Below are 55,962 nucleotides of genomic sequence, written 5' to 3'. Positions count from 1 at the left end.
GACACGCCGGGTCAGGCATGGCGCTCTTGTCGCCTTCCACGGTGATGCCGATGCGGTAATCCATGCCCAGAACGCGCAGGTCGATGTCGCCATCGCCTTTGACGCTCATGCCCGGGATGCTCACGATCAAGTCAGGGTTGCTGGCCACGCCGTTGTGGAAGACCAGGCTGCCTTTGAGCGCCTTGAAGGGGGTGTCTTTGCCGCGGGGCGCGCCGCTCAGGGTTTTGCGATTGAGGGTGGCGATGCCCTGGCACAGTTGCTGTTCAAGGTTGGCGTTGAGCAGCACACCGTCGTTGAGCACGAAATTGGCGGTGCCGTTGAGGCTTTCAATCAGCGCGTTCTGGCTGTTGCCGCTGCCAGTGACGTTGCTGTCGAGGGTCAGCAGGCCATTGATTGGCGGTTTTTGCCCCTGGCTCTGCAGGATTTTTTCCACGGGTACGTTGTTGATCCGGGTTTGCAGGTTCACCAGCGGCAGCATCGGCCGCACATCCAGGCTGCCGTTGGCGGCAAAGTGACCTTTGTACAGATCGCCACGCAGGGTTTCGAGGGTCAGCAGGCCGCCCTGGCTGTTGGCTTTGAGGGCTGCGTTCTGGATCGGCAGTTTGCTGATGGTCAGTTGACCGAAGCTGATGTCGGCGGTCAGGTCCAGCGCCTTGAGGCGAGTGACCGGAATCAGCTTGGCGGTGCTCCAGCCACTTTTGGTCGGTGCAGCGGGCAAGGGCGTGTCGCCCGAAGCGGCCAGTGCGCCAGCCTCGCTCGATTGCACTTCGGCCTGGCGTGCGGCGGTGGCGCTGGTGGCTTCTGCGGTTTTGGGTGGCAGGTAGCGATCAGCGTCAAACGTGTCGCCTTTGAGCTGGATGCGCAGGGCCTGTTTGGCGAAGTCTTCGACGGCGATGCGGCCGCTAAAGGTGCTGTCGTCCACTTTCAGGTTCAGCTCATCGAAGGTCACGCTGGTGGGCGTGCCGGACAGGCGGCTGACCATTTCGACTTTGCTCAGGCTGCCCGGCGCCATGGGCGGCAACGGGTGGCCGATGCTGTCGAGGAACTTGGCCAGGTCAAGCTGGGCAATCGACAGGCCGCCGCTGATCTGCGCGGTGGTGTCCAGGCTGTTGGCTTTTAGCTCACCCAGCGCGCGCAGCTGGTTGGCGGAAACCTTCAAACTGCTCCATTCGGCGACGTTCGCAGCCAGATCGACCAGTATTTGCCCTTGCGCGGCGTAGGTGACGGTTTTGCCTTGCAGCGGTTCGCCCGACGCTTCGCCAGTGATTCTCATGTCTTCGAACTGGTAGCGCTTGAGGACGCGGTCAAAGCGCAGTTTGCCGTCGACTTCGGTCTTGACGCGCATAACAGGCTGGTTGGTGCCCAGAAACGCGGTCAATTTGACCGGAGTGCTGGTGGCCTCGTGAATCGGGCCGGTGCTCAGCTGGATGCTTTCTGCGCTGAACTGCTTGCCGTTTTGTTCGTCGTTGTACTCAACCCGCGCGTTGTTCACGGTCAGGCTGTCGATGTCGAGTTTGATCGGCTGGCTGGCGGTGTCGGGTTTGGCGCTCGAGGCGGGCGCTGCCGGTTGAGCCGGTGTTTCAGCGCTGGCGGTGGCCGGTGCGGGCTGGCCGATGTCTTGCCAGTTGCCATGGCCGGCTTTGTCGCGGGTCAGGCGCAGGTTCAGGCCTTCAACGCGCACGTCGCTCATTTGCACTTCTTTGCGCAGCAGCGGCAGCACGCGAACGGACAGGCCAATCATTTGCAGGTCAGCGAACGGTTTGTTCGGTGCGGCGAGGGTGGCCACGCTGGCGTCGTGCAATTCAAGGCCGAGCCAGGGGAAGAGGCTCCAGCCAATGTCGCCATTGAGAGTCAGCTCAATGTGGGCTTTGTCACGGGCTATCTGGCGGATCTCGTCTTTGTAGTCATTGGGATCAAACAAATGGCTCAAGGCAAAGCCCAGAGCCACGATGATCAGCAACAATCCGAGAAGCACCAGACCCAGGATTTTGCCGAACGCTTTCATGGGCGGATCCTTGTAAGTCTGTGTGAAGGTCAGTTTTAAATTTAGCCGCAGAGTATAGCGCCACGCGTCAGCCGCCTGTGACCCGATGCGACTTGAGTCGAAGCCGTTGGGGTTAAAGCGGTGAAGTGCGGTTTAGACCGCTGATCAGTTTTGAGTCTGAAAAATAAGATCAGTTTTGACGCAAAAGACCGCATCAGTTTGATCTTTCTCCTACGACCAAATGGTAATCTCCGCCTGTTTTTCGGGCCTTCTGCGGCGCATTGTCGCGCCTCGAACTTACGCCAATAACAAGACTGTGCGCTCAAGGGCGCCAAAGTCAGGGCATGAGCGTGTCTGGAGAACCTTCTATTTCATGGGGGAAACATCAATGAGCACCAGCATTGCTGCGGGCAGCCTTGCCTCACAGCCGGCGTTCCTGTCCAAAGAACGCATCATCGCAACACCCGGTTTTAATCGTTGGCTGGTTCCACCTGCCGCGCTGGCCATCCATTTGTGCATTGGCATGGCTTATGGCTTTTCTGTGTTCTGGCTGCCGCTGTCCAAGGCGCTGGGGGTTACCGCGCCGGTGGCGTGTGCGCCGGACATGGGTTTCATAGCGCAGGTGTTTTCGTCGCAATGCGACTGGCCGATCTCGATGCTCGGCTGGATCTACACCTTGTTCTTTATCTTTCTGGGGTGTTCGGCCGCGGTCTGGGGTGGCTGGCTTGAGCATGCCGGGCCGCGCAAGGCCGGCGTAGTATCGGCGCTGTGCTGGTGTGGCGGTTTGCTGATTTCGGCGCTGGGCATTTATACCCATCAGATCTGGTTGATGTGGCTGGGCTCGGGGGTGATTGGCGGTATCGGGCTGGGGCTGGGGTACATCTCGCCGGTCTCGACCCTGATCAAGTGGTTCCCGGACAAGCGCGGCATGGCCACGGGCATGGCCATCATGGGTTTTGGCGGCGGTGCCATGGTGGGCGCGCCTCTGGCGGCGGCATTGATGGGCCACTTTGCGACCCCGGACAGCGTGGGCGTGTGGCAGAGCTTTGTGGTCATGGCGGCGATTTATTTCGTGTTCATGATCGGTGGCGCGCTGGCTTACCGGGTGCCGCCTACCGGCTGGAAGCCTGAGGGCTGGACGCCACCGGCGAAAAAAGCCGCGAACGCGATGATTACCCAGCGTCACGTTCACGTCAGTGTGGCCTGGAAAACCCCGCAGTTTGCGCTGGTGTGGCTGGTGCTGTGCCTGAACGTTTCGGCGGGTATCGGCATTCTGGGCATGGCCTCGCCGTTGTTGCAGGAAGTCTTTGCCGGCAAGTTGTTGGGCAATGAGTTGTCGTTCAGCCAACTGGATGCGGCGCAACTGGCGCAGATCGCGGCAATTGCGGCGGGCTTCACCGGGCTGTTGAGTCTGTTCAACATCGGCGGGCGCTTTTTCTGGGCCTCGTTCTCCGATTACCTGGGGCGCAAAAACACCTATTTCGTGTTCTTCGCCTTGGGTTTTGCGCTGTACGCGCTGGTGCCCAACCTGGGGCATCTGGGCAATGTGTCGCTGTTCGTGGCGGCGTTTTGCATCATCCTGTCGATGTACGGCGGTGGTTTTGCCACGGTTCCGGCTTACCTGGCGGACCTGTTCGGCACGCAGATGGTGGGGGCGATCCATGGTCGTCTGCTGACGGCCTGGGCAGCTGCGGGCGTGCTGGGGCCGGTGCTGGTCAACTACTTGCGTGAATACCAGTTGAGCATCGGCGTGGAACGCGCCGCGGCGTATGACATCACGTTGTACATTCTGGCGGGCTTGCTGGTGCTGGGCTTTATCTGCAACTTGCTGGTGCGCCCGGTGGACGACAAGTACTTCATGACCGATGCACAACTGGCGGCTGAGCAGGCGCTGGGGCACGACAAAGGCGCTGACGCCACGACGTCGCTGGAGTGGAAAGCCGCGCCGGGCAGCTTGCCGTTGACCGTGGCCGCCTGGCTGGTGGTGGGGATTCCGCTGCTGTGGGGCGTGTGGGTCACCGTGCAGAAGACGGCGGTGCTGTTTCAATAACACCGTCGGGCGCCGCCGCAAGGGTGGCGCCCCTCTCGCGGCCTCGGGCAACCGCTGTGCCTGAGGCGCGAACCCCCTCTCTGTCAGACTTATCCCCTTGCGTGTTTCTGTTTGCCGGACCCGTGCCTATAATGGCCACCTTTTTCGCCCAATGATTTTGCGGAGCTGGTGATGGCCGAACGTAAGGCGTCAGTCGAGCGCGATACTCTGGAAACCCAGATCAAAGCCTCGATCAACTTGGATGGTACCGGTAAGGCCCGATTCGATATCGGTGTGCCTTTTCTTGAGCACATGCTCGACCAGATCGCCCGACATGGGCTGATCGACCTGGACATCGAGTGCAAAGGCGACCTGCATATCGACGATCACCATACCGTCGAAGACGTCGGCATTACCCTCGGTAAAGCCTTCAGCCAGGCGGTTGGCGACAAAAAAGGCATGACCCGCTACGGCCACGCCTATGTCCCGCTGGATGAAGCGCTGTCGCGTGTGGTCATCGACTTTTCCGGCCGTCCGGGCCTGCAAATGCATATTCCCTATACCCGCGCCACCGTGGGCGGCTTTGACGTTGACCTGTTTCAGGAGTTCTTTCAGGGCTTCGTGAACCACGCCAACGTGACGCTGCACATCGACAACCTGCGCGGCACCAACACGCACCACCAGATCGAAACCGTGTTCAAGGCGTTCGGCCGCGCGCTGCGCATGGCGATTACGCTCGATGAGCGCATGGCCGGGCAAATGCCTTCTACCAAGGGCGTGCTCTGATGCAGACAGTGGCGGTCATCGATTACGGCATGGGTAATCTGCACTCGGTCGCCAAGGCGCTGGAACACGTCGGCGCCGGTCGCGTGCTGATTACCAGCGATGCGGACGTGATCCGTGAAGCCGACCGTGTGGTGTTTCCCGGTGTGGGCGCGATTCGCGACTGCATGGCGGAAATCCGTCGCCTGGGTTTCGACGCGCTGGTGCGCGAAGTCAGTCAGGACCGTCCGTTCCTCGGCATTTGCGTCGGCATGCAAGCCTTGCTCGACAGCAGTGAAGAGAACGGCGGGGTCGACTGCATTGGCCTGTTCCCCGGTCAGGTGAAGTTTTTTGGCAAAGACCTGCACGAAAACGGCGAGCACCTCAAAGTGCCGCACATGGGCTGGAACGAAGTGCAACAGAAGGTCGATCACCCTCTGTGGCACAGCATCCCGGACCTGGCGCGCTTCTACTTTGTTCACAGCTACTACATCGCAGCGGGCAACCCCCGGCAGGTAGTGGGTGGCGGGCATTACGGCGTCGATTTTGCCGCCGCGCTGGCTGAAGGCTCGCGCTTCGCGGTGCAATTCCACCCCGAAAAAAGCCATACCCACGGCTTGCAGTTGCTGGAAAACTTCGTGGCCTGGGACGGCCGCTGGTAATGGCGCGCAAGCCAAAGCCGCCGATTCTCACGCTCACCCCCGAGCAAGAGAACGAAGCCAACAGCAAGATCAAACGCTTTATGGAAGACCGTTTCGAACTGAACCTCGGTTCGTTCGAGGCGGCTGAAATCCTTGAGCTGTTCACCCGCGAAATCGCGCCGCATTACTACAATCGCGCGATTTTCGATGTGCAGGCGCACCTCAAAGAGAGGTTCGAGAACATCGAAAGCGACCTGTGGGCGCTCGAAAAGAACTGATTTCCGAGTCGTTGACTCCCGAATTTAAAGGTTTGCCAGATGCTGATTATCCCCGCTATCGATCTTAAAGACGGTGCCTGTGTACGTCTGCGCCAGGGCCGCATGGAAGATTCCACGGTGTTCTCCGATGACCCGGTGAGCATGGCCGCCAAATGGGTAGACGGCGGTTGTCGCCGCTTGCACCTGGTCGACTTGAACGGCGCGTTTGAAGGCCAGCCGGTCAATGGCGACGTGGTCACGGCCATTGCCAAGCGTTATCCGCATTTGCCGATCCAGATCGGCGGCGGAATCCGCTCGCTGGAAACCATCGAGCACTACGTCAAGGCGGGCGTGAGCTACGTGATTCTGGGCACCAAAGCGGTGAAGAACCCTGAGTTCGTGGCTGAGGCCTGCCGTGCCTTTCCCGGCAAGATCATCGTGGGCATGGACGCTAAAGACGGCTTTGTGGCCACTGATGGCTGGGCAGAAGTCAGCAGCGTGCAAGTGATCGATCTGGCCAAGCGTTTTGAAGCAGACGGCGTGTCGGCCATTGTTTATACCGACATCGCCAAAGACGGCATGATGCAGGGCTGCAACGTGAGCTACACCGCTGCACTGGCGGCCGCGACCACCATCCCTGTGATCGCCTCGGGCGGCATCCACAACCTGGGCGATATCAAGGCCCTGATGGACGCCAAGGCGCCGGGCATCGTGGGTGCCATCACCGGTCGTGCAATCTATGAAGGCACGCTGGATGTGGCCAAGGCCCAAGCCTTCTGCGACAGCTACAAGGCCTGAGGAGAACGTCATGGCGTTAGCCAAACGCATCATCCCTTGCCTGGACGTGGATAACGGCCGGGTCGTAAAGGGCGTCAAGTTCGAGAACATCCGCGATGCGGGCGATCCGGTCGAAATCGCCCGTCGCTACGATGAGCAGGGTGCCGACGAAATTACGTTCCTCGACATCACCGCCAGCGTCGATGGTCGCGACACCACGCTGCACACCGTTGAGCGCATGGCCAGCCAGGTGTTCATCCCGCTGACCGTGGGCGGTGGCGTGCGCTGCATTCAGGACATCCGCAACCTGCTGAATGCGGGCGCAGACAAGGTCTCGATCAATACGGCCGCCGTGTTCAACCCTGAGTTTGTGGGCGAGGCTGCGCAGCATTTCGGTTCGCAGTGCATCGTGGTGGCGATTGACGCCAAGAAGGTGTCTTTGCCGGGCGAAACCCCGCGCTGGGAAATCTTCACCCACGGCGGGCGCAAGCCAACCGGGCTGGATGCCGTTGAGTGGGCGATGAAGATGGAAGGGCTGGGCGCGGGTGAAATCCTGCTCACCAGCATGGATCAGGACGGCATGAAAAGCGGTTTCGATCTGGGCGTGACCCGCGCCATCAGTGATGCACTGGGGATTCCGGTGATCGCCTCGGGCGGCGTCGGCAACCTTCAGCATTTGGCCGATGGCATCCTTGAAGGCCACGCCAGTGCTGTGTTGGCGGCGAGTATTTTCCACTTTGGCGAATACACCGTGCCCGAGGCCAAGGCCTACATGGCTGAGCGCGGGATCGTGGTGCGCTAACCCGAAAGGCTACTGGACAAGCATGGCGAGCCCACGGCACTCTTGGGCACGCCATGGATTCAGGTCGCCCGTATGTTGAAACGAATAGTGCCCGTTGTTGCCAGCGCCACTCTGTTGCTGGCCAGCGCCGTGTTTGCTGCGGATGTTCCACGAACGTCGCTGGTGTTGCTGACTGAGAATTTTCCGCCTTACAACATGGCGAAAAACGGCAAGAACTTCGCTCAAGACCAGAACCTCGAAGGCATCGCCGTCGATGTACTGCGCGCTACCTTTGCCCGTGCGGGCATTCCCTACAGCATGACCCTGCGGTTCCCTTGGGAGCGTATCTACAACCTTGCCCTGGAAAAACCCGGCTTTGGCGTGTTCGTCACCGCCCGTGTGCCGGAGCGCGAGGCGTTGTTCAAATGGGTCGGGCCCATCGGCCCGGATGACTGGGTGTTACTGGCCCGCGCCGACAGCCCGATCAGCCTGACTTCGCTGGAGCAGGCCCGGCCTTACCGGATCGGCGCCTACAAAGAAGACGTGATTGCGCTCGACCTTCAGAAAAAAGGCCTGAACCCCGTGATTGTATTGCGCGATCAGGACAACGCGAGAAGGCTGCAAGCGGGCAAGATCGACCTGTGGGCCACGGGCGATCCGGCCGGGCGTTTTCTGGCGCGACAAGTGGGCATTTCAGGGTTCAAGACGGTGTTGCGATTCCATCAGGCCGAACTGTATCTGGCGCTGAATAAAGAAGTGCCTGACGCCGTGGTTGCCAAATTGCAGAACGCGCTCGATGAACTGCGGGCCGAAGGCGTGGTTGAGAAAATCCGCGCGAAGTATTTGTAACTCACGCCCTGCCTGTCGTCGCCCTCTGGGCATGCAGCGGCGGCTTAACCCGCCACCCCCTCATCCCCGTAGCGACACGCGCCTTTAGCGGTAAACCCCGTCCTTGCCGTGCCCGGCCATGGCCTTGTTGCTGCGCACGCCGATCATTTGCCGAATATCAATCCAGTCGATGCCCTGGGCTTTGAGCTTGGGCAGTTCGCGCTCCAGTACCGCCAGTGTTTGCGGGTACGGGTGGCCGATCATCACCGCCGAGCCTTGCTTGCGGGCGAGTTTGATCGCGGTTTCAAGCTGCGTGGTAATGGCCTGCTCAGTGCGCACGTCGTCCAGAAAGACGTCCCGCGACACGCTCGCCAGGCCAATTTTTTGCGCCTCGGCGGCGGCGACCGTTTGCGCGCTGGTGCGGCTGTCGACAAAGAACTTGTGCCGACGCTGCAAGTCGCCCATCAACCACGCCATGGCCTGGGGTTGGGAGGTCATGCGGCTGCCCATGTGGTTATTGATGCCACTGGTGTAGGGCACGGCCTTGAACGCAGCGTTCAGGCGTTTTTCAAGTTCGTCGAGGGGCAAGTCGGGGTGCCATGCAAACGGGCCGGTGGCCGGGTCCATGGGCATGTGCAGGATGACGATCTTGCCCGCCTTGTAGGCTTCGCGGGCAAATTCGGCGGCGTGGGGCGTGTCGGGCATGATCGCCGTGGTGACCGGGCCGGGCAGGCCCAGCACGCGGCGGTCGCGTGGCAGGTTTTGCCCCAGGTCATCGATGATCAGGCTCAGGTAAGCCTTGTGCGCGGTGGCGGGATGACTGGCCGGCGCCGCGTGGGCGGCACCGTTCAGGCAGCAGAGCAGACTGAGGACGAGCGAAAAACGCATCTCAATTGCCGCGCGTAATGCTCAGCCCCTTGAGCAGGCTCAGCGCCTGGCTCAACTGGAAGTCGTCATCCTGTGGCATCGGCTTGGCTTTCACGCCAGAGCCGGTCGGCTTGTCCGCACCGCCGTTGCCATTGCCAAGGTGGCCTTGCAGGTCGGCTTCCTTGAAGTACTCGGTGTCTTGCTCGCGGGTGATTTTGGCGCGGTTGACTTCGATGTCCGGCACGATGCCCTGGGCCTGAATCGAGCGGCCGTTGGGCGTGAAATACAGCGCGGTGGTGATTTTCAGCGCACGGTCATTGTTCAGTGGCAGCACGGTTTGCACCGAGCCTTTGCCGAAGCTGGTGGTGCCCATGACCACGCCGCGTTTTTGGTCTTGCAGGGCACCTGCCACGATTTCCGAGGCCGAGGCGCTGCCGCCGTTGATCAGCACCACCAGCGGTACGTTTTCGCTGAGGTCCTTGCCGGTGGCCGAGAAACGCAGTTCGGAGTTGGCGATCCGCCCTTTGGTGTAGACGATCAGGCCCTTGGTGATGAAGTGATCCACCACTTCGACTGCCGATTGCAGCACGCCGCCGGGGTTGTTGCGCAGGTCGAGAATGATGCCCTTGAGCTTTTTGTTGCCATTGTCACGGCGCAACTTGGCGAGGGCCGCGGCGACTTCTTCGCCGGTCTTGACCTGGAACTGGGTGATGCGGATGTAGCCGTAGCCGTCTTCGAGCAATTGCGCTTTCACGCTTTTGACCTGGATGTTGGCGCGGGTGAGGGTCACGTCAAACGGCGTGCCGCCATCGCGCACCAGGGTCAGGGTGATTTTTTGCCCGACCTTGCCGCGCATCTTGTCCACGGCTTCGGTCATGGTCAGGCCGCGGGTCGGCTGGCCATTGATCTTGACGATAAAGTCGCCTGCCTGAATCCCGGCCTTGCTGGCAGGGGTGTCGTCGATGGGCGACACGATTTTGATATTGCCGTCTTCGGTGCCGACTTCGATCCCCAGCCCGCCGAATTCGCCGCTGGTGCTTTCTTGCAGCTCCGCGAAATCCTCAGGGCCCAGGTACGCAGAGTGCGGATCAAGGTTGCTGAGCATGCCTTTGATGGCGTTTTCGAGCAGGGTCTTGTCGTCCACCGGCTCAACGTACGCGGCTTTGATGCGGTCCATGACCTCGGCAAAGGTGCGCAGCTCATCCAGCGGCAGCGGGGCCTTGGCGCTGGCACTGGCGGCAGCGGCGGCGGGCTGGGCAGTCTGCCCGGCCGCCAGGGCCAGAGGCGAAGCAATCACCAGGGCGATTGTCAGGGCCAGCGAGTTGAGGCGGGACAAGTGCGGCATGTTGAGAGAACTCCTACGTATTAAAGGTGATGGGCTCATCCTTGAGCGCGGCACCATTGTGCGGGGTCGCTCGGGCGGCCCTGCTGACGAATAGCAAAATACAGCGCCGGCGTGGCCTGGCCACCGCTGTTACCCACGGTGGAAATCACTTCCCCGGCTTTTACGATGTCTCCGGCTGACTTGAGCAGCGTCTGGTTGTGGCCATACAAGCTCAAGTAGCCATTACCGTGGTCCAGAATGACCAGCTGGCCCGCACCGCGCAGCCAGTCGGCAAACACCACGCGTCCGCCATGCACGGCGTGCACCTGAGTGCCCGCGCCTGCGCTGATCATCACGCCATCCCACTTGGTACGGGCATCATCGCCACGGCTTTCACCGAAGCGCGCAAGCAATCGACCATCAACGGGCCACGGAAGTTTGCCGCGTGCCTGAGAAAAAGGTCCGCCATACGAAACCCCGGCGCTGGAGACCAGTGCGCCGGGTGTTGATTTGACGGGTTTACGCGGGGCGTCGGTCACAACCGATTCAGCCTCGCGCTGGCGTTTACGTTCGGCTTCTTGCTGGGCCAGCAAGGCTTTCTGGCGTGCGGCCTCGGCTTCACGTGCCTGACGCGCCAGGGTTTCTTCGATGGTCTTGAGGACTTTAGCCAGATCTGCCTGATCCTGCTCGCGGGCCTGCAACTTCTGATCGCGGTCTTTGACGTCTTTGTTGAGCTTGGCCAGGACTTGCTGGCGCTCGGCTTTGACCTTGTCGAGTTCGGCGCGCTGGCTGTCGAGGTCGCTTTTTTGCGTCAACAATTGCGCCTGTTGCTGGTTGATGTCGGCTTCGACGTTGGCCAGTTGGCGCAGGGTCTCATTGAACCCTTTGAGCTGCTCCAGGCGGGCCTGGCTCAGGTAGTCGTAATAGGTGAGGGTGCGGGCGAATTTTTCGGGGTGTTGTTGGTTGAGCAGCATTTTCAGGTATTCCTGACGGCCGCCCTGATACGCGGCACGGGCCTGAATGGCGATCAGGCGTTGCTGTTCAACTTTTGCGCTGTTGAGTTTTTTTTTCTCACTATCAAGGCGCAGCAGCTCGCCTTCACTCTTTTTTAGTTCTTTTTGGAGCTCCTCTACCTGTTTTTCCAGCTTGCCGATGTCGGTCTCGGTGCTGCGCAGGTCTTTCTGCACGCCGGACTTTTCTTCCTGGAGTTTGCCGAGCAGTTTTTTCAGCTCGCCGATGTCCTGGCGGGTGGCTTCAAGCTGTTGTTGGGTTTGCGCACGCTCATCGGCAAAAGCCGGTTGCAGCATGCACGTGAGAGTCAGGGCTATAAGGGCGCGGAGCATGGGGCGGGCGACACCTGGGGAATGGGACGGCCTAGTATGCCCGCCCTCGTTAAGTATGAGAAATCCGTGAGATGAAATACCCGTAGTCGCTGCCGCAGGCTGTGAAGGGCGGTGCATACGCCAGTTTGCTTGAGCGTTGCACCGTCCTTGTGGGCAGCCTGTGCCAGCGTCACAGGTTTACATTAGTCGACCAGGATCGATTTGCCGGTCATTTCTGCTGGCTGTGGCAAGCCCAGCAACTTGAGCATGGTCGGTGCCACGTCGGCCAGGACGCCGCCCTCACGCACCTTGAGGTTGCGTTTGCCGACATAAATGAACGGCACCGGCTCGCAGGTGTGAGCCGTGTGCGCCTGGCCGGTGCACGCGTCGGACATCTGCTCGACGTTGCCGTGGTCGGCCGTAATCAGGGCTTCGCCGCCGACTTTTTCCAGCGCTTCGACAATCCGGCCCACGCAGGTGTCCAGGCATTCCACGGCTTTGACGGCGGCATCGAACACGCCGCTGTGGCCCACCATGTCGCCGTTGGCGTAGTTGACCACGATCACGTCGTAACGCTGGTGCTCAATGGCATCGACGATTTTGTCGGTGACTTCGGGCGCGCTCATTTCAGGCTGCAGGTCGTAGGTCGCGACTTTCGGTGAGGGCACCAGGATGCGTTCTTCGCCCGGGAATGGTTCTTCGCGGCCGCCTGAGAAGAAGAAGGTCACGTGGGCGTATTTTTCGGTTTCGGCAATGCGCAGCTGGGTTTTGCCGTTTTTCGCCAGGTAATCGCCCAGCACGTTTTCCAGGCTGCCCGGCGCGAATGCGCTCGGAGCCGGAATGCTGGCCGCGTATTGGGTCAGCATCACAAAGTCGGCCAGTTTTGGCTGACGGGCACGCGCAAACGCCGTGAAGTCGTCTTCGACGAACGCGCGGCTCAGCTCGCGGGCGCGGTCGGCGCGGAAGTTCATGAACACCACGGCATCGCCGTCTTCAACGGTGACCGGCTCGCCGAGGGTAGTGGCTTTGACGAATTCGTCGCTTTCGCCACGGGCATACGCCGCTTCCAGGCCTTCTTGGGCGGTGGCGGCGTTGAACTGGCCTTTGCCATCGACAATCAGGTTGTACGCTTGCTCGACGCGGTCCCAGCGGTTATCGCGGTCCATGGCGAAGTAGCGACCGATCAAGCTCGCAATGCGGCCCTTGCCGAGGTCTTTGAAGGCCTCGTCCAGCAACTCAATCGAAGAGGACGCGCTTTTGGGCGGGGTGTCACGGCCATCCAGGAACGCGTGCAGGTAGATTTTTTCGGCGCCGCGCTTGAACGCCAGTTCGGCCATGGCCACCAGGTGGTCCTGATGGCTATGCACGCCACCGTCGGACAGCAGGCCCATGATGTGCACGGCCTTGCCCTGGGCAACAGCCTTGTCGACCGCCGCGCAAAGGGTCGGGTTTTCGAAGAACTCGCCATCGCGGATCGATTTGGTGACACGGGTGAAGTCTTGATACACCACGCGGCCAGCGCCCAGGTTCATGTGGCCAACCTCGGAGTTGCCCATTTGCCCGTCCGGCAGGCCGACATCCATGCCTGAACCTGAGATCAGGCCGTTTGGCATGCTTGCGCAGAGACGATCGAGCACCGGTTTCTTGGCCGAATAAACGGCGTTGTATTCGTGGCTTTCACTGTGACCGAAGCCATCCAGGATGATCAGAACCAAAGGTTTAGGCGTGGTAGTCATAGATCCCACTCGTGGCTGGTTTAGAAGAAGGGTTGCAGAGGACGGGCAGTTTAAAGCGAAGTTCATGTGGCGTCACCGCCGGGCGGGGTTTGGCCGACCAAGGCGGCTGTGTATACTGGCCCACATTTTACGACCCTGGAACCTTCTGATGGTTGATCACCTGATTGCATTTGCCACTTCTCACTACCTGTTGGTGGGCGCGTTTGTCATCCTGCTGGCGTTGTTGATTGCCCACGAAATGAGCCGTGGCGGACGTAGCATCAGCACCGGCGAACTGACCGGCCTGGTCAACCGCGACGAGGGTGTGGTGATTGATATTCGCCCGGCCAAGGACTTCGCTGCCGGCCACATCGTGGGGGCGTTGAACATTCCGCAAGACAAGCTGATGGCGCGCATTGCCGAGCTCGACAAGCACAAGGGCAAGACCCTGATCCTGGTTGACGCTCAAGGCCAGCACTCCGGTTCCCATGCGCGTGAACTGTTGAAAGCCGGGTACAACGCAGCCAAGTTGTCCGGTGGCATCGCCAGCTGGCGCGCCGATAACCTGCCTGTGGTGAAGTAACCATGTCCAAGGTCACCGTGTATTCCAGCGACTATTGCCCCTACTGCATGCGGGCCAAGGCCCTGCTAGAAAAGAAAGGCGTCGCCTTTGAGGAAATCAAGGTCGATGGCAAGCCACAGGTGCGCGCCGACATGGCCCAGAAAGCAGGCCGTACCTCCGTGCCGCAAATCTGGATCGGTGACACGCACGTTGGCGGCTGCGATGACCTGTTTGCGCTTGAGCGTGCCGGTAAATTGGACGCGCTGCTGCACGTCTGACTCTCATTCTCTATAAGCCCCAAGATCAACAAGGATCTGTGATGACTGACCAACAGAACACCGCTGCGACTGAAGACGATACTTCCCCACAATTCTCGCTGCAGCGTATCTACGTGCGTGACCTGTCGTTCGAAGCGCCGAAAAGCCCGGCCATCTTCCGTCAGCAGTGGGAACCGACCGTTGCGCTGGATCTGAACACTCGTCAGAAGCCGCTGGAAGGTGATTTCTACGAAGTCGTACTGACCTTGTCGGTCACGGTCAAAAACGCTGAAGAAGTGGCGTTCATTGCTGAAGTGCAACAGGCTGGCATCTTCCTGATCAAAAACCTTGATGCGGGCTCGATGAACCACACGCTCGGCGCGTTCTGCCCGAACATCCTGTTCCCTTATGCCCGTGAAACCCTGGACAGCCTGGTGACCCGTGGTTCGTTCCCGGCCCTGATGCTGTCGCCGGTGAACTTCGATGCCCTGTACGCGCAAGAGCTGCAGCGCATGCAGGAAGAAGGCACGCCGACTGTTCAATAAACAGCCGATGTGACAAAAAAAGCGCCGTAACGGCGCTTTTTTTATGGGGCTGGCCCTGTATTACTTGAAGCCCAACTGACGCCAGGCTTCATACACCGCGACGGCCACGGTGTTGGACAGGTTCAGGCTGCGGCAGCCTTCGCGCATCGGCAGGCGCAAGCGGTGCTCGCCGTCCAGTGCGTCGAGCACTTCAGGCGGCAGGCCACGGCTTTCAGGACCGAAGATAAAGGCATCGCCCTCGGCAAACTGAACGTCGTGAAACGGCTTTGAGCCTTTGGTGGTGAAGGCGAACAGGCGCGGATGCCCCAGGCTTTCAAGGCAACTGGCCAGATCGGCATGGCGCTTGAGCGGCGCATACTCGTGGTAATCGAGCCCGGCGCGGCGCAGGCGCTTGTCGTCGAGCTCAAAGCCGATGGGCTCAATCAAATGCAGGTGGCAGCCGCTGTTGGCGCACAGCCTGATAATGTTGCCGGTATTCGGCGGAATTTCTGGTTGAAAAAGGATGACGTGAAACATGCACGGCTCCGAACGTAAAGATGGGCACGATTCTACTCCCGAAGAGGACCCGCGACCTAAACTCTGGCCGCGTGTTTTGGGTTCTTTGGCGATTGTCGGGTTAATGGTGGGCATGATGATTGGTCGGTTGACCACGCCCGAGCCGGTTCAATTGCAGCACGTAGAGGTGTTGCCGGGCGCCCTGGCGGTGTGGTTCAGCGATGAGCCCAAGCTGCATGGGGAGATGGTCGACGGCACGGTGGGTCTGTTGTTCGATGCCCAGGGCAAGGCGCAGAACGGTCAGTTCACGCTCAACGGTAAAGAGGTGAACTGGCGGGTGCGACGCACCGACGGTGGGTTGTTGCTGACGGTGGTGGCGGCCCGTGCGCTGCAGGGCGACTGGGTCGGTGCGCCGCAGGACGGGCGCTGGCGTTTGCAGGTCAATCTGCGTGAGCAATAAAAGAGGGAAGTCCGGCCTGCCTGTACCGGGTTCCCCAAACCGGGGTGCGCGTTGATGCACAGGGCATCAAGGTCGCGGGTGTAAAAGTGGGGAGTCCTGGCCTGCCTGTACCAGGGTCCCCTAAAGCGTTATCAGGGTTATTGCAGGGTGCGTGCCAGTTTTTGCAACGGGCTCACAAAAAAATGACCACAGACGAAAAAGCCCCGGATTCCGGGGCTTTTTTGTCAGGTCGCCGTTTATGACACGCAGTGAGCCTGAAACCCTTGAGCCAGAGCAGTGCACGCAAATGGTGCATGCTGCCAGCCAAGGGTGCGAGGCCGGTCTTTTGGCGCGGTGAATCAGGTGTCTTCGCCGTCGTCCTCGTCGCCGTCAATCTTCATTCCGAGTTCTTTGATCTTGCGGGTCAGGGTGTTGCGTCCCCAACCCAGCAGCACGGCGGCGTCGCGACGGCGCCCGGCGGTGTGCTTGAGGGCGGTCTCGATCATGATGCGTTCAAACGTCGGCACAGCGCTGTCCAGCAAGTTGGACTGACCCCGGGCCAGCGCCTGATCGGCCCACTGGCGCAAGGCCTGCTCCCAGTTGGTGACGGGCGATGCGTCGTGCTGCAGGTTGAGCAGTTCGGGGGGCAGGTCGCTGATGTGGACTTCGCGGCCTGACGCCATCACGGTGATCCAGCGGCAAGTGTTCTCCAGCTGGCGCACGTTGCCGGGCCATGGCAGGTTTTTCAGGTATTGCTCGGTTTCGGCCTTGAGCAGCTTGGGCTCGACGGACAACTCTTGCGCCGCGCTGCTGAGAAAATGGCGGGCCAGGGTCGGGATGTCTTCGCGGCGGTCCGACAGGCGCGGGATGTGGATGCGGATGACGTTCAGGCGGTGGAACAAGTCTTCGCGGAACTTGCCCGCCTGCACCAGGGTTTCGAGGTTCTGGTGGGTGGCGGCGATGATGCGCACGTCGACCTTGACCGGTGTGTGCCCGCCGACACGGTAGAACTCGCCGTCGGCCAGCACCCGCAGCAGGCGGGTTTGCGTATCGGCCGGCATGTCACCGATTTCATCCAGAAACAGGGTGCCGCCGTCGGCTTGCTCAAAGCGCCCGCGGCGCAAGTTGGCTGCGCCGGTAAACGCGCCTTTTTCGTGGCCGAACAGCTCGGACTCCATCAGGTCTTTGGGGATGGCGGCCATGTTCAGCGCAATAAAGGGCGAGGCAGCACGCGGGCTGTGGCGGTGCAGGGCGTGGGCGACCAGCTCTTTGCCGGTGCCCGACTCGCCATTGATCAGTACGGTGATGTTGGAATGGCTCAAGCGGCCGATGGCGCGAAACACTTCTTGCATCGCTGGCGCTTCGCCGATGATTTCAGGCGTTGGAGCCAGCGCAGGCGCCACAGATAAGCCTTGCTGCTCCTGCGCGTGCTGATTGGCGCGCTTGACCAGCGACACGGCTTCATCGACGTCAAATGGCTTGGGCAGGTACTCAAAGGCGCCGCCCTGATAGGACGCGACCGCGCTGTCCAGGTCCGAGTGCGCGGTCATGATAATCACGGGCAGGCGCGGGTGTTGCTCGCGGATCCTGGCCAGCAAATCCAGGCCGCTGGCACCCGGCATGCGGATATCGGAAATGATCACGTCCGGTTGCTGGCGAGCCAGGCGACTCATGACACCATCGGCGCTGTCGAAGCTTTGTGTGGTCATGCCTTCCTGTTGCAAGGCTTTTTCCAGGACCCAGCGGATTGAACGGTCGTCGTCGACGATCCACACGGTTTCACTTCGGCTCATGTCGATGCGGCTCCTTGTTCCAGTGGCAGAAAGATCGAGAAGAGCGTGTGGCCGGGGTGGCTTTCACACTCGATCAACCCCTGATGCTGACTGATGATGTTCTGGGTGATGGCCAGCCCGAGTCCGGTACCGTCCGGGCGGCCGCTGACCATCGGGAAGAAGAGGGTGTCTTGCAACTCGGCCGGGATGCCCGGCCCGTTGTCGATGATTTCGATTTTGGTGACCAGTCGATGGCGAATATGGCCAATGGTGAACTGGCGCATGGCGCGGGTGCGCAGGGTGATGCGCCCCAGCCGCAGTTCGTTTTGGCCGCCGATGGCCTGCATCGCATTGCGCACGATATTGAGCACGGCCTGAATCATTTGCTCACGGTCGATCAGCAGGTCGGGCAGGCTGGGGTCGTAGTCGCGCACCAGGGTGATGCTGCCCTGGGTCTCGGCCTCGACCAGGTTGCAGACCCGTTCCAGGACTTCGTGCACATTGGTCATGGCCAGCAGCGGCAGCTTGTTGGAGCCCAGCATGCGGTCCACGAGGTTACGCAGGCGGTCGGCTTCTTCAATGATGACGTTGGTGTAGTCACGCAAGCCTTCGTCCGGCAACTGGCGAGCCAATAGCTGGGCGGCCCCGCGGATACCGCCCAAGGGATTCTTGATTTCGTGGGCCAGCCCGCGCACCAGCATTTTGCTGGTCTCTTGCTTGGACAGCTGGGCTTCTTCTTTGGTGATGCGCAGCAAGCGGTCACGCGGATGCACTTCGAGCAGTAGCAGCGTGGTGCCTGCGCTCAGGATCGGCGTAACGGCGTAGTCCACGGTCAGGGTTTGACCGGTGAGCGAGGTCAGCATGGCTTCACGCTTGGTGAACGGGTGCGCCTGTTCAACGGCCTGACGCAGTGAATGCAGGGCTTCGGTGGATTCGGTGAACAGTTCGCTGATGAATTGCCCATGACTGCGTTGACCGCTGATGGCCAGTAGCATCTCGGCTGCGGGGTTCATGTACTCAAGGCGCAAGTCGGCATTGAGCAGCAGGGTCGCTGTGGTCAGGTTGTCGAGTAGCAGTCGGTGCAAGGCATCACTGATGGTCATGGGCCGATCCCGGATTACGTGCGCGGGTTACACGCTGAGACGAGGAAAATGCAAAAACCAAACCAAGGCTCCGAAAAGAAGCGCTATTCGCCAGAAATAAGGCGTTACAGGTGGTTTATAGGGCGAAAACGAAGGCTTCACGCGGCGAGTCGAACCAAAGTGGACCGCAGGGCTTCATGAAACGGTTATCTATGCACCAATATAGTGCAATTTTTGGTGAAAGCATTCAGTTCGCCTGCACAGGGTCGGCTCAGTGCGTGAAGAGCGCTAACGCCAGCGCGCGCGTTGCAGGTGAAATGTCGCCTCAGCACTGCGTTGCACCTCGGTGTTGCCGTGCAGAATGCGCGCGGCGAGGCGGTGTTCTCCCCGGTCAACGTTATCCAGCTTTATCTCGCGTGAGCGGCCGGGAACACCGTAGGGCGTGCCGTCCAGTACTAACTGGAGGCGGTGCCCCGCTCGAAGCGGCGGCTCGACCCGCACCTGAACGCTGAACGTCCCGTTGTTGGCCCTCAGGGCTTGACCTTCGGGCAAGCCGCTGACTTCCAGCACGGTGTACCTGAAGACCACCGGCGGGCTTTCACGCTCGGGTAATAACGCCTGCGGATCGGTCTGCGGGTCTATTGCCCGTGCCGGGAGCCGATTGAGGGGTGTCAGCACCACCGGCGCGCTGAGCACATGGCGGCTGGGCGTGTCGGTGTAGTGGGGTGTGCCGCCCTCGTCGATGTATGTGTAAGGTTGCGCAGCACCGGGCACGGCGATCAGCCCAAGGGTCAGCAGCACAAAACTATGCATGGCGGGCTCAGTCGGGTTTGGAGAGCGGCAGGCCTGTGGCGCCCGCGTAAAAAACGATCAGTTCCACGGGCGTGTTGCCGCTGGTTCCGCGGTGAGGCACGTTCACCACCTCAGGCAGCACCTGACCGGGCTTGAGCCGGGTGTGTTTGCCGTCGCGGGTTTCTACGAGCAGTTCGCCGGAAATCAGATACGCCGCATTGGGCATTGGGTGGGTGTGCCAGTTGAGGGTGGTTTTGGCGGGAATGGTAATTTTCAACACGCTTAATTCTGGCCGCCCCTCGGGGTACGCCTCGTAGCGCGTCCCTTCCCAGGCGTGTGCGGTTTTAAGGAGCGGTTCGGTCTGTACGGCGGTTGAGGTCTGCGCACAGCCCGACAGACTCAGGCTGGCAGTGATGAACAGGGAGGAGGGGATAAGACGTGAGCGCACCATCAGCGAATCCTTGCGTGGTTTTGAAGCCGTGATTGAGTGGACTCACGCTACGCAGAACGGCGGGGAGTGGCTGTCGGTCAGGATAGATCTGCCGTGCAAGCCGGGGCTGGAATCGGTGTAAGAACGAGCAAAAAAAACCTCCCGAAGGAGGTTTTTTATTCACGCGGCCAGCGCCGGTGTCACGGGATTAGCAGCTGTAGTACAGCTCGTATTCCAGTGGGTGTACGAAGGTGCGTACTTTGATTTCTTCTTCGCTTTTTAGGGCGATGTAAGCGTCGATGAAGTCGTCGCTGAACACGCCGCCTTTGGTCAGGAACGCACGGCCCTTGTCCAGTTCTTCCAGCGCTTCTTTCAAGCTGCCGCACACCTGCGGGATTTCTTTCGCCTCTTCAGGCGGCAGGTCGTACAGGTTTTTGTCGGCGGCGTCGCCCGGGTGGATCTTGTTCTGGATACCGTCCAGACCCGCCATCATCAGTGCTGCGAAGCACAGGTATGGGTTGGCTGCCGGGTCCGGGAAACGGGCTTCGATACGGCGAGCCTTGGGGCTGGACACGTAAGGAATACGGATCGAGGCAGAACGGTTGCGTGCCGAGTAGGCCAGCATCACCGGCGCTTCGAAGCCTGGCACCAGACGCTTGTAGGAGTTGGTCGACGGGTTGGTGAAGCCGTTCAGGGCCTTACCGTGCTTGATGATGCCGCCGATGAAGTACAGAGCGGTGTCGGACAGGCCGGCATAGCCTTCGCCAGCGAAGGTGTTCTTGCCTTCTTTGGAGATGGACATGTGCACGTGCATGCCTGAACCGTTGTCGCCGTACAGCGGCTTGGGCATGAAGGTCGCGGTGCGGCCGTAAGCGTCAGCCACGTTGTGTACGCAGTACTTCAGGGTCTGAACTTCGTCAGCCTTTTTCACCAGGGTGTTGAACTGCACGCCGATTTCGTTCTGGCCAGCCGTTGCCACTTCGTGGTGATGAACTTCGATGACCAGGCCCATTTCTTCCATGGCGTTGCACATGGAGGTACGGATTTCGTGGTCGTGGTCGAACGGTGGAACCGGGAAGTAGCCGCCCTTGATGCCTGGACGGTGGCCACGGTTGCCGCCTTCAACGTCCTGGTCGGACATCCACGAACCTTGTTCGGAGTAGATCTTGAACATGGAGCCGGAGATGTCGGACTTGAATTTCACTTCGTCGAAGATGAAGAACTCAGGCTCCGGACCAACGAATACGGTGTCGCCGATACCGGTGGACTTCAGGTATTCCTCGGCACGGTTGGCGATCGCACGCGGGTCGCGGTCATAGCCTTGCATGGTCGAAGGTTCGATGATGTCGCACACCAGGATCAGCGTTGGCTGCTCGGTGAACGGGTCCAGGACCGCTGTGCTGTCGTCTGGCAGCAGGATCATGTCGGAAGCTTCGATGCCTTTCCAGCCAGCGATGGAGGAGCCGTCGAACATCTTGCCGTCGGTGAAGAAGTTTTCATCGAGCGCATCACGGGCCGGCATGGTCACGTGGTGCTGAGTACCTTTGGTGTCCGTGAAGCGCAGATCAATCCACTTGACGTCATGATCTTTGATGAGTTGAACCGACTTCGACATATGTCCTCCGGGGTGGCTTCGGGCGGGTAAGTAGTGGTGCGCCCTTAGTAATGTGCTTGATGCCGGCGCGAATACTCTGCCAAGGCAACCTGCCTCACAAGGGAGCAAATTGCATGCCAGTGCCCTGACTTGGGTGTAATGCGCCAAACTCAGGCAGGTAAGCGGTGCAGCCTACCGATTCGTGCCTGTTATCGCACTCAAATGAAGCGAAAACCTGCCCTTTTGCTCTATTTTGGTGCGGCCAAAACCGTTTGTACGATAACTGGTTAAACCTTGAGCAATTTCCGCTATAATCCGCGCCCCCCTTTTTTGGCAGGCTGCTCGCGCGCTGTTTTCATGAAACTAATCGTTAAAGTCTTCCCCGAGATCACTATCAAGAGCCGCCCGGTTCGGATGCGTTTTGTCCGTCAATTGGCCAAAAACATCCGTACCGTGCTCCGCGATCTGGACTCGGCTGTGGTAGTGAGCGGTGTGTGGGACAACATCGAGCTGCAAACGCGTGTGAGCGACCCCAAAGCCCTGAAAGAGATGACCGAACGCCTGAGCTGCATGCCGGGCATCGCGCATTTTCTGCAGGTGGATGAGTACCCGTTGGGCGACTTCGACGACATCGTCGAGAAGTGCAAACTGCACTTCGGCGATTCGCTGGCCGGCAAGGTCTTTTCGGTGCGCTGCAAGCGTGCGGGCAAGCACCCGTTTTCCTCGATGGACGTCGAGAAATATGTGGGCAGCAAGCTGCGTCGTGAGTGCGGTGCGGCCGGAATCTCGCTGAAAAACCCGGAAATCGAAGTCCGGATCGAAATTCGCGACCAACGGTTGTTTGTGATTCACAACCAGCACGACAGTATTGGCGGCTACCCGCTGGGCGCGCTGGAACAGACGCTGGTGCTGATGTCCGGTGGTTTCGACTCCACCGTCGCGGCCTACCAGATCATGCGCCGCGGCCTGATGAGCCATTTTTGCTTCTTCAACCTCGGCGGCCGTGCCCATGAACTGGGCGTGATGGAAGTCGCGCACTATATATGGAAGAAGTACGGCAGCTCGCAGCGGGTGCTGTTTGTCAGCGTGCCGTTCGAAGAAGTGCTGGGCGAAATTCTCGGCAAAGTCGATAACAGTCATATGGGCGTCATTTTGAAGCGTATGATGTTGCGCGCTGCGTCCCGTATTGCGGACCGGCTCGATATCGACGCACTGGTGACGGGCGAAGCGATCTCTCAGGTGTCCAGCCAGACGCTGCCCAACCTGTCCGTGATCGACTGCGTGACCGACAAACTGGTCTTGCGCCCGCTGATCGCCAGCCACAAGCAGGACATCATCGATTTGGCGACTGAGATCGGCACTGCCGACTTCGCCAAACACATGCCTGAATATTGCGGGGTGATTTCGGTCAACCCCAAGACCCACGCCAAACGTCCGCGCGTGGAGTACGAAGAACAACAGTTTGATATGGCCGTGCTTGAGCGTGCGCTTGAGCGGGCCAAACTGGTGCCGATTGATCGCGTCATCGATGAATTGGGCCAGGACTTGCAAGTCGAAGAGGTCAGCGAAGTGCTGGCGGGCCAGATCGTCCTCGACATCCGTCACCCGGATGCCCAGGAAGATCAGCCGCTGGAACTGGCTGGCATCGAAGTACAAGCGTTGCCGTTCTATGCTCTGAACAGCCGCTTCAAGGAACTGGATGACACCCGTCAGTACCTGTTGTATTGCGACAAAGGCGTGATGAGTCGCCTGCATGCTCACCATTTGCTCAGTGAGGGACATGCCAATGTGCGCGTTTATCGACCGAGCTAAGAGCCCGGGGCTGTATGCCTGTGGCCTGCGTCACCGGCCCCCCGACGCCGCCGTCAAGTTGTAACGGCAAGGCCTGACTCTATTGTTAATCGCTGCCACGACCTGTCAGCACACCGAATCCTCTGATCGAGATACACAAGTGATCGAAAATCTACGCAACATCGCCATCATTGCTCACGTTGACCACGGTAAAACCACCCTGGTAGACAAACTCTTGCGTCAATCCGGCACTCTGGAGCGCGGCGAGCTCAACGACGAGCGCGTGATGGACTCCAACGACCAGGAGAAAGAGCGCGGTATTACCATTCTGGCGAAAAACACCGCCATCAACTGGAACGGCTACCACATCAACATCGTGGACACCCCGGGCCACGCCGACTTCGGCGGTGAAGTAGAACGCGTAATGTCGATGGTTGACTCCGTTCTGCTGCTGGTTGACGCTCAAGACGGCCCTATGCCGCAAACCCGTTTCGTGACCAAGAAGGCGTTCGAAGCCGGCCTGCGTCCAATCGTGGTTATCAACAAGGTTGACCGTCCGGGCGCGCGTCCTGATTGGGTTCTGGACCAGATCTTCGATCTGTTCGACAACCTGGGCGCTACTGAAGAACAGCTGGACTTCAAAGTGGTTTACGCCTCTGCCCTGAACGGTATTGCTGGTCTTGACCACACCGACATGGCTGAAGACATGACCCCGCTGTACCAGTCGATCGTCGACAACGTACCAGCACCAGCCGTAGACCGTGACGGTCCGTTCCAGATGCAAATCTCGGCACTGGACTACAACAGCTTCCTGGGCATTATCGGCGTTGGCCGTATTGCACGTGGTCGCGTCAAGCCGAACACCCCGGTTGTGGCCATCGACGCTGACGGCAAGCGCCGCAACGGTCGTATCCTGAAGCTGATGGGTCACCACGGTCTGCACCGTGTAGACGTTGAAGAAGCGGCTGCCGGCGACATCGTTTGCATCAGCGGTATGGACTCGCTGTTCATCTCCGACACCCTGTGCGACCCGATGAACGTTGAAGCGATGAAGCCGTTGACCGTTGACGAGCCAACCGTTTCCATGACCTTCCAGGTAAACGACTCGCCATTCTGCGGTAAAGAAGGCAAGTTCGTGACGTCCCGTAACATCAAGGAACGTCTGGACAAAGAGCTGCTGTACAACGTTGCTCTGCGCGTTGAAGAAGGCGACTCGGCTGACAAGTTCAAAGTATCGGGCCGTGGTGAATTGCACCTGTCGGTTCTGATCGAAACCATGCGTCGCGAAGGCTTCGAAATGGGCGTTGGCCGTCCAGAAGTGATCATCCGCATGGTTGACGGCGTTAAGCACGAACCGTTCGAAAACGTCACCATCGACCTGCCAGAAGAATCTCAGGGCAAGGTGATGGAAGAGATGGGCCTGCGTAAGGGCGACCTGACCAACATGGTGCCGGATGGCAAGGGCCGTGTACGTCTGGAATACAACATCCCTGCTCGCGGTCTGATCGGTTTCCGTAACCAGTTCCTGACCCTGACCAACGGTGCTGGCATCCTGACCTCGATCTTCGATCGTTACGACGTGATGAAGTCCGGCCACATGTCCGGCCGTCAGAACGGCGTTCTGGTATCGGTTGAAACAGGCAAGGCGCTGACCTACTCCCTGGAAACCCTGCAGGCGCGTGGCAAGCTGTTCGTTGAGCACGGTCAAGAGATCTACAACGGTCAGATCGTGGGCCTGAACAGCCGTGACACCGACATGGGCGTTAACCCTACCAAGGGCAAGAAGCTCGACAACATGCGTGCTTCGGGTAAAGACGAAACCATCGCTCTGGTTCCACCTGTTCGCTTCACCCTGGAACAGGCTCTGGAATTCATCCAGGACGACGAGCTGTGCGAAGTGACGCCTAAGTCCATCCGTCTTCGTAAGAAGATCCTGGACGAAGGCGAGCGTACCCGCGCTGCCAAAAAAGCCAAAAACTAAGTTAATTAGTTAGCGGTTACAAAAACGCCCCCGACCTTGCGGTCGGGGGCGTTTTTTTATGTTCGTCGTTTGGGGGCATTGTTGCCTCATCCCCCCGTCCTCTCCCATTGGGAGAGGGCCGGGGTGAGGGGGCTGTGCGGCTTAAAAATCCATCAATTTAACGCTGCTGTTCTTGCGCTCAACCGCTTTGGGAATATAGGCGCAGTAGCCTGGGCGCGGCCCGATGCGCGGGTGGTTGCGGCACGTGTCGGGGCGCTTCTCATAGATGGTGCACATGCGCGATTTGCGGTCCAGGTACAGGCAGTCGTTGTTGCTCATGCGCTGCAACGTGAAGATGCCCGACTTCTGGTTAAAACGCTCCACAATCCCTTCTTTTTGCAGACGCTTGGCGATGTTCTTTGGCGGGTCGCCCAGTTCGAATTCATCCACCAGCCCGATGCGGATCAAGTCTTTGACCTTGACCTCGACCGGCAGGGTGCAGCAGCTGGAAATGCAGGAGCCGCACATGGGCGCGGTGTATTTGGCCCACGTATCGAGACGGTCGATTTCCGCGGCGGCGATCAGGTTGGACTTCATCAGGCTTATATTCCAGCGTGTAACAGGGCGCGCGATCATACCGGGGTTGAACAAGAATTGAACAACCATTTGCCGGTTTTTTGCTCAATCCCCGGCAGCGCCGCGTGTTGCCCCAATCCGGTGCGCCATTCGCCCGCCCGTTTTAGCCGCAGGCGCGCGCAAAAATCTCGAACACAACCCGCCACCTTCTGTCAGAGCGTCTAGGCTGACACCATTCGTTCTTAAAATCGCTTCATCTCGCTTGAGGTTGCATCGATGTCCCAGGAACCGCTTGTTTGTGATGCTCAAGTGGCGGCCTTCCGCGCCGCCGTACTGGCCAAACTGACCTACGCGGTGGGCAAGGACCCGGAACACGCGTTCGACCATGACTGGTTCGAGGCCATTGCGCTGGCCGCCCGCGACCATATGGTCGAGCACTGGATGGACAACACGCGGCAGATTTACCGCAAAGGCCAAAAGCGGGTGTATTACCTGTCGCTGGAATTTTTGATCGGCCGTTTGCTGTACGACAGCCTCAGCAACCTGGGCTTGCTGGATATCGCTCGCCAAGCGCTGACCGAGCTGGGGGTCGACCTGGAGCAGATCCGCCTGCTCGAACCCGATGCCGCGCTAGGCAATGGCGGGCTGGGCCGTCTGGCGGCGTGCTTCATGGAAAGCATGGCCACCCTGGGCGTCGCAGCCCACGGCTACGGCATTCGCTATGAGCACGGGTTGTTCCGCCAGAGCATCGTCGACGGCTGGCAACAGGAGCAGACCGAAAACTGGCTGGACTTCGGTAACCCATGGGAGTTTGAGCGGCCGGAGGTGGTGTACCTCATTGGCTTTGGCGGGGCGGTCGAAACCAAAGTCGACGAACAGGGGCATCCGCGGCAGGTTTGGTGGCCGGGCGAAACCGTGCGTGCGATTGCTTACGACACCCCGGTCGTGGGCTGGCGCGGTGCCAGCGTCAACACGTTGCGCTTGTGGCGGTCCAGGGCCGTGCATGAGATGCACCTCGAACGCTTCAATGCCGGTGACCACTTGGGCGCGGTCGCGGAAGTGGTGCGCGCTGAGAGCATTTCGCGGGTGCTGTACCCGGCGGACAGCAATGAAGCCGGGCAGGAACTGCGCCTGCGTCAGGAATACTTCTTCGTGGCGGCGTCGTTGAGGGACTTGATCCGGCGCCATCTCGATCAGGGCTTCGCCTTGCTTGACCTCGGCGACCACGTGGCCATTCAGCTCAATGACACTCATCCGTCCATCGCTGTCGCGGAGCTGATGCGCCTGCTGGTCGATGAGCACGAGGTGGAGTGGGGCGCCGCCTGGAAGGTCACGGTCGAAACGTTGGCCTACACCAACCACACCTTGCTCCCCGAGGCGCTCGAAACCTGGCCGGTGGGGCTGATGGAGCGCTTGCTGCCCCGGCATATGCAGATCATTTACCTGATTAACGGGCTGCACATCGATTCGCTGCGCGAACAGGGCGTGCATGACTTTGATGTGCTGCGCGCCGTGTCCTTGATCGAGGAAGACAACGGCCGCCGCGTGCGCATGGGCAATCTGGCGTTTTTGGGGTGCCACAGCGTCAACGGCGTGTCAGGGCTGCACACGCAATTGATGCGCAGCACCGTGTTCTCGCACATGCACAAGCTGTACCCGGACCGTATCAACAACAAAACCAACGGCGTGACCTTCCGACGCTGGCTTTACCAGTCCAACCCGCCGCTGACGGCGCTGTTGGTCGATGCGCTCGGCCCGCAGTTTCAGGACGATCCCGAGCACAACCTGATTCAACTGGAACCGTTCGCTGGGCGCGCGGACTTCCGCAAGCAGTTCGCTGAACAGCGCCTGCAAAGCAAATGCACCCTGGCGGCGTTGATTTATGAGCGCCTGGGCATCGTGGTCAACCCCGAAGCCATGTTCGATGTGCAGGTCAAACGCATCCACGAGTACAAGCGCCAGTTGCTGAACCTGCTGCACACCGTGGCGCTGTATCAGGCCATACGCGCCGAGCCGGGCAACCGCTGGGTGCCGCGGGTGAAGATCTTTGCCGGCAAAGCGGCGGCCAGTTATCAACAGGCCAAACTCATCATCAAGCTGACCAACGACATTGCGCGCACCATCAACCACGACCCCACTGTGCGCGGTCTGCTCAAAGTGGTGTTCCTGCCCAACTACAACGTCAGCCTGGCGGAGAACATCATCCCGGCGGCCGATTTGTCCGAGCAAATCTCCACTGCCGGGTATGAGGCGTCCGGCACCAGCAACATGAAATTCGGGCTCAACGGGGCGTTGACCATTGGCACGCTGGACGGTGCCAACGTCGAAATGTGCGAGCGGGTCGGCGCAGAAAACATGTTTATCTTCGGTCTCACCGCGCAACAGGTCGAAGCGCGCAAGCGCAATGGCGAGTTCAACGCAGGGCCGGAGATCGCCGCGTCCCACCGGCTCAACGACGTCTTGCAGGCGATTCGCGGCGGGGTGTTCTCCCACGATGACCCGGCGCGTTACACCGGTCTGATTGACGCGTTGACCGAGTACGACCGTTTTCACGTCTGCGCCGACTTCGACGCTTATTGGGATGCGCAAATGCGCGTCGAACATCTGTGGCACGACACGGACGCGTGGTGGCGCGCGGCGGTGCTCAATACAGCACGCATGGGCTGGTTCTCCTCCGACCGCACCATTCGTGAATACGCGACCGAGATCTGGAAGGCGCTGTAACCGCCTTATAGCGGCTGTCCAACCCCCGAGGCTGCGAGCGCACGCAGCCTCGTCACGGGTCGGTGGCCACGGGTTTTGGCTGTTTTTGGCCGTCAACTGAACCCGCTCGGCCGGATCTGAGTCTGATTAGAAGATTTGCACGGCAACACGCGTTAAACTGCGCGGGTTTTTTGCCCCCTCCCCCTAGTTCGGAGCCTTACATGTCCCGCGTTACCCTGAGTCGCTATTTGATCGAGCAGACCCGCAGCAACAACACGCCTGCTGATTTGCGTTTCCTCATCGAAGTGGTGGCGCGTGCTTGCAAAGAGATCAGCCACGCCGTGTCCAAAGGCGCCCTGGGTGGTGTTCTGGGCAGCATGGGCACCGAAAACGTGCAAGGCGAAGTCCAGAAGAAGCTCGACGTGATTTCCAACGAAATCCTGCTCGAAGCCAACGAATGGGGCGGTCACCTGGCCGGTATGGCATCCGAAGAAATGGACAACGCCTACCAGATCCCGGGCAAATACCCGAAAGGCGCCTACCTGTTGGTATTCGACCCGCTGGACGGCTCGTCCAACATCGACATCAACGCGCCAGTCGGTACGATTTTCTCCGTGCTGCGTTGCCCTGAAGGCCATTTGGCCGAGAACGGCGACCTGGGCGAAAAAGCATTCCTGCAACCGGGCTCCACCCAAGTGGCGGCCGGTTATGCGATCTACGGCCCGCAAACCATGCTGGTGCTGACCCTGGGTGACGGCGTGAAAGGGTTCACCCTGGACCGCGAAATGGGCAGCTTCGTGCTCACCCACGAAGACATCAGCATTCCTGAGTCCACTCAGGAGTTCGCCATCAACATGTCCAACCAGCGCCACTGGGAAGCCCCGGTACAGCGCTACGTCGACGAGCTGCTGGCGGGCGAAGAAGGGCCGTTGAACAAGAACTACAACATGCGTTGGGTGGCGGCGATGGTGGCTGACGTGCACCGCATCCTGACCCGTGGTGGCGTGTTCATGTACCCGCGTGACAGCCGTGAGCCGTCCAAGCCAGGCAAGCTGCGCTTGATGTACGAAGCCAACCCGATGTCGTTCCTGGTGGAGCAGGCAGGCGGCGCGTCCACTGACGGCCACCAGCGCATCCTCGACATCCAGCCTGAAGGCCTGCACCAGCGTGTTGCGGTATTCCTGGGCTCCAAAGAAGAAGTCGCGCGCATCACCGCTTACCACAAAGCCTAAGCGCGCACTCGCCGCCGCAGGCTGCGAAGGGGGGCCCACGCCCCCCGTTCTTCTGACGTTTAGCCATTCCCCGGAGGCGACACCCCCTCCTTGCCTCCCCTCAACGTGTCCTGCCTGCAACTAAACCCGTGCCCTGCGGGAACCACCCTGCGCTTTTCTCTTCTAAGCTCTCACCGAGGCAGCAATGCCAACCTTCCCATTCAGGAGCTTTTCCATGAAGTTGCGTTCTTTGGCGTTGTTGTCGTTCTGTGTATTACTGGCGGCCTGCAGCAAGGTCAATCAGGAAAACTACTCCAAGCTGTCGGCCGGCATGCCCAAGGCCGAGGTGGAGAAGCTGCTGGGCAGCCCGACCGACTGCTCGGGTGCACTCGGCATGTCGAGCTGCACCTGGGGCGATAAAAACAGCTTTATCAGCGTGCAATATGCAGGCGACAAAGTGCTGATGTTCTCGGGTCAGGGCTTGAAATAAGACTGAACAGGAGCGTTACCCATGAAGCGACTTTTAGCGTGTCTGGGCACTGCATTGGTGTTGGCCGGTTGTTCCAGCTCCGGCAGCGATGCACTGGCCCCCAAAACCGTCGATAACGTCGATCTCAAGCGCTACCAGGGCACCTGGTATGAACAGGCGCGATTGCCGATGTTCTTCCAGCGCAATTGCGCCCAGTCCCAGGCGCAATACACCCTCAAGCCCGACGGTAACGTGGCCGTGCTCAACCGCTGCCTGACCGAGGACGGTGAGTGGCAGGAAGCCAAAGGCACCGCCACCCCGCAAGTCCCGGGCAAGACCGACAAATTGTGGGTTGAGTTTGATAACTGGGTCTCGACACTGTTGCCGGGTGTGACCAAAGGCGATTACTGGGTGCTGTATCTGGGGGACAACTACAGCACGGCGCTGGTAGGCAACCCGGATCGTCGCTACCTGTGGTTGCTGTCGCGCAAACCGACCATTGACCAGCAAACCCGTGACGAGTTGCTGAGCAAGGCTCAACAGCAAGGCTACGACACCACACGCCTGATCTGGCGCACGCCCGACGCAGACATGCCCAAGACCACGAAATAAAGGGCCGAAGGCCCTCAGCGAGCGCTGAGGGCCTTTTGCTTCACGCTCAGGCGCGCAGCAAGGTCTTCCAGGCGCGGTTCTGATACACCGCGATCGCTTGATGCTTGCGGGCATCGAGCAAGGCTTCGTTGTGTTCAACATCGTCGGTGAGCGGCTGATTCGCCAGCTCTTGCAGCTTGTTCATCTCGCCAAACAAGCGATCGACTTCCGCAATCTCCAGCACGCCACGGGCCAAACGCAGCCACGCTTGAATGCGCTCGATGCGCGGCAGTTGCTCTGCCAAGTCTTCCGGTTGCTGCTGGTAACGGTTCAGGCGCAGCGCGATGGCTTCATCCGACAGCAAACGCGGCAGCCAGCTGCTCAGTTGTGCAGCACCCTGACGATTGCCACGGGTGGTGCCGCGATCCACGGTCCAGCTGCGGTCCATCAACCAGCGCGAGGTGTTCAGCGAGAACTGGCCCCAGCGCGGGTCTTCCAGCTCTTCAAGGAACTGCTCGGGCGCGGCTTTGCGCACGTCTTCGTCGTCCTGACCGATCTGCACCAGCGGGCGCCAGTCTTCCAGCAGTGCGTCGAGCGAGGCGCGCAAGGTGCTGGTGGATTGGCGTGGCGCGGCCTGACCCAGGCTGCTGACCAGCGCACGCAGGTCAATCAGTTGCTGAACCCAGTCTTGCAACAGGCGCCAGTGGCCATTGAAACGGTATTGCTCGGCCAACCGCTGGCTGCTGGCCAGCAAATGCCACGCCAGCGCGGCAAACGCGTCATCGAGCGGGGTTTCCGGCGTCAGCTCAGGGGCTGGCAGGCTCACCGAATAACTGTTGGCGTCGAACAGGCGATAACCGCGCTCAGCCTTACTGATGTCGCACGGCATCAAGGCCAGTTTTTCAGCCAGCTCGGCGGCCAGTTCCAGCAAGGCAGCCGGTTCGCCTTCGCGCAGTTCAAGCTCCAGCTCGCAGATTTCTTCTTTCTGCTTGCCGGCAATCACGTGCCCCACGTCCAGCGCGGCTTCGATCACCACTTTGGCTTTGCCACGGCCCCACGAGATCTCGGCGCGTTCGCGCACGAAATCGGTGGTGAAAATGGGCTTGAGGGTTTTTTTGTCCAGTTCGGCCAACGCCTCGGGCCAGCACTCGCCGTCGAGTTTTTTGACGTCCAGTTTGGCTTTGGGCAGGTGCCAGTCGTATTCATTGCGCACAGACAGGCCGGCAACGCTTTCGCCACGGGTCTTGAGGGTCTGGATCACGTCTTCGCCATCACGGCGCAAGCGCAGGGCAACCTTGGCCTTGGCCAGGTCGCGCTCCGGGGTGTCGAAATATTGATTGAGCAACTCACGGCTTTCCCAGCCACTTTTGTTGCGCTTTTTCAGCAAAGGGTGCTCGCGCAAGGCGGCGAGGGTTTCGCGGCTGACGCGGAGTTTGATTTCGGTTTCTTTCTGCATGGCCGGAAAATCCAGGAACGGTGCGCAGCCGGGGAAAGGTGTGGCTGCCAAGGCCGTGCAGTGTACAGGACTCGCCGCCCCGGCGCCCCGCATGGGTTTATTCTGCCGCTCAGATGGCCCTATGATGGGCCTCGCCCCGCCAACAGGAAGTCAGCGCATGCCTTTACCCTCGCTCAAAGAGCAATTCGCTGCCTTGATCAGCGCACCGTCCGTCAGTTGCACCCAACCGCATCTGGATCAAACCAATCGCCCGGTTATCGACCTGCTGGCCACGTGGCTGGGTGATCTGGGCTTTGCCTGCGAGATCCAGCCTGTCAGCCCAGGCAAATTCAACCTGCTCGCCAGTTATGGCAGCGGCCCCGGCGGACTGGTACTGGCAGGCCACAGCGACACGGTGCCGTACGACGAAGCGCTGTGGCAGACCGATCCGCTCAAACTGACAGAAGTGGATAACCGCTGGGTCGGATTGGGCAGCTGTGACATGAAAGGCTTTTTCGCCTTAATCATCGAAGCCGTCCGGCCTCTGCTGGATCAGCCGTTCCGGCAACCCTTGCTGATTCTGGCCACTTGCGACGAAGAAACCTCCATGGCGGGCGCCCGTGCGCTTGCTGAAGCCGGGCGTCCGCTGGGCCGTGCGGCGGTGATCGGTGAGCCGACGGGGCTCAAGCCGATCCGCCTGCACAAGGGCGTGATGATGGAGCGCATCGACATTCTGGGGCGCAGTGGCCATTCCTCGGACCCACGTCTGGGCCACAGCGCACTGGAGGCCATGCACGACGTCATCAGCGCGCTCAAGGACTTGCGCCAACAATGGCTGCACGAATACCGCAACCCGCAATTTAGCGTGCCGCAGCCGACCCTCAACTTTGGCTGCATCCACGGGGGCGATAACCCGAACCGCATCTGCGGCCAGTGTTCGCTGGAATTCGACCTGCGCCCCTTGCCGGGCATGGACCCCCATGCGCTGCGTGCCATCATCCGCAGCAAGCTCCAGCCACTGGCCGAGCACCACCAAGTGCAGATTGACTTCGCCCCGCTCGCGGCAGGCGTTGCCCCCTTTGAGCAGGCGGCCGACAGCGAACTGGTGCGCGTGGCCGAGCGCCTGACCGGGCATCGTGCCGAAGCAGTAGCGTTTGGCACCGAAGCGCCTTATCTTCAGCGCCTTGGCTGTGAGACGCTGGTGCTCGGCCCCGGTGACATCAGCTGCGCACATCAGCCGGGCGAACACCTCGAAATGTCACGTTTGCAGCCGACCGTGCGTCTACTCAGTCAGTTGATCGAACACTATTGCCTGACCCCGGCGCCGTAAATCGCCGCAGGTCCAACCCGTCCACACAAGGAGAGCACGCGTGTCGCCAAGTCAGTTTCGACGATAACTACCAGCCCGTTGTGCGTTTGCTGTTTGTGCCCTTTTTAGGCGACTCACTTTTTTACAGGCTCCGGTTATGCCCGATTACGTTAACTGGCTACGTCACGCGTCCCCTTACATCAATGCCCACCGCGATTGCACCTTCGTCGTCATGCTCCCCGGCGATGGCGTGGCGCACCCCAATTTCGGCAACATCGTTCACGACCTGGTGCTGCTGCACAGTTTGGGCGTACGGCTGGTGCTGGTGCATGGCTCGCGTCCGCAAATCGAAAGCCGCCTGCAAGCGCGCGGGCTGACGCCGCATTACCACGAAGGCATGCGCATCACCGATGCCCCGACGCTGGAATGCGTGATCGACGCCGTGGGCCAGCTGCGCATTGCGATTGAAGCGCGGCTGTCGATGGACATGGCGTCCTCACCGATGCAGGGTTCGCGCTTGCGCGTGGCGAGCGGCAATCTGGTGACGGCGCGCCCGATTGGCGTGCTCGATGGCGTGGACTACCACCACACCGGCGAAGTGCGGCGGGTGGACCGCAAGGGCATTAACCGCTTGCTCGACGAGCGCTCCATCGTGCTGTTGTCGCCGCTGGGGTATTCGCCGACTGGCGAAATCTTCAACCTGGCCTGCGAAGACGTCGCCACCCGTGCCGCCATCGATCTGGAGGCCGACAAATTGCTGCTGTTTGGCGCCGAGCCGGGCTTGCTCGATGAAGACGGGCGTCTGGTGCGCGAGCTGCGGCCGCAACAAGTGCCCGCCCACATGAAGCGCCTGGGCAGCGATTATCAGGCTGAACTGCTGGAAGCGGCCGCCGAGGCCTGCCGGGGCGGCGTGGCCCGCAGCCATATCGTCAGCTACGCCGAAGACGGCGCGCTGCTGACCGAGCTGTTCACCCGTAACGGCGGCGGCACGCTGGTGGCGCAGGAGCAGTTCGAAAAAATCCGCGAAGCCGCGATTGAAGACGTCGGCGGTTTGCTCGACCTCATCAGCCCGCTGGAAGAGCAGGGCATTCTGGTGCGTCGTTCCCGCGAAGTGCTGGAGCGCGAAATCGAGCAATTCAGCGTGGTCGAGCGTGAAGGCATGATCATCGCCTGCGCGGCGTTGTACCCGATTGCCGATTCCGAGGCGGGCGAACTGGCCTGCCTGGCCGTGAACCCGGAATACCGCCATGGCCGCCGCGGCGACGAACTGCTCGAACGCATCGAAAGCCGTGCGCGGGCGTTGGGCCTCAACACCCTGTTCGTCTTAACCACGCGTACCGCCCACTGGTTCCGCGAGCGCGGCTTCGAGCCCAGCAGCGTCGAACGCCTGCCGGCAGCCCGCGCCTCGCTGTACAACTTTCAGCGCAACTCGAAAATCTTCGAAAAAGCCCTGTAGCGCCTGCCCGGCCGACTGGAGCCGCCGTTCCACGCACACCTGCGTCGAGCGGCGGCTTCGGTGCGTCGTTAAAACGCCTGCAAACACACATCATCAATGACCGCCTTGCCCATGTCGCACAAGTAGTGCGACGCCCAGGCATGGCGTTCCCCGTCCTTCTCCAGGGCGGCATCCAGGGCCAGCTTTTTGGCGCAAAACAACAACGCCGACACGTGCTCCAGCGCCTGACGCAAGGGGATGCCGGGGTTAACGCAAAACAGAGGAAGGTCGTTTTCGCCACACGGGCCAAAGGTTACGACGCCGAGGGTGTTGATCGGGGAAGGGGTGGTCATTGAGTGTGCTCCTATGTGATTAAGAGCTGCCACTTTCAGTTCTCAGGCGAGGGTGGCAGCCGTACGCGGGCTGAGAATCGGGACAATAGGAACCCCGGCGGCACGAATGCCTCCCGCGCACAGCTGCCATAAAGGGTGAGCTGGCACAAAAAAAACGCCCTCAATCATGGAGATGGGTGGCGTTCCGGTCGCTATTCTTTCTCGGATTCTCAGGCCCGGCCACTGTTTATTTCAGCGGCGGTGTACGGTACGCCTGCACTCAAATCCCCGAAGCCATCCGTTGCCGCAGTTCGTGTAGGAGGCGGCACCTTTGCGTGCGCGCCCCCTGACACGGCGAGACCTGAACGTCTTCGGGGATTGGCTGGCGGGCTGCCCGCCCGCCATCACTCAGTTACTGATCGCCAAAATGCTCGCCTGATACGACGCCACAAACAGGTCGAAATCACCTTCTTCGGTGTCTTCAATGTCTAGTTGGTCGTTGATCGATTTGCGGGCTTTTTCTTCGAAAGCCGCCTGATCTTCAGGGCTGAGTGGCTGGCCGCGGAAGTATTCGGCGTGGGCCATGCTCTGGCGCAGGGAGAATTGGGCGAAGCTTTCTTTGTGCTCGGCCATGCTGGCCAGCACTTTGGCCGACGGGGTCAGGGACACGTCCCTGATTTTCGCCAGTTGCTCGTCCACCGCCTTGCTGTGGGCATCGCCGCCGTGGCTTTGGTCCAGCAGCGCGGCCAACGGTGCGATCTGTTCCAGCAGTTCGGCTGCCCATGCCTTCATGTCGACCGGCTGACCGTCACGCTGCAATTGCAGGCCCGGACGGCGACCTTCCTTGACGACGCTGAGGAAGTTGGAGGTGCAGTTGCCGCATGCCGTGCTGTCGAACTGCGGGCTTTCCTGCAGCGCGCAGTACAGCAGGAAAGCATCCAGAAAGCGGGCTTCGGGCAGGTCAATGCCCACCGGCAGGAACGGGTTGATGTCCAGCAAACGCACTTCAACGTATTGCACGCCACGGGACATGAGCGCCTGAATCGGGCGCTCGCCGCTGTAGGTCACACGCTTGGGGCGAATGTTGGAGTAGTACTCGTTTTCGATTTGCAGGATGTTGGTGTTCAGTTGCACCCACTCGCCGTCCTGGTGCGTGCCGATTTCGACATACGGCGCGTAGGGCGTTGCCACGGCTTTGCGCAGGCTGTCGGTGTAACTCTTGAGGTCGTTGTAGCACGGCGTCAGGCCCGCCTGGGCGTTGCTCTGGTAGCCGAGGTCGCTCATGCGCAGGCTGGTGGCATACGGCAGGTAGAGCGTGTCGGGGTCCAGTTGTTCGAGCTGGTGAGCCCGGCCACGCAGAAACCCCGCGTCCAGTGCAGGCGAAGCACCAAACAGGTACATCAGCAGCCAGCTGTAACGGCGGAAGTTACGGATCAGCGCGATGTAAGCGCTCGACTGGTAATCGCGGTCGGTGCCCACAAAGCCGTCTGCCGCTTTGAGCACAGGCCAAAGGGCCTCAGGCAACGAGAAGTTGTAGTGAATGCCGGCAATGCACTGCATGGTTTTGCCGTAACGCAGGGCCAGGCCCTTGCGATAAACGTACTTGAGCTGTCCGATGTTGGACGTGCCGTAGTAGGCAATTGGAATGTCCGCTTCGGCCGGCAACGGGCACGGCATCGAAGGGCTCCACAGGTACTCGTTGCCGAGCTTGCTGTAGGCAAAACGGTGGATCTTGTCGAGGCTGGCCAGCGTCTCTGCCGGGTCGGGCAGGGCCGGGGTGATGAACTCCAGCAGCGACTCGGAATAGTCGGTGGTGATTTGATCGTTGGTCAGGGCCGACCCCAGTGCGTCGGGGTGCGGCGTCTGGGCCAGGCGGGCCTCGCCGGTGACGCGCAAGCATTCGCGCTCGATCCCGTGCAGGCACTGCTCCAGCAGAGTGAGGTTAGCGCGCTCGCTGAGCAGAGCCAGGCGGCGGTTGAGAAGTTGGCTCAAGTTGGATTCCTTCACGCGTCAGTCGCCCCAATATGGGGGTGGTCAGGACGGTCTACAAGGGTGAAGTTGAAGCCGGCGTGGTCGCCTGACTTTTAAAAGGAGTGCTCAGCCCCGTCCCTGTATCGGCCCCGGGCGCTCCGGGCGCATTTCGGCACCGCGTATGCAGTGCCGAAATTAACCTAAATCGACGGGTAACCGCTACAGGACAGCGAAGGTGCCTTGCGCTTTTGCGACCAGCTTGTCGCCCTGCCAGACGTCAGCTTCGACGACCAGCGTGCGGCGACCGGGGTGGATGACCCTGGCGATGCACAGCACATCGCCTTCGGACACTGCCCGGATGTAGTTGATCTTGCATTCCAGCGTGACGCTTTGCTGATCGAAGCCATGGGTGCTGGAACAGGCCAGCCCCATGCTGATGTCGACCAGGCTGAACAACACCCCGCCATGCAGTTTGCCGCCACGGTTGCGCAGGTGCGGCTCCAGGCTCAGGGCGACATGGGCCGCGCCTTCATCCAGTTGCACCACGCGACAGCCGATCAGCTCACTGAACGCGCTTTGGGTCAGCCCGGCCGGGATTTGCATCAGCGCTTCTTCAACTGCTTGGCATTGGCGAACAGCGAGGCCATGGCGTTGTTGGCAGGGGCCGCGGCCACGGTTTCTTTGCGTGGCGCGGTGTTTTGCTGGCGCCCCGAAGCGCCGGGACGTGCGCCGCGGGCCCCGTCGATTTTCTCGCCGGGGGTGTCGCTCATGCGCATCGACAGGCCCACGCGTTTGCGGGGGATGTCGACTTCCATCACTTTGACCTTGACCACGTCACCGGCTTTGACGGCTTCACGCGGGTCTTTGATGAATTTCTCGGACAGCGCCGAAATGTGCACCAGACCGTCCTGATGGACACCGATATCGACGAACGCACCAAAGTTGGTCACGTTGGTGACGACGCCTTCCAGAATCATCCCCAGCTGCAAGTCTTTGAGGTCTTCGACGCCTTCCTGGAACTCGGCGGTCTTGAACTCCGGACGCGGATCGCGGCCCGGTTTTTCCAGCTCTTGCAGGATGTCGGTGACGGTGGGCAGGCCAAACGTTTCATCGGTGAACTGCTTAGGGTCCAGACGCTTGAGGAAGCTGGCATCGCCAATCAGCGAGCGGATGTCGCGCTCGGTGTCGGAGGCGATGCGCTTGACCAGCGGGTAGGCTTCGGGGTGAACCGCCGAGCCGTCCAGCGGGTTGTCGCCGTTCATGACGCGCAAGAAACCGGCGGCTTGTTCGAAGGTTTTTTCACCCAGACGGCTGACTTTTTTCAGCGCGGCGCGGGTTTTGAACGCACCGTTTTCATCGCGATGGTTCACGATGTTTTGCGCCAGTGTGGCGTTGAGGCCGGAGATCCGGGCCAGCAGCGCCACCGAGGCGGTGTTTACGTCCACACCCACAGCGTTTACGCAGTCTTCCACCACCGCGTCCAGGCCCCGTGCCAGCTTGAGCTGCGACACGTCGTGCTGGTATTGGCCGACACCGATGGATTTGGGGTCGATTTTGACCAGTTCGGCGAGCGGGTCTTGCAGGCGGCGGGCAATCGAGACCGCGCCACGGATCGACACGTCCAGGTCGGGGAATTCCTTGGCAGCCAGTTCCGACGCCGAGTACACCGAGGCCCCGGCTTCGGACACCATGACTTTGGTGACTTTCAGTGCCGGGTATTTTTTGATCAGGTCGATGACCAGCTTGTCGCTCTCGCGGCTCGCCGTGCCGTTGCCGATAGCGATCAATTCGACCGAATGTTTGGCGCACAGGGCCGCCATGATGGAGATGGTTTGGTCCCACTTGTTGTGCGGTACGTGCGGGTACACGGTGGCGTGTTCGAGCAGTTTGCCGGTGGCATCGACCACGGCAATTTTGCAACCGGTGCGCAGGCCTGGGTCCAGGCCGAGTGTCGCGCGCGGGCCCGCTGGCGCGGCCAGCAGCAAGTCATGCAGGTTGTGCGCAAACACGTTGATGGCTTCGGTTTCTGCGGCGTCGCGCAGCTCACCCAGCAGATCGGTTTCAAGGTGGGTGTACAGCTTGACCTTCCACGTCCAGCGCACCACTTCGCCCAGCCATTTGTCGGCCGCACGGTTCTGGTTTTGCAGGCCGAAACGCTCGGCAATCATCAGTTCGCCGGGGTGCATCGTGCCGGGCAATTCTTCGCCCACTTTGAGCGACGAGCTGAGAATGCCTTCATTGCGCCCGCGGAAAATCGCCAGCGCCCGGTGCGACGGCATGCTTTTGAGCGGCTCGTCGTGTTCGAAGTAATCGCGGAATTTGGCGCCTTCCTCTTCTTTGCCGGCGATGACGCGAGCGCTGAGGGTGGCTTCCTGCTTGAGAAAACTGCGCAGTTTGTCCAGCAGGGTGGCGTCTTCGGCGAAACGCTCCATGAGGATGTATTTGGCGCCGTCGAGGGCTGCCTTGACGTCGGCCACGCCTTTTTCAGCGTCGACGAAACGGGCGGCTTGCGTCTCGGGGTTCAGGGTCGGGTCATTGAACAGGCCGTCAGCCAGTTCCCCGAGGCCCGCTTCGAGGGCGATCTGGCCCTTGGTGCGGCGCTTTTGCTTGTAGGGCAGGTACAAGTCTTCAAGGCGGGTTTTGGTGTCGGCCAGTTTGATGTCGCGCGCCAGTTCTGGCGTCAACTTGCCTTGTTCTTCGATGCTGGCGAGGATGCTGATGCGCCGTTCGTCGAGTTCTCGCAGGTAGCGCAGGCGTTCTTCCAGATGACGAAGTTGGGTGTCATCCAGGCTGCCTGTCACTTCCTTACGGTAACGGGAGATGAAGGGTACGGTGGAGCCTTCATCCAGAAGTGCGACGGCCGCTTCGACCTGCTGCGGGCGCACGCCAAGTTCTTCGGCGATGCGGCTGTTGATGCTGTCCATAAAACCACCTGACAAATTGTGATGCAGGCTCGCAGGCCCGGGCTTGAAGGCTTGCGAGGCGGGTTGAGCGGCTTGAAAAAGCGCCGCTACCGGGGCCAAAAGGGCAGCCTGTTGACCCGTGAAGTCTGCAAAATGCGGCATGCGCTGAAAAAAATAATCGCGCCGCACGTATTGAAAATTCGAGGTTGCCTGACACAAAAGGCGGCGCATTATAACCAGCGTTCCTGTCTTCAGGGCACTGCGTGCAGCGCGCGCCATGATCTGTGTACTGGCTGTGAAGGAAAAATCTGCTAACAATGCACACGATGCGTATAACAGCAGCTACGCCATAATGCGCGCCGAGATCACAGGAGCATCTAATGAGCAGCACTGCACACACTGCTGAAGGCGAAAAAATTCTTATCGTGGACGACGACCCGGGCCTGAGCAGCCTGTTGGAACGTTTTTTCACCAGCAAGGGCTATCGCGCACGCGCGGTTCCCAACGTCGAGCAAATGGACCGTTTGCTGGCCCGCGAGGTGTTTAACCTTGTGGTATTGGACTTGATGCTGCCGGGCGAAGACGGTCTGTCCGCCTGCCGCCGTTTGCGCGCTGCGAACAATCGCGTGCCGATCATCATGCTCACTGCCAAAGGCGATGAGCTGAGCCGGATCAAGGGCCTTGAACTGGGGGCCGACGACTATCTGGCCAAACCCTTCAACCCCGATGAGCTGATGGCGCGGGTCAAAGCCGTGTTGCGCCGCCAGTCTGCGCCCGTACCGGGTGCGCCGGGCAGCGAAGACGAAAGCGTCACGTTCGGTGATTACGAGTTGTCACTGGCCACCCGCGAACTCAAACGCGGTGATGAAGTTCACATGCTGACCACCGGTGAGTTTGCGGTGCTTAAAGCGCTGGTCATGCATGCCCGCGAGCCGTTGACGCGCGACAAGCTGATGAATCTGGCCCGTGGCCGTGAATGGGATGCGCTGGAGCGTTCAATCGACGTTCAGATCTCCCGCCTGCGCCGCATGATTGAGCCGGATCCGTCCAAACCGCGTTACATCCAGACAGTCTGGGGCGTGGGTTATGTATTTGTGCCGGACGGCAACGCCACCAAGTGATGGATCATTTGTAGGAGCGGGCCACGCAGGGTGTTCAACACCTGAGTGGCCCGCAATTTCATTTCTGCGGGTATCCCTACGCGCTCCTGCAAACTGCAAAAGCATCAATCTATGAAAACCCCTCTCTGGTTCCCCCAAAGTTTCTTCTCGCGCACCCTCTGGCTGGTATTGATCGTCGTTCTGTTCTCCAAGGCACTGACGTTGGTGTACTTGCTGATGAATGAAGATGTCCTGGTTGATCGTCAATACAGCCACGGCGTTGCGCTTACGCTGCGTGCCTACTGGGCGGCCGATGAGGAAAACCGCGAAAAAATTGCCGATGCCGCCGGGTTGATCCGGGTGGTGGGTGGCGGCGTGCCCGAGGGTGAGCAGCATTGGCCTTACAGCGGTGCTTACCAACGTCAGATGCAGGCCGAGCTGGGCGCTGATACCGAGGTTCGCTTGCGGGTGCATTCGCCACCCGCCTTGTGGGTTCGGGCGCCGAGTCTGGGGGATGGCTGGCTGAAAGTGCCGCTGTACCCGCACCCGCTGCGCGGGCAAAAAATATGGAGCGTGCTGGGCTGGTTCTTGGCCATTGGCTTGCTCTCAACTGCGTCGGCGTGGATTTTCGTCAGTCAACTTAACCAGCCGCTCAAGCGCCTGGTGTATGCCGCGCGTCAACTGGGTCAGGGCCGCAGCGTGCGGTTGCCGATCAGTGATACGCCGAGTGAGATGACGGAGGTTTACAGCGCGTTCAACCAAATGGCTGAAGACGTGGAGCAAGCGGGTCGCGAGCGAGAGTTGATGCTGGCGGGGGTTTCCCACGATTTGCGTACGCCGTTGACGCGTCTGCGTTTGTCGCTGGAATTGATGGGCAACCATAACGACCTGACGGACGACATGGTGCGCGATATCGAAGACATGGACGCGATCCTCGATCAGTTCCTGGCCTTTATTCGCGATGGCCGTGACGAGTTGGTCGAAGAGGTGGACTTGTGCGAGCTGGTGCGTGAGGTCGTGGCACCTTACAACCAGAACGAAGAGAGGGTGCGTTTGCGCCTGCAACCGATTCAGCCGTTTCCGCTGCGCCGGGTATCGATGAAGCGCTTGCTCAACAACCTGATCGGCAACGCGTTGCATCATGCGGGTGAGGATGTGGAAGTGGCCGCCTATGTGTCAGGCGATGTGAGCGCGCCGTATGTGGTGCTCAGCGTGATGGATCGTGGTGCAGGCATCGACCCTTCCGAGCTTGAAGACATCTTCAACCCGTTCATTCGCGGCGATCGTGCCCGCGGCGGAAAGGGGACCGGGCTCGGGTTGGCAATCGTCAAGCGCATCGCGTCGATGCATGGTGGCAATGTCGAGTTACGCAACCGTTCCGGCGGTGGGCTTGAAGCGCGGGTCAGGTTGCCGTTGGGGCTGATGTTGCCCCGTGGCGCGGTGTAAGGACCTGAGCTAACCACACGCGAGGCTGCCGATGGAGGCAGCCTCGCGTTTTTGTTGGTCGTGGCGGCGGGCGTCAGCCTTTGCCTTTGGTTCTTGTCAGGTTCGGCCCGCTGTTTTTCTCCAGATGTTCAATGATGATTCCGGCCACGTTTTTACCCGTGGTGGTTTCGATCCCTTCCAGACCCGGTGAGGAGTTGACTTCCAGCACTAACGGGCCGTGATTGGAGCGCAGGATGTCCACGCCTGCCACGCTCAACCCCATCACCTTGGCGGCCCGAATGGCGGTCATGCGTTCTTCCGGGGTGATCTTGATCAGGCTGGCGCTGCCGCCACGGTGCAGGTTGGAACGGAACTCACCCGGTTTGGCCTGGCGTTTCATCGCCGCAATCACCTTGTCACCCACCACGAAGCAGCGAATATCGGCGCCGCCGGCTTCCTTGATGTATTCCTGCACCATGATGTTTTGCTTGAGGCCCATGAAGGCTTCGATCACGGATTCTGCCGCCGTCGCGGTTTCGCACAGCACAACGCCGATGCCCTGGGTGCCTTCCAGCACCTTGATCACCAACGGTGCGCCATTGACCATTTCGATCAGGTCGGGGATGTCATCCGGCGAGTGCGCAAAGCCCGTCACCGGCAACCCCAGCCCACGCCGCGACAGCAATTGCAGGGAGCGCAGTTTGTCCCGCGAACGTGCGATGGCCACCGATTCGTTCAGCGGGAAAACCCCCATCATTTCGAACTGGCGCAACACCGCACAGCCGTAAAACGTGACCGAGGCACCAATGCGCGGAATCACGGCATCGAAGCCTTCCAGCGGCTTGCCCCGGTAGTGGATCTGCGGCTTGTGGCTGGCGATGTTCATATAGGCACGCAGGGTATCGATCACTACCATTTCGTGGCCTCGTTCCGTCCCGGCTTCGACCAGGCGACGAGTGGAATACAGACGCGGGTTACGCGACAGCACAGCGATCTTCATGCAGCACCTGTGGCAGAAAGGGTAGAGACCGGGAAAACCGGCTTGTCTTGAACGTATTTGAGCCCCGGATTGACCACCAGTTGGCCATCGATCAGGGCTTTTGAGCCGAGCAGCAAACGGTAACGCATGGACTTGCGGCAGGCGAGGGTGAACTCCACCGACCAGACCCGATCACCCAGCGCGAGGCGGGTGCGGATCACATAGCGAACTTGCGCATGACCGTTAGAACTTTTAATGGTTTTTATCGCCACCAGAGGGGCTTCGCAACGGCGATGACGCAGTTGCACCAGCGTGCCCAAATGAGCGTTGAAACGCACCCACTCGGCACCATCGCGCACAAAAGGCTCGATTTCAGTGGCGTGCAAGCTGGACGTACTGGCGCCGGTGTCGATTTTGGCGCGCAAGCCTGCGACGCCCAAATCGGGGAGCGCCACCCACTCGCGCAGACCGACAACGGTCAGATGATCAAATGTCTTCAATATGAGTAACCGCGATTAACGTATCCAGGCCGCAGGTCGAACCTCGGCCAACGCTTGAAATGCCGGTCTGGCGAACCAGTAACCCTGCATCAGAAATATTCCACAATCGGCCAGGAAATCCCGTTCGCCAGCGCTTTCGATGCCTTCGGCTATGACTGTAACGTTCAATTCAGAACACATCATGACAACGCCGCGCACGATAGCCTGACGCGCACGATCCTGATCGACATCGCGGATGAGTGCCATGTCGAGCTTGATCAGGTCAGGTTGAAAATCCGCCAATAAATTGAGCCCCGAATAACCTGCTCCGAAGTCATCGATGGCTGTCTTGAAACCGAATTCGCGGTATTCACGCAGAATATGGGTCAAATGGCGATAGTTATCTATGTGTTCGCTTTCCAGCGTTTCGAAAATCAGCTTGTCGAGCGGGAAATCGTGGGCTTTGGCGGCTTCCAGGGTGCTGCGAATGCACAGTTCCGGCCGATACACCGCGTTGGGCATGAAGTTGATGGACAGGTGTTGCTGCATGCCCAGCGCGGCCGCGCCCTTGATTGCACGCGTGCGGCACTCCTGGTCGAAACGGTAACGATTGGTGTCATTTACCTGCCGTAAAACATCCAGTGCGCCTTCACCGGCAGGCCCTCTGACCAGTGCTTCGTGGGCAAAGACCGATTGATCGCGCAAGTCCACGATCGGTTGGTACGCAAATTGGAAATCGAACCCCAGCGGCGTGGCTTGTCGACAAGCGTCGCAACGGCTTTTGGCGCCCGTCAGGGAATCGGGAAAAAACGTCATGGGACATAACCTCGCCAAAGGCGCTGAGAGGAACGGCATTCTAGCCGGATGCCAGATTCATCTATTCATTAGAAACGGTAGTACAGTTCTGACTCTGTCAAAGAAGAGGAATTCCAATGGCTCAGAAGCAAGAAGAAGACGAAAAGGTCCGTTTGGACAAATGGTTGTGGGCGGCGCGGTTTTTCAAAACCCGGGCGCTGGCCAAGGCCGCTATTGAAAGTGGCAAAGTGCATTGTCGCGGTGAGCGTTGCAAGCCGAGTAAAGAGCCTCGACTGGGCGATGAGCTGCAAATACGCGTGGGCCTGGAAGAGCGCACGGTCGAAGTCAAAGCGCTGTCAGTCGTGCGTCGTGGCGCGCCCGAGGCGCAATTGTTGTACGCCGAAACTGAGCAGAGTATTGCCAAGCGTGAACACGCTGCCGCCATGCGCAAATCCGGAGCAATGGGCATCACGACGGACGGTAAACCGACCAAAAAACAACGGCGCCAACTGCATCAGTTTCAGGATGCCAGTGGCGCCGAGTAGAGCGCAGGTTTAAACGGTGTATGACGCGCGTTGCTTAACCGCGCACCACGCTCATGCGTGACACCAGCGGCAGACGCTGCAACAGCGAAAAAATCGGTGCCGTCACGCGCATCAGCGCACCTGAAACCTTGGCCGCGAACGGGGTGTAATAGCCCCAGCCCAACGCCAGGAATGCCAGCAACAAGCCGCCGATGTAGTCGTCCTGGCCCCAATGAGCGCCAGCTACCAGTCGCGGCATCATGAACAGCAGCGTCAGGCCCCAGATCACCACCTTCTGGCCAATGGTGCGGCTGAACACACTCATGAACATGCCCCAGATCAGCAGTACCGAGGCGTGATCGCCCGGAAAGCTCTGGCTTGAGCGGTCTTTCAGTTCCCAGGTTTTTTCAAGGCCCGGAAAGAAGTCGCTCAGGTGAATGGCATCTTCAAACACCATCGACGGGCTATTGTGCTGCCAACCCATCGCGGCCGTGAGTTTGGAAAACAGCGCGCGGATCACCACCAGCAGCAACAGGATCGCCAGAAAACCAAACAGCGCGCGACGGACCTGCGTGGCCTCAAATACCCAGTTACCTTTGATCAGCAGGGCCAGCATGATGACCCCGACTACCACATCGAAAGGTCGAAGACTTGCAACTGCCCACATGTGGAGCCATATAGGGTTATCAGCCAATGGACGATTGAGCAGATGGAACAACCAGTCGTCGAAAGTCAGGCAGAGAATTTGGCCGAATGGCCATAACCAGAAACACAAAAGCCCCAGAGCGAGTAAATTACACCCCGCTAGGGCTCTGAGGTTCCACCTTGTTTGGAACAGAGTGGGATTGTTCATGACATGCCCCCTTGGCTGGGTCTTTGCACTCGATAGGTGCTAAAAACGCGCCTTTATAAAGACTCGAACACATTTTGTCACCAATTTAGAACCCTATTCCTATGTCCGATTTACGCAAAACCGACTTTACGCAGCGCTTCATTTTCGATAACAGCGACACCCGCGGCGAGCTGGTGTCGCTGGATCACAGCTACGCTGAGGTACTGGCCAAGCACGCTTACCCTGAGCCGGTTCAACAACTGCTGGGCGAGCTGATGGCCGCTGCGGCGTTGCTGGTCAGCACCCTGAAATTCGACGGCCTGATGAGCCTTCAAGCCCGTTCCGAAGGCGCGGTTCCGCTGCTGATGATTGAAATCACCAGCGAACATGAAATTCGCGGCCTGGCCCGATTTGACGCGGATCAGATCACCCCCGACGCGACCCTGAGCGACCTGATGCCCAACGGCGTCCTGGCCCTGACCATCGACCCGACAATCGGTAAGCGTTATCAGGGCATCGTGGACCTGGGCGGCAATGATCTGTCGGCCTGTTTCACCAATTACTTCGTAATGTCGCACCAGGTGCCTACGCGTTTCTGGCTCGCGGCGGATGGCAAGCGCGCACGCGGCATGCTCTTGCAGCAACTGCCTGCCGAAGTGATCAAAGACGAAGTAGATCGTGCCGAGAGCTGGAACCGCCTGAATGCGTTGGGCGATACCCTCAAGGTCGAAGAACTGCTGGGGCTGGATAACGAAACAATTCTGCATCGCTTGTTCCACGAGGATGTAGTGCGTCTTTTTGATAAGGATGGCATCGAATTCAAATGCAGCTGCTCGCGCGAACGCTCCGGCAATGCGTTGTCCAGCCTGGGCCATGACGATGCGCTTACGCTGGTCAAAGAGCACGGCGGCCATATTGAAATCGACTGCCAATTTTGCAACGAGCGTTACTTGTTCGATGCCGCCGATGTCGATCAATTGTTCGCGGGCGCAGGTGTAGAGACGCCTTCAGGCACTCACCACTAAAACGTTTCAGCGCAGGTAAAACCCCTGTCAAAGCCCGGTATAACGCGGTTCTGACAGGTGGGCCCTACTTTTTTTGGGCGTTTCTGGCATAATCCGGCCCACTTTTTTCGCGGTAGTAGTGCAAAATTTTCTACTACAAAACGTTTGGCGCAATCGGCCAATGGCCGACGGGGAACCTCATGACGCAAGCTAATAACGCCGTGTACACCGATCTGAGCATCGACGATCTGGTCAAAGAAGCCCTGAACCGTGGTGAAGGTGAGCTTGCCGACAATGGCGCACTGGTTGTTAAAACGGGCCACCGTACCGGCCGTTCGCCAGCTGACCGCTTTATCGTTGAAGAGCCTACAACTCAGGACGCCATTGCCTGGGGCGCGATCAACCGCAAGTTCCCGGCCGACAAGTTCGACGCACTGTGGGACCGTGTTGCGGCCTACCTCGGTGAGCGCGAGCGCTTCGTTTCCCACGTTCATGTAGGTTCTGACCCGGCGCACTACCTGCCCGTGAAAATGACCACCGAAACCGCTTGGCACAACCTGTTTGGCCGTTGCCTGTTCATCAACCCTGAACAGTACAACCCGGCTGGCAAAGATGAGTGGCAAGTGATCAACGCACCGAACTTCGAGTGCGTGCCTGAGCGCGATGGCACCCATTCCGACGGTTGCGTAATCATCAACTTCGCGGCCAAAAAAGTCCTGATCGCAGGCATGCGTTACGCCGGCGAAATGAAAAAAGCCCTGTTCTCCGTTCAAAACTTCCTGTTGCCAGCCGTTGACGTCCTGCCGATGCATTGCGCCGCCAACATGGGTGAAGACGGCGACGTGACCCTGTTCTTCGGCCTGTCCGGCACCGGCAAGACCACGTTGTCGGCTGATGAAAGCCGTTACCTGATCGGTGACGACGAACACGGCTGGGGCGTGGGCGTGGTGTTCAACATCGAAGGCGGTTGCTATGCCAAGTGCATCGACCTGTCGGAGAAGAACGAGCCGGTCATCTGGAAAGCCATCCAGCACGGTGCCGTTCTGGAAAACGTGGTACTGGATGCCAACAAAAAGCCTGACTACTCGGATGACAGCCTGACGCAGAACAGCCGCGCCGCTTACCCGCGTGAACTGATCGAAAAACGCGCTCCGAAGAACCTGGGCGGCGAGCCTAACGCCGTGATCTTCCTGACCTGCGACCTGACTGGCGTATTGCCGCCGGTGTCGATCCTCAGCGAAGAACAAGCGGCTTACCACTTCCTGTCTGGCTACACCGCACTGGTGGGCTCGACTGAAATGGGTTCGGGCAGCGGCATCAAGTCGACCTTCTCGACGTGCTTCGGCGCGCCATTCTTCCCACGTCCTGCCGGTGAATACGCAGAGCTGCTGATCAAACGCATCCGCGGTTTCGGCTCCAAGGTGTACCTGGTCAACACCGGCTGGACCGGCGGTGGCTACGGCGTGGGCAAGCGTTTCAACATCCCGACCACCCGTGCCGTGATCGCTGCGATCCAGAGCGGCGCGCTGATCGGTGCTGAAACCGAACACCTGGACATCATCAACCTGGACGTGCCAAAAACCGTACCGGGCGTCGACACGGCTCTGCTCAACCCGCGCAACACTTGGGCTGACCAAGCTGCGTACGACGAAGCCGCCAAGGCATTGGCTGGCCTGTTCACCGAAAACTTCAAGAAGTTTGACGTGAGCGATGCAATCAAGGCGGCTGGCCCGAAGGCATAACCCTTCGTACCGAACGCTGATTCACGAAAAGCCGCCTGAGAGGGCGGTTTTTTTATACCTGCGAATCAGCCTTCAAGGCTGTCGGTGTCCCAGTGTTGCGCCACGATGGCTGTGTAAAGCATGCCAATCGTCAAGGGCACTTTGCTTTCCCGGCCCTTGGCGCTGCGCTTGAGATGAGGGTCATGGCCTGCGGGCTGAAAATAGCGATAGGCGTCGTAATCATCCAGCGTCAACCCGAAGCGCTCTTCCAGCGCCTCCATCAGCTGTTGGGCGTCACGGCCATTGCAACCCAGGTCTAGATTGATCGCCGTCTTCAAACTGACGGTTTTGTGCTCCGGCAGACCGATTTCTTCGTGCAGCAATTGCATCAGCTCACGCAAGACGGGCGTGTCGGGGAGGTCGGTGGCGAGTTTCATGTGGTGTGTCCGTAAACCCAAGGTTGAAGAAGTACAACGTAGTCCCGTAGTTGCTGTCGAGGTAAGAAGTTGCGATCGCTGTGCAGCGCTCCACCCATCAGCACAACAGGGCAGGGCGTATCCCCGGCTGAAGGTCTGCCTTCATCGATCAACACCGAACAGTTGAACTCGACCCTGTATCATTCCCTTTCAATTTCCCCTGACCTTTTCTCGATCCGTTGCGCAGCGGGCGTTAGCCTTGCGGGCTTTGCAACGGTCAATGGAGTGACAGTGATGCACAACACCCTGGAACAGGTTTTCGGTTATCCACAATTTCGTCCCGGCCAAGAGGCGGCCATCAGCGCGGTGTTGGCTGGGCGCTCAGCGGCTGCGATTTTCCCCACGGGTTCCGGGAAGTCGCTGTGCTATCAGTTGCCAGCTTTGCTGTTGCCGCACCTGACGCTGGTGGTTTCGCCGCTGCTGGCGCTGATGCAGGATCAACTGGCCTTTCTCCAGCGCCACGGCATTCCGGCGGCCAGTATTGACTCGGCACAAGGCCGCGATGAAGCCAGTTCGGTGATGGCGCGGGCCAAGTCGGGGGAGTTGAAAATTTTGATGATTTCGGTCGAGCGCCTGAAAAACGAGCGCTTCCGACATTTTCTGCAGCAAGTCCCGATTTCTTTGCTGGTGGTGGACGAGGCGCACTGTATTTCGGAATGGGGCCATAACTTCCGTCCGGACTATTTGAAGCTTCCGGACTACCAGCGCCAGTTCAATATCCCACAAGTATTGTTGCTCACGGCCACTGCCACGCCTGCGGTCATTGTGGACATGCAAACCAAGTTCGCGATTGCTGAATCCGATGTCGTCACCACCGGTTTTTATCGCGCCAATCTCAATCTGTGGGTCGAACCTGTTACCGGCGCTGCCAAGCGTCAGCGGTTGGTGCAGTGGATGGGTGAGCGTCAGGGCCAACCGAGTATTGTCTACGTCACCTTGCAGAAGACGGCCGAGCACATCGCCCAGCACTTGAATCAGCACGGGATCAGCGCCAGCGCCTATCACGCCGGTTTGCCCCACGATCAGCGCGAAAGCATCCAGCGTGAGTTCATGAGCGGGCAGTTGAACTGCATCGTCGCCACCATTGCCTTCGGCATGGGCATCGACAAAAGCGACATCCGCAATGTGGTGCATTTTGATTTGCCCAAGTCGATCGAAAATTACAGCCAGGAGATCGGCCGGGCGGGGCGCGACGGGCAGGCGTCGGACTGCCTGGTGCTGGCCAACCGAGACAGCCTCAACGTGCTGGAAAACTTCGTTTATGGCGACACGCCCGAGTTGCAGGGGATTCGCACGGTGCTGGAAGACCTGCGTGCGGCCATCGCTGAAGGTCAGTGGGAATTCATGCTGTTGCCCTTGTCCGATCAGAGCAATATCCGTCAGTTGCCGCTCAAAACCCTGCTGGTTCAATTGGAGCTGCGTGGGCTGATTGCGCCGCGCTATGCCTACTTCGCGGAGTACCGTTTCAAGTGCCTGATCGATCCCGACGCGTTATTGGCCAGGTTCGAGGGCGAACGCCGGGACTTTGTCGCGGGCATCATCCAGACGTCCAGCCGCGCCCGAACCTGGTGGACGGTGAATTTCGATGCGCTGTATGAACAGCATCAGGCCGAGCGTAATCGCGTGGTCAAGGCGCTCGACTATTTTCAGGAGAAAGGCTGGATCGAGCTGGAAAGCAAGCAGATGACCGAGGTCTACAGCGTGCGGGTGAACGAGGTGGACGTCGATGCGTTAAGCCTGGAGCTGCATCGCTACTTCAGCGCCCATGAAAATGCCGAAATCGTGCGGATTCACGCCATGTTGGCGCTGTTTGCCAGTGACACGTGCTTGAGCTATCGCCTGGCGCAGTATTTTGGCGACGACAACGCACCGCAACGCTGCGGGCATTGTTCGGTGTGCGCCGGACAGGTGGCGCAATTGCCCGAGCCGCCTGCGCTTGCGCCGCTTGTGGATAAAAACTTTGAAGGCCTGTGCGGCCCGTTTATCCACAGGCATCAGGAATACACAGGCAGTTATCCCCCGCCGGAACGCCTGACCCGCTTCTTGTGCGGTATCAGCGTGCCGATGTTTACCAAAATCAAAGCCCGCGCCATTCCGGGGTTTGCCGCCCTTGAGCTTTATCCCTACGCGCAGGTTCGTGAGTGGGCCGCGCTGCATGTGCAAGGCGCCTGAACCGAACTCCGGCACACAAAAAAGCCAACCCCCCTGCCTGAGGGTTGGCTTCAACGCGTCACATCACAGGATGTCTTTGTAGGTGGTCGGGCTATACGCAAGGCTCTGCGACAACCCTGCGGCTGGCTGGTAGGGCGCCCCTTTAATGGCGCTGAACGCGACACCTTTGCTGCCCAGTGACGCGTAACGCTCGTTCTTCTCCGACTCAGTGATCTTGGTGTAGGAGTACTTATGCATGGCCGCGTATTTCGCCTCGTCACTGACGAGGGTCTTGTGCCGTGCTTCCAGATCCGCAGCGGACAGGTTCAAGCGTTTATCCAGCGCCACGCCCCAGCGGGTCAGGCAGGTTTCTGCGAAATGGCGCACCACCATCCCTGGCGCGACCAGCACCTTGTCGCCTTTGTCACCATCAGGCGCCGCGTTGCCCACTAGCGTGGCATGGCGCCCGGCCATTGGGTAAATGTGGACGCGCGTGTTGGAGGCGGTTTCCGGAACGACGCAAGAAAACCCTTTAGAGCGTTCATCACGAGCGAAGAAGCCCACGTATTCCTCAACGTTTTTACCCAGCTCAACCCGCGCGCTTTGGAAGTTCAGCGGGCCCGGCACCGGGTCCACGGCGAAAATATTGACCGGAATATGTTTCAGCTCACTGTCGTTGAGCATGGCGTTGGCCAGCATGTGGCAGCTGACGGCGCCGCGACTCCAGCCCACCAGGTTGACCCGGGTCGGGATCACGCCGTCCTTGCGGAAGGTTTTGATCAGTTGTTCTTGCAGTTGTTGCTGGGTCACGCTGCGGTTGCCGTAATCGTATTTGCGCCACATCCACGAACCGGTCACGGTCACGTCTTCGATCGGAATTCCGGCCGCTTTGAGGCGGTTATATTCCGCTTCGGTGAGCTTCTCGCGTTGCCATTCGCACTTGCCTTTGAGAATGCTCAGCGCGTGCTTCACGTTCTCTTCCCAGCCTTTGCCAAACAGGCTGCCGGTCATGCCGTATTCCTTGTTCTGCACGAACATTTCATCGGCCTGCAAGTTGCCGCTGCCGGGCCCATCCACGACGATCCATTCAGCAAACTCACGGCCTGTGCTGTGGGCCGCCAGCGTCGAAATCAGCTCGCCATTCCAGTAATTCTCGTGGGTGGCGTCGAACTTGGTGGAGCCGGTGCCGCAGAAGTAAACAGTTACTGTAGTCACGATAAATCCTTGCGTTCATTGGAGAGAACGCAAGGTAGCTATCGGACAGTTCCTGCATCAGAAGGAGATTTAGCCGCTATGGGAATGCTTTCCTTAGCCGTTTGAAGTCAGTGTTGTGGCTTACCCCACGAGCGCTTTAAGCACGCGGGCGAAGTTGTGGCTGCTTTCGATTTCGTCAGCATGGCGACCTTCGCGCACCACCCACTTGCCATTGACCAGCACATCACGCACCTGACGATCACCGCCCGCAAACAGCCAGCGGTTGAGAATGGCATCTTCGTGCGCCGTGGCCAGATACGGGTCGTTGCCGTCCAGCACAATCCAATCGGCGCGCTGGCCCACCGCCAGCCCGGCAACAGGCTGCCCCATGGCTTGCGCGCCGCCAGCCAGTGCGGCGTCAAACAGCGTGCGCCCGACCATGGGCTGATCGGGACGGTGCAACCGGTTGCGTCGCTGATCGCGCAAGCGCTGGCCGTATTCCAGCCAGCGCAGCTCTTCTACCACGCTCAGGGACACATGGCTGTCGGAACCAATCCCCAAGCGCCCGCCCTGTGCCAGATACTCCACCGCCGGGAAAATCCCATCGCCCAGATTGGCTTCGGTGGTCAGGCACAGCCCTGCCACGGCCTGGCTAGTGGCCATGCGTGCCACTTCGTCGGCATTGGCATGGGTGGCATGCACCAGGCACCAGCGCGCGTCGACTTCAACGTTGTCATACAACCACTCAATCGGGCGCTTGCCACTCCAGCTCAGGCAGTCATCCACTTCCTTGCGCTGTTCCGCGATGTGAATGTGTACCGGGCATGTGGTGTCGCTGGCCCCCATGACGTCATGGATTTGCTCCGGGGTGACGGCACGCAATGAGTGAAAGCACACGCCCAGGGCTTGGGCCGGTTGTCTGGCCAACAGCGGCGCCAACTGTTGCTGCACTTTCAGGTAATGCTCGGTGCTGTTGATGAAGCGCCGCTGGCCGTCATTCGGGGCTTGGCCACCAAATCCGGCGTGTGTGTAAAGCACCGGCAGGAGTGTAAGACCTATGCCCGAAGAGCGTGCGGCCTCGCTGATTCTTAATGCCAATTCCGCCGGATTTGCGTAGGGCTTGCCGGATAGATCGTGGTGAACGTAGTGAAATTCAGCCACTGAGGTGTAACCGGCCTTGAGCATCTCGATGTACAACTGGCGGGCGATGATGCCCAGCTGTTCCGGGGTGATTTTTCCCACAAGGCGATACATCAAGTCGCGCCATGTCCAGAAACTGTCATTGGGGTTGCCAGCCACTTCCGCCAAACCGGCCATGGCGCGCTGAAACGCGTGGGAATGCAGGTTGGGCATGCCCGGCAACAACGGGTCATTCACGCGTTCGGCCCCTTGCGCGTGGGCATCGGGCTGGATGGACACGAGTCGGCCATCTTCGCCAACCTCTATTCGGACATTGGTCGCCCAGCCCGTGGGTAACAGCGCACGTTCGGCAAAGAAAACGGACATCGGTTTCGTACCCTATCGTTTGTTATTTGTATATACATATACAGACGTTTGCCTGCTCGGTAAACTCCGGCAAGCTACGCGTCTTTACTCATAAACAAGGAATGCCTGTGCCGACTCCGCCTGCCGTCAACCCGCTGGCTGCCCAAATGGGCGAAAGTCCGGCGCCCCTGTACGCCCGCGTCAAACAGATGATCACTCAGCAAATCAAGAGCGGTAACTGGCCGCCGCATTACCGCGTCCCCTCTGAAAGTGAGCTGGTCAGCCAATTGGGCTTCAGCCGTATGACCATTAACCGCGCCCTGCGTGAAATGACCGCCGACGGCCTGCTTGTGCGCATGCAAGGGGTCGGCACCTTTGTGGCCGAACCCAAAACCCAGTCCGCACTGTTTGAAGTCCACAACATTGCCGACGAGATTGCCGCCCGTGGCCATGAGCACAGTTGCAAGGTCATCAGCCTGGGTGAAGAGGCCGCCGGTTCCGAGCGCGCGGCGGTGCTGGACATGCGCGAAGGGCAAAAGGTGTTTCATTCGTTGATCGTGCATTACGAGAATGGAATTCCCGTGCAAATTGAGGACCGTTTTGTGAATGCCCTGGTGGCACCGGATTACCTCAAGCAGGATTTCACGCTGCAAACGCCCTACGCCTATCTGTCTCAAGTCGCCCCCCTGACCGAGGGCGAACACGTCGTCGAAGCGATTCTGGCTGATCCGAAAGAGTGCAAGCTGCTGCAAATCGAACCCGGCGAGCCCTGCCTGCTGGTTCGTCGTCGTACCTGGTCGGGCCGTCAGCCGGTGACGGCGGCTCGCCTGATTCATCCCGGTTCCCGTCATCGCCTCGAAGGACGTTTCAGTAAATGAACCCATTGACCGTTTTACGCGCCGCTGATTACCCGCGCATGCCGTGGAAAAACGGCGGCGGCAGCACCGAAGAAATCACCCGTGATGCAGGCGAGGGGCTTGAAGGCTTTGGCTGGCGCCTGTCGATTGCTGACATTGGCGAGTCGGGCGGTTTTTCGCAGTTTGAGGGCTACCAGCGCATCATCAGCGTGCTGCAAGGCGCGGGCATGAATTTGCAAGTGGACGGCGCACACACGCGAGCCTTGTTACCGTTCGATGCGTTCGCCTTCAGGGGTGAAAGCGCAGTGAGTTGCACGCTGTTGGATGGACCGATCCGCGATTTCAACCTGATTTATGCCCCGGACCGTTACCGCGCCCGGCTGCAATGGCTGGCGGCTACCACGCCACAGCGCTTTTTCACTTCGGCCACTACCGTGCTGGTGTTCAGTGCCAGCGAGCAGGTGCATGTGGGGGTCGGTCACACGCACCATGAACATTTGGGTCGTTACGATTGCCTGCAACTGAGCAATGCCGACCGTTTGCTGGAAATCACCGTGACAGGCCGCTGCTGTGTGATTGAGTTAAGTGCCGTCTGACCCACATCGCGTAGCAGCCCTCGGCCGCTGCTACGCACTGACCCTGAGGCCGATTTGTTACCGAATGCCTCAAAACAGCGCAAAAACGCCCCCTCGTAACACCTCCCTGCGTGCTTTCTTTTTTTGTAAGACACCGCTCACGTTGTTCAAAGCCCATGTTTGCGGGGCTCTCGTCATTTTAATGTTGAAAATTCAAAGATTGGCCGCTTACTTGCATATGCTTGTATGTACAAGTACATAAGTGTGCGTCTGCCCATCGCTGAGGAGTGACCCGTGACTTCAACTACCCCTAAATCGCCAGCCGAGTTCACCCGTCACCGCGACGGTGAAATCCGCGCCGCCCGTGGCACCCGTCTTACGGCTAAAAGCTGGATGACCGAAGCCCCGCTGCGGATGTTGATGA

The 55,962-nt window shown here is 59.8% G+C and carries 52 protein-coding genes (1 of these 52 only partly in view); 28 read left to right on the top strand and 24 right to left on the bottom strand.

The annotated features are described in order from the left end of the window. Positions 1-2,005 carry the 5' portion of an AsmA family protein gene (locus BKD70_RS13980; protein ID WP_047272896.1) on the bottom strand. It extends 215 nt beyond the left edge of the window, so 2,005 of the gene's 2,220 nt are visible here — the first part of the coding sequence; its start codon is at positions 2,003-2,005; its stop codon lies beyond the left edge, outside the window. 367 nt (positions 2,006-2,372) lie between these two features. Between BKD70_RS13980 and BKD70_RS13975 the strand changes: the two genes are divergently transcribed. The 7 genes from BKD70_RS13975 to BKD70_RS13945 all read left to right on the top strand — a co-directional run bounded on the left by BKD70_RS13975 (position 2,373) and on the right by BKD70_RS13945 (position 8,080). After that, positions 2,373-4,034, top strand: a complete 1,662-nt coding sequence (locus BKD70_RS13975) for an OFA family MFS transporter (RefSeq protein WP_047272897.1) — start codon at positions 2,373-2,375, stop codon at positions 4,032-4,034. 171 nt (positions 4,035-4,205) lie between these two features. Next, positions 4,206-4,799 carry an imidazoleglycerol-phosphate dehydratase HisB gene (gene hisB, locus BKD70_RS13970; protein ID WP_047272898.1) on the top strand — a complete coding sequence of 198 codons (594 nt, stop codon included), beginning with the start codon at positions 4,206-4,208 and terminating at the stop codon, positions 4,797-4,799. Next, a complete protein-coding gene (gene hisH, locus BKD70_RS13965; protein WP_047272899.1) occupies positions 4,799-5,437 on the top strand; it encodes an imidazole glycerol phosphate synthase subunit HisH in 639 nt (212 codons plus the stop codon). The genes hisB and hisH overlap by 1 nt, the downstream gene beginning before the upstream one ends. Continuing rightward, positions 5,437-5,694 carry a DUF2164 domain-containing protein gene (locus BKD70_RS13960; RefSeq protein ID WP_047272900.1) on the top strand — a complete coding sequence of 86 codons (258 nt, stop codon included), beginning with the start codon at positions 5,437-5,439 and terminating at the stop codon, positions 5,692-5,694. Before hisH ends, BKD70_RS13960 begins: the two co-directional genes overlap by 1 nt. A gap of 39 nt (positions 5,695-5,733) precedes the next feature. Further along, positions 5,734-6,471, top strand: coding sequence for a 1-(5-phosphoribosyl)-5-[(5-phosphoribosylamino)methylideneamino]imidazole-4-carboxamide isomerase (hisA, locus tag BKD70_RS13955; protein ID WP_047272901.1), 738 nt, complete (start codon positions 5,734-5,736; stop codon positions 6,469-6,471). A gap of 10 nt (positions 6,472-6,481) precedes the next feature. Then, positions 6,482-7,252, top strand: a complete 771-nt coding sequence (gene hisF / locus BKD70_RS13950; RefSeq protein WP_003438568.1) for an imidazole glycerol phosphate synthase subunit HisF — start codon at positions 6,482-6,484, stop codon at positions 7,250-7,252. A 72-nt stretch (positions 7,253-7,324) separates the two neighbouring features. Next, complete coding sequence (locus BKD70_RS13945; protein WP_047272902.1) at positions 7,325-8,080, top strand: ABC transporter substrate-binding protein; 756 nt, start codon at positions 7,325-7,327, stop codon at positions 8,078-8,080. A gap of 84 nt (positions 8,081-8,164) precedes the next feature. Here BKD70_RS13945 and BKD70_RS13940 read toward each other — a convergent pair whose 3' ends face one another. The 4 genes from BKD70_RS13940 to gpmI form a co-directional block, all read right to left on the bottom strand. After that, on the bottom strand, positions 8,165-8,947 hold the full coding sequence (locus BKD70_RS13940; RefSeq protein ID WP_047272903.1) for a divergent polysaccharide deacetylase family protein: 783 nt from the start codon (positions 8,945-8,947) through the stop codon (positions 8,165-8,167). A gap of 1 nt (position 8,948) precedes the next feature. Further along, positions 8,949-10,271 carry a S41 family peptidase gene (locus BKD70_RS13935; RefSeq protein ID WP_047272904.1) on the bottom strand — a complete coding sequence of 441 codons (1,323 nt, stop codon included), beginning with the start codon at positions 10,269-10,271 and terminating at the stop codon, positions 8,949-8,951. A 35-nt stretch (positions 10,272-10,306) separates the two neighbouring features. Then, entirely contained in the window at positions 10,307-11,593 is a 1,287-nt protein-coding gene (locus BKD70_RS13930; protein WP_047272905.1) for a murein hydrolase activator EnvC, read from the bottom strand. 182 nt (positions 11,594-11,775) lie between these two features. Next, positions 11,776-13,308 carry a 2,3-bisphosphoglycerate-independent phosphoglycerate mutase gene (gene gpmI / locus BKD70_RS13925; protein WP_047272906.1) on the bottom strand — a complete coding sequence of 511 codons (1,533 nt, stop codon included), beginning with the start codon at positions 13,306-13,308 and terminating at the stop codon, positions 11,776-11,778. A gap of 148 nt (positions 13,309-13,456) precedes the next feature. On the opposite strand from gpmI, the gene BKD70_RS13920 reads away from it, so the two are divergent. From BKD70_RS13920 to secB, 3 genes are read left to right on the top strand one after another with little or no spacing between them, the layout of a single operon-like run. Beyond that, positions 13,457-13,870: a rhodanese-like domain-containing protein gene (locus tag BKD70_RS13920; protein WP_047272907.1), complete on the top strand. Its 414-nt coding sequence runs from the start codon at positions 13,457-13,459 to the stop codon at positions 13,868-13,870. A 2-nt stretch (positions 13,871-13,872) separates the two neighbouring features. Next, the gene (gene grxC, locus BKD70_RS13915) at positions 13,873-14,127 is read left to right on the top strand and encodes a glutaredoxin 3 (RefSeq protein ID WP_047272908.1); all 255 of its coding nucleotides are present in this window, start codon (positions 13,873-13,875) and stop codon (positions 14,125-14,127) included. 41 nt (positions 14,128-14,168) lie between these two features. After that, the gene (gene secB / locus BKD70_RS13910; protein ID WP_047272909.1) at positions 14,169-14,651 is read left to right on the top strand and encodes a protein-export chaperone SecB; all 483 of its coding nucleotides are present in this window, start codon (positions 14,169-14,171) and stop codon (positions 14,649-14,651) included. A gap of 60 nt (positions 14,652-14,711) precedes the next feature. Here secB and trmL read toward each other — a convergent pair whose 3' ends face one another. Next, entirely contained in the window at positions 14,712-15,167 is a 456-nt protein-coding gene (gene trmL / locus BKD70_RS13905; RefSeq protein WP_019824836.1) for a tRNA (uridine(34)/cytosine(34)/5-carboxymethylaminomethyluridine(34)-2'-O)-methyltransferase TrmL, read from the bottom strand. Here trmL and BKD70_RS13900 point away from each other — a divergent pair. Next, a complete protein-coding gene (locus tag BKD70_RS13900; RefSeq protein ID WP_047272910.1) occupies positions 15,166-15,606 on the top strand; it encodes a hypothetical protein in 441 nt (146 codons plus the stop codon). The genes trmL and BKD70_RS13900 overlap by 2 nt on opposite strands. Positions 15,607-15,944: 338 nt before the next feature. Here BKD70_RS13900 and ntrC read toward each other — a convergent pair whose 3' ends face one another. The 5 genes from ntrC to glnA form a co-directional block, all read right to left on the bottom strand. Further along, on the bottom strand, positions 15,945-17,378 hold the full coding sequence (ntrC, locus tag BKD70_RS13895) for a nitrogen regulation protein NR(I) (RefSeq protein ID WP_047272911.1): 1,434 nt from the start codon (positions 17,376-17,378) through the stop codon (positions 15,945-15,947). Continuing rightward, on the bottom strand, positions 17,375-18,460 hold the full coding sequence (gene glnL / locus BKD70_RS13890) for a nitrogen regulation protein NR(II) (RefSeq protein WP_047272912.1): 1,086 nt from the start codon (positions 18,458-18,460) through the stop codon (positions 17,375-17,377). Before glnL ends, ntrC begins: the two co-directional genes overlap by 4 nt. Before the next feature lie 267 nt (positions 18,461-18,727). Further along, positions 18,728-19,252: a DUF4124 domain-containing protein gene (locus BKD70_RS13885; RefSeq protein WP_047272913.1), complete on the bottom strand. Its 525-nt coding sequence runs from the start codon at positions 19,250-19,252 to the stop codon at positions 18,728-18,730. A 7-nt stretch (positions 19,253-19,259) separates the two neighbouring features. After that, positions 19,260-19,682, bottom strand: a complete 423-nt coding sequence (locus BKD70_RS13880) for a cupin domain-containing protein (RefSeq protein ID WP_186350493.1) — start codon at positions 19,680-19,682, stop codon at positions 19,260-19,262. 187 nt (positions 19,683-19,869) lie between these two features. After that, entirely contained in the window at positions 19,870-21,276 is a 1,407-nt protein-coding gene (glnA, locus tag BKD70_RS13875; RefSeq protein ID WP_047272914.1) for a glutamate--ammonia ligase, read from the bottom strand. A 336-nt stretch (positions 21,277-21,612) separates the two neighbouring features. On the opposite strand from glnA, the gene thiI reads away from it, so the two are divergent. Together thiI and typA are read left to right on the top strand one after the other, a co-directional pair. Then, a complete protein-coding gene (gene thiI, locus BKD70_RS13870; RefSeq protein WP_047272915.1) occupies positions 21,613-23,067 on the top strand; it encodes a tRNA uracil 4-sulfurtransferase ThiI in 1,455 nt (484 codons plus the stop codon). A 139-nt stretch (positions 23,068-23,206) separates the two neighbouring features. Then, positions 23,207-25,027, top strand: coding sequence for a translational GTPase TypA (typA, locus tag BKD70_RS13865; RefSeq protein ID WP_047272916.1), 1,821 nt, complete (start codon positions 23,207-23,209; stop codon positions 25,025-25,027). A gap of 141 nt (positions 25,028-25,168) precedes the next feature. On the opposite strand, the gene BKD70_RS13860 is transcribed toward typA, so the two are convergent. Next, positions 25,169-25,606 carry a YkgJ family cysteine cluster protein gene (locus tag BKD70_RS13860; RefSeq protein WP_047272954.1) on the bottom strand — a complete coding sequence of 146 codons (438 nt, stop codon included), beginning with the start codon at positions 25,604-25,606 and terminating at the stop codon, positions 25,169-25,171. Positions 25,607-25,858: 252 nt separating this feature from the next. On the opposite strand from BKD70_RS13860, the gene BKD70_RS13855 reads away from it, so the two are divergent. From BKD70_RS13855 to BKD70_RS13840, 4 genes are all read left to right on the top strand, one after another. Next, positions 25,859-28,306 (top strand): glycogen/starch/alpha-glucan phosphorylase, encoded by a 2,448-nt coding sequence (locus BKD70_RS13855; protein ID WP_047272917.1) that lies wholly within the window; start codon positions 25,859-25,861, stop codon positions 28,304-28,306. A gap of 200 nt (positions 28,307-28,506) precedes the next feature. Next, the gene (locus BKD70_RS13850; protein WP_047272918.1) at positions 28,507-29,517 is read left to right on the top strand and encodes a class 1 fructose-bisphosphatase; all 1,011 of its coding nucleotides are present in this window, start codon (positions 28,507-28,509) and stop codon (positions 29,515-29,517) included. 214 nt (positions 29,518-29,731) lie between these two features. After that, positions 29,732-29,986: a lipoprotein gene (locus tag BKD70_RS13845; RefSeq protein WP_047272919.1), complete on the top strand. Its 255-nt coding sequence runs from the start codon at positions 29,732-29,734 to the stop codon at positions 29,984-29,986. A gap of 21 nt (positions 29,987-30,007) precedes the next feature. Beyond that, complete coding sequence (locus BKD70_RS13840; RefSeq protein ID WP_047272920.1) at positions 30,008-30,577, top strand: lipocalin family protein; 570 nt, start codon at positions 30,008-30,010, stop codon at positions 30,575-30,577. A 46-nt stretch (positions 30,578-30,623) separates the two neighbouring features. On the opposite strand, the gene BKD70_RS13835 is transcribed toward BKD70_RS13840, so the two are convergent. Continuing rightward, complete coding sequence (locus tag BKD70_RS13835; RefSeq protein WP_047272921.1) at positions 30,624-32,012, bottom strand: inorganic triphosphatase; 1,389 nt, start codon at positions 32,010-32,012, stop codon at positions 30,624-30,626. A 157-nt stretch (positions 32,013-32,169) separates the two neighbouring features. On the opposite strand from BKD70_RS13835, the gene argE reads away from it, so the two are divergent. Then, the gene (gene argE, locus BKD70_RS13830) at positions 32,170-33,321 is read left to right on the top strand and encodes an acetylornithine deacetylase (RefSeq protein ID WP_047272922.1); all 1,152 of its coding nucleotides are present in this window, start codon (positions 32,170-32,172) and stop codon (positions 33,319-33,321) included. Positions 33,322-33,457: 136 nt separating this feature from the next. Beyond that, the gene (argA, locus tag BKD70_RS13825) at positions 33,458-34,756 is read left to right on the top strand and encodes an amino-acid N-acetyltransferase (protein ID WP_047272923.1); all 1,299 of its coding nucleotides are present in this window, start codon (positions 33,458-33,460) and stop codon (positions 34,754-34,756) included. A 68-nt stretch (positions 34,757-34,824) separates the two neighbouring features. On the opposite strand, the gene BKD70_RS13820 is transcribed toward argA, so the two are convergent. The 4 genes from BKD70_RS13820 to BKD70_RS13805 all read right to left on the bottom strand — a co-directional run bounded on the left by BKD70_RS13820 (position 34,825) and on the right by BKD70_RS13805 (position 39,962). Beyond that, a complete protein-coding gene (locus tag BKD70_RS13820; RefSeq protein ID WP_047272924.1) occupies positions 34,825-35,088 on the bottom strand; it encodes a DUF3077 domain-containing protein in 264 nt (87 codons plus the stop codon). Between the two features lie 387 nt (positions 35,089-35,475). Continuing rightward, entirely contained in the window at positions 35,476-37,059 is a 1,584-nt protein-coding gene (gene gshA / locus BKD70_RS13815; RefSeq protein WP_047272925.1) for a glutamate--cysteine ligase, read from the bottom strand. Between the two features lie 198 nt (positions 37,060-37,257). After that, entirely contained in the window at positions 37,258-37,641 is a 384-nt protein-coding gene (locus tag BKD70_RS13810; RefSeq protein WP_047272926.1) for a PaaI family thioesterase, read from the bottom strand. Then, the gene (locus BKD70_RS13805) at positions 37,641-39,962 is read right to left on the bottom strand and encodes a Tex family protein (RefSeq protein WP_047272955.1); all 2,322 of its coding nucleotides are present in this window, start codon (positions 39,960-39,962) and stop codon (positions 37,641-37,643) included. The genes BKD70_RS13810 and BKD70_RS13805 overlap by 1 nt, the downstream gene beginning before the upstream one ends. Before the next feature lie 359 nt (positions 39,963-40,321). Here BKD70_RS13805 and ompR point away from each other — a divergent pair, with 359 nt between their 5' ends. Then, entirely contained in the window at positions 40,322-41,062 is a 741-nt protein-coding gene (ompR, locus tag BKD70_RS13800) for a two-component system response regulator OmpR (RefSeq protein ID WP_047272927.1), read from the top strand. 111 nt (positions 41,063-41,173) lie between these two features. Beyond that, the gene (locus BKD70_RS13795; RefSeq protein WP_047272928.1) at positions 41,174-42,487 is read left to right on the top strand and encodes an ATP-binding protein; all 1,314 of its coding nucleotides are present in this window, start codon (positions 41,174-41,176) and stop codon (positions 42,485-42,487) included. A gap of 73 nt (positions 42,488-42,560) precedes the next feature. Here the strand turns inward: BKD70_RS13795 and rimK are convergent, their stop codons facing one another. From rimK to BKD70_RS13780, 3 genes are all read right to left on the bottom strand, one after another. Beyond that, positions 42,561-43,466, bottom strand: coding sequence for a 30S ribosomal protein S6--L-glutamate ligase (gene rimK / locus BKD70_RS13790; protein ID WP_047272929.1), 906 nt, complete (start codon positions 43,464-43,466; stop codon positions 42,561-42,563). Beyond that, positions 43,463-43,885, bottom strand: a complete 423-nt coding sequence (locus BKD70_RS13785) for an ATP-dependent zinc protease (RefSeq protein WP_230683821.1) — start codon at positions 43,883-43,885, stop codon at positions 43,463-43,465. The genes rimK and BKD70_RS13785 overlap by 4 nt, the downstream gene beginning before the upstream one ends. A 75-nt stretch (positions 43,886-43,960) precedes the next feature. Next, on the bottom strand, positions 43,961-44,740 hold the full coding sequence (locus BKD70_RS13780) for an EAL domain-containing protein (RefSeq protein ID WP_047272931.1): 780 nt from the start codon (positions 44,738-44,740) through the stop codon (positions 43,961-43,963). Between the two features lie 116 nt (positions 44,741-44,856). On the opposite strand from BKD70_RS13780, the gene BKD70_RS13775 reads away from it, so the two are divergent. Then, positions 44,857-45,264, top strand: coding sequence for an RNA-binding S4 domain-containing protein (locus BKD70_RS13775; RefSeq protein WP_047272932.1), 408 nt, complete (start codon positions 44,857-44,859; stop codon positions 45,262-45,264). Positions 45,265-45,298: 34 nt separating this feature from the next. On the opposite strand, the gene BKD70_RS13770 is transcribed toward BKD70_RS13775, so the two are convergent. After that, the gene (locus BKD70_RS13770) at positions 45,299-46,096 is read right to left on the bottom strand and encodes a phosphatase PAP2 family protein (protein WP_047272933.1); all 798 of its coding nucleotides are present in this window, start codon (positions 46,094-46,096) and stop codon (positions 45,299-45,301) included. Between the two features lie 101 nt (positions 46,097-46,197). Between BKD70_RS13770 and hslO the strand changes: the two genes are divergently transcribed. Together hslO and BKD70_RS13760 are read left to right on the top strand one after the other, a co-directional pair. Continuing rightward, positions 46,198-47,100 (top strand): Hsp33 family molecular chaperone HslO, encoded by a 903-nt coding sequence (gene hslO, locus BKD70_RS13765; RefSeq protein WP_047272934.1) that lies wholly within the window; start codon positions 46,198-46,200, stop codon positions 47,098-47,100. Between the two features lie 179 nt (positions 47,101-47,279). Next, positions 47,280-48,821, top strand: a complete 1,542-nt coding sequence (locus tag BKD70_RS13760; protein WP_047272935.1) for a phosphoenolpyruvate carboxykinase — start codon at positions 47,280-47,282, stop codon at positions 48,819-48,821. Positions 48,822-48,886: 65 nt separating this feature from the next. Here BKD70_RS13760 and BKD70_RS13755 read toward each other — a convergent pair whose 3' ends face one another. Further along, complete coding sequence (locus BKD70_RS13755; protein ID WP_047272936.1) at positions 48,887-49,237, bottom strand: DUF1493 family protein; 351 nt, start codon at positions 49,235-49,237, stop codon at positions 48,887-48,889. 273 nt (positions 49,238-49,510) lie between these two features. On the opposite strand from BKD70_RS13755, the gene BKD70_RS13750 reads away from it, so the two are divergent. Continuing rightward, a complete protein-coding gene (locus tag BKD70_RS13750; RefSeq protein ID WP_047272937.1) occupies positions 49,511-51,448 on the top strand; it encodes an ATP-dependent DNA helicase RecQ in 1,938 nt (645 codons plus the stop codon). 63 nt (positions 51,449-51,511) lie between these two features. Here BKD70_RS13750 and BKD70_RS13745 read toward each other — a convergent pair whose 3' ends face one another. After that, on the bottom strand, positions 51,512-52,642 hold the full coding sequence (locus tag BKD70_RS13745; protein ID WP_047272938.1) for a hypothetical protein: 1,131 nt from the start codon (positions 52,640-52,642) through the stop codon (positions 51,512-51,514). Between the two features lie 120 nt (positions 52,643-52,762). Next, positions 52,763-54,127: a formimidoylglutamate deiminase gene (locus tag BKD70_RS13740; protein WP_047272939.1), complete on the bottom strand. Its 1,365-nt coding sequence runs from the start codon at positions 54,125-54,127 to the stop codon at positions 52,763-52,765. A gap of 101 nt (positions 54,128-54,228) precedes the next feature. Between BKD70_RS13740 and hutC the strand changes: the two genes are divergently transcribed. From hutC to BKD70_RS25375, 3 genes are all read left to right on the top strand, one after another. Then, on the top strand, positions 54,229-54,984 hold the full coding sequence (hutC, locus tag BKD70_RS13735; RefSeq protein ID WP_169835842.1) for a histidine utilization repressor: 756 nt from the start codon (positions 54,229-54,231) through the stop codon (positions 54,982-54,984). Then, positions 54,981-55,559 (top strand): HutD family protein, encoded by a 579-nt coding sequence (locus tag BKD70_RS13730; RefSeq protein WP_047272941.1) that lies wholly within the window; start codon positions 54,981-54,983, stop codon positions 55,557-55,559. Before hutC ends, BKD70_RS13730 begins: the two co-directional genes overlap by 4 nt. Positions 55,560-55,832: 273 nt before the next feature. Beyond that, positions 55,833-55,962 (top strand): hypothetical protein (locus tag BKD70_RS25375; protein WP_256542770.1); only part of this gene is annotated, 130 nt, incomplete at its 3' end.

This window comes from Pseudomonas sp. BS-2016 (assembly GCF_001806145.1).
Classification (GTDB): domain Bacteria; phylum Pseudomonadota; class Gammaproteobacteria; order Pseudomonadales; family Pseudomonadaceae; genus Aquipseudomonas; species Aquipseudomonas lundensis.
The sequence above is the reverse complement of the archived record's forward strand: the minus strand, read 5'-3'. Positions and strand labels throughout refer to the sequence as shown.

Excerpts from the sequence above, each read along its gene's own strand:
- BKD70_RS13975 (WP_047272897.1), top strand. The coding sequence starts at position 2,373 with ATGAGCACCAGCATTGCTGCGGGCAGCCTTGCCTCACAGCCGGCGTTC.
- hisB (WP_047272898.1), top strand. The coding sequence starts at position 4,206 with ATGGCCGAACGTAAGGCGTCAGTCGAGCGCGATACTCTGGAAACCCAG.
- hisH (WP_047272899.1), top strand. The coding sequence starts at position 4,799 with ATGCAGACAGTGGCGGTCATCGATTACGGCATGGGTAATCTGCACTCG.
- BKD70_RS13960 (WP_047272900.1), top strand. The coding sequence starts at position 5,437 with ATGGCGCGCAAGCCAAAGCCGCCGATTCTCACGCTCACCCCCGAGCAA.
- hisA (WP_047272901.1), top strand. The coding sequence starts at position 5,734 with ATGCTGATTATCCCCGCTATCGATCTTAAAGACGGTGCCTGTGTACGT.
- hisF (WP_003438568.1), top strand. The coding sequence starts at position 6,482 with ATGGCGTTAGCCAAACGCATCATCCCTTGCCTGGACGTGGATAACGGC.
- BKD70_RS13945 (WP_047272902.1), top strand. The coding sequence starts at position 7,325 with ATGTTGAAACGAATAGTGCCCGTTGTTGCCAGCGCCACTCTGTTGCTG.
- BKD70_RS13940 (WP_047272903.1), bottom strand. The coding sequence starts at position 8,947 with ATGCGTTTTTCGCTCGTCCTCAGTCTGCTCTGCTGCCTGAACGGTGCC.
- BKD70_RS13935 (WP_047272904.1), bottom strand. The coding sequence starts at position 10,271 with ATGCCGCACTTGTCCCGCCTCAACTCGCTGGCCCTGACAATCGCCCTG.
- BKD70_RS13930 (WP_047272905.1), bottom strand. The coding sequence starts at position 11,593 with ATGCTCCGCGCCCTTATAGCCCTGACTCTCACGTGCATGCTGCAACCG.
- gpmI (WP_047272906.1), bottom strand. The coding sequence starts at position 13,308 with ATGACTACCACGCCTAAACCTTTGGTTCTGATCATCCTGGATGGCTTC.
- BKD70_RS13920 (WP_047272907.1), top strand. The coding sequence starts at position 13,457 with ATGGTTGATCACCTGATTGCATTTGCCACTTCTCACTACCTGTTGGTG.
- grxC (WP_047272908.1), top strand. The coding sequence starts at position 13,873 with ATGTCCAAGGTCACCGTGTATTCCAGCGACTATTGCCCCTACTGCATG.
- secB (WP_047272909.1), top strand. The coding sequence starts at position 14,169 with ATGACTGACCAACAGAACACCGCTGCGACTGAAGACGATACTTCCCCA.
- BKD70_RS13900 (WP_047272910.1), top strand. The coding sequence starts at position 15,166 with ATGCACGGCTCCGAACGTAAAGATGGGCACGATTCTACTCCCGAAGAG.
- trmL (WP_019824836.1), bottom strand. The coding sequence starts at position 15,167 with ATGTTTCACGTCATCCTTTTTCAACCAGAAATTCCGCCGAATACCGGC.
- ntrC (WP_047272911.1), bottom strand. The coding sequence starts at position 17,378 with ATGAGCCGAAGTGAAACCGTGTGGATCGTCGACGACGACCGTTCAATC.
- glnL (WP_047272912.1), bottom strand. The coding sequence starts at position 18,460 with ATGACCATCAGTGATGCCTTGCACCGACTGCTACTCGACAACCTGACC.
- BKD70_RS13885 (WP_047272913.1), bottom strand. The coding sequence starts at position 19,252 with ATGCATAGTTTTGTGCTGCTGACCCTTGGGCTGATCGCCGTGCCCGGT.
- BKD70_RS13880 (WP_186350493.1), bottom strand. The coding sequence starts at position 19,682 with ATGGTGCGCTCACGTCTTATCCCCTCCTCCCTGTTCATCACTGCCAGC.
- glnA (WP_047272914.1), bottom strand. The coding sequence starts at position 21,276 with ATGTCGAAGTCGGTTCAACTCATCAAAGATCATGACGTCAAGTGGATT.
- thiI (WP_047272915.1), top strand. The coding sequence starts at position 21,613 with ATGAAACTAATCGTTAAAGTCTTCCCCGAGATCACTATCAAGAGCCGC.
- BKD70_RS13855 (WP_047272917.1), top strand. The coding sequence starts at position 25,859 with ATGTCCCAGGAACCGCTTGTTTGTGATGCTCAAGTGGCGGCCTTCCGC.
- BKD70_RS13850 (WP_047272918.1), top strand. The coding sequence starts at position 28,507 with ATGTCCCGCGTTACCCTGAGTCGCTATTTGATCGAGCAGACCCGCAGC.
- BKD70_RS13845 (WP_047272919.1), top strand. The coding sequence starts at position 29,732 with ATGAAGTTGCGTTCTTTGGCGTTGTTGTCGTTCTGTGTATTACTGGCG.
- BKD70_RS13840 (WP_047272920.1), top strand. The coding sequence starts at position 30,008 with ATGAAGCGACTTTTAGCGTGTCTGGGCACTGCATTGGTGTTGGCCGGT.
- BKD70_RS13835 (WP_047272921.1), bottom strand. The coding sequence starts at position 32,012 with ATGCAGAAAGAAACCGAAATCAAACTCCGCGTCAGCCGCGAAACCCTC.
- argE (WP_047272922.1), top strand. The coding sequence starts at position 32,170 with ATGCCTTTACCCTCGCTCAAAGAGCAATTCGCTGCCTTGATCAGCGCA.
- argA (WP_047272923.1), top strand. The coding sequence starts at position 33,458 with ATGCCCGATTACGTTAACTGGCTACGTCACGCGTCCCCTTACATCAAT.
- BKD70_RS13820 (WP_047272924.1), bottom strand. The coding sequence starts at position 35,088 with ATGACCACCCCTTCCCCGATCAACACCCTCGGCGTCGTAACCTTTGGC.
- BKD70_RS13810 (WP_047272926.1), bottom strand. The coding sequence starts at position 37,641 with ATGCAAATCCCGGCCGGGCTGACCCAAAGCGCGTTCAGTGAGCTGATC.
- BKD70_RS13805 (WP_047272955.1), bottom strand. The coding sequence starts at position 39,962 with ATGGACAGCATCAACAGCCGCATCGCCGAAGAACTTGGCGTGCGCCCG.
- ompR (WP_047272927.1), top strand. The coding sequence starts at position 40,322 with ATGAGCAGCACTGCACACACTGCTGAAGGCGAAAAAATTCTTATCGTG.
- BKD70_RS13795 (WP_047272928.1), top strand. The coding sequence starts at position 41,174 with ATGAAAACCCCTCTCTGGTTCCCCCAAAGTTTCTTCTCGCGCACCCTC.
- rimK (WP_047272929.1), bottom strand. The coding sequence starts at position 43,466 with ATGAAGATCGCTGTGCTGTCGCGTAACCCGCGTCTGTATTCCACTCGT.
- BKD70_RS13780 (WP_047272931.1), bottom strand. The coding sequence starts at position 44,740 with ATGACGTTTTTTCCCGATTCCCTGACGGGCGCCAAAAGCCGTTGCGAC.
- BKD70_RS13775 (WP_047272932.1), top strand. The coding sequence starts at position 44,857 with ATGGCTCAGAAGCAAGAAGAAGACGAAAAGGTCCGTTTGGACAAATGG.
- BKD70_RS13770 (WP_047272933.1), bottom strand. The coding sequence starts at position 46,096 with ATGAACAATCCCACTCTGTTCCAAACAAGGTGGAACCTCAGAGCCCTA.
- hslO (WP_047272934.1), top strand. The coding sequence starts at position 46,198 with ATGTCCGATTTACGCAAAACCGACTTTACGCAGCGCTTCATTTTCGAT.
- BKD70_RS13760 (WP_047272935.1), top strand. The coding sequence starts at position 47,280 with ATGACGCAAGCTAATAACGCCGTGTACACCGATCTGAGCATCGACGAT.
- BKD70_RS13755 (WP_047272936.1), bottom strand. The coding sequence starts at position 49,237 with ATGAAACTCGCCACCGACCTCCCCGACACGCCCGTCTTGCGTGAGCTG.
- BKD70_RS13750 (WP_047272937.1), top strand. The coding sequence starts at position 49,511 with ATGCACAACACCCTGGAACAGGTTTTCGGTTATCCACAATTTCGTCCC.
- BKD70_RS13740 (WP_047272939.1), bottom strand. The coding sequence starts at position 54,127 with ATGTCCGTTTTCTTTGCCGAACGTGCGCTGTTACCCACGGGCTGGGCG.
- hutC (WP_169835842.1), top strand. The coding sequence starts at position 54,229 with ATGCCTGTGCCGACTCCGCCTGCCGTCAACCCGCTGGCTGCCCAAATG.
- BKD70_RS13730 (WP_047272941.1), top strand. The coding sequence starts at position 54,981 with ATGAACCCATTGACCGTTTTACGCGCCGCTGATTACCCGCGCATGCCG.